This window comes from Micromonospora sediminicola (assembly GCF_900089585.1).
GTDB classification, from domain to species: Bacteria; Actinomycetota; Actinomycetes; order Mycobacteriales; family Micromonosporaceae; genus Micromonospora; species Micromonospora sediminicola.
Genome location: NZ_FLRH01000003.1, coordinates 4,140,744 through 4,198,414 on the forward strand (window position 1 = coordinate 4,140,744; position 57,671 = coordinate 4,198,414).

Consider the following 57,671-nt stretch of genomic DNA (forward strand, 5'->3'; position numbering starts at 1 on the left):
CCGTCGCGGCCCTCGGCGACCAGCTCCCACAGCCCGTCGGGGTCGCTGACGCCGCCCGGGTAGCGGCAGCTCATCCCGACGATGGCGATCGGCTCGTCGACGGTCGGCGCGCCGGCCGGGGCGGCGGCGCCGTCGCCGTCGCCGTCGGGCAGCCGCAGCAGCGTGGCCAGGTGGCCGGCCAGCACGGCCGGGCTCGGGTAGTCGAAGATGACGGTGGTGGGCAGCGCCAGCCCGGTCGCGGCGGTGAGCTGGTTGCGCAGCTCCACGGCGGTCAGCGAGTCGAAGCCGAGGTCGCGGAACGCGCGCCGGGGGCGTACCGCGTCGCTGCCGGTGTGGCCGAGCACGGCGGCGGCGTGATCGCGGACCAGGTCGGTGAGCCGGCGTTCCCGGTCGGCGGGGGCCAGGTCGAGCAGTTGCCGGCGCAGCGCCGCGGCCCGGTCGTCGACGTCCTCGGCGGGCCGCTCGGCCAGCGCCGCCCGGGCCTCCGGGATGTCGGCGAGCAACGGCCGGGGCCGGGCGGAGGCGTACGCGGGGGCGAACTGCGCCCAGTCGACGTCGGCGACGACGAGCGTGGTCTCGCCGTGCTCGACCGCTCGGCGCAGGGCGAGCAGCGCGGCGGCGGGCTGCATCGGGTTCAAGCCGCGCCGGCTGAGCAGCCGCTGCGCCTCCTCGGTGGTGGCCATGCCGCCCTCGGCCCAGGCGCCCCAGGAGATCGAGGTGGCGGTGCGGCCGGCGGCGCGGCGCCGCTCGGCGAGCGCGTCCAGGAAGGCGTTCGCGGCCGCGTACGCGCCCTGGCCGCCGCTGCCCCACACGCCGGAGATGGAGGCGAACAGCACGAACGCGTCGAGGTCCCGGTCGCCGAGCAGCTCGTCGAGGTGGGTCGCGCCGGCGACCTTGCCGGCCATCACGTGGTCGAACACGTCCAGGTCGGTGTCGACCAGGGCGGTGAGCCGGGTGACGCCGGCGGCGTGCAGCACGGCGGTCAGCGGCGCGACGTCGTCCAGCCCGTCGACGAGCGCGGCGACCTGGTCCCGGTCGGCGAGGTCGCAGGCGACCACGCTGACCCGTACCCCGTCGGCGGTCAGCTCGTCGACCAGCTCGCGGGCGCCGGCGGCGGCGGGGCCGCGGCGGCTGGTGAGCACCAGGTGCTCGGCGCCGGTAGCGGCGAGCCAGCGGGCGGCCTGCGCGCCGATCGCCCCGGTGCCGCCGGTGATCAGGACGGTGCCGCGCGGCTGCCAGCCGGTGAGCTGCCCGGAGGTGCGGGCCGTGGTGCGGGCCAGCCGGCGCGTGAACGTGCCGTAGGGGCGCACGGCGACCTGGTCCTCGTCGCCCGCGCCACCGCCGAGGACGCGGACGACCTCGGTCCACGTCGCGGCGTCGGGGTCGGTGGGCAGGTCGAGCACGCCGCCCCACTGCCCGGGGTGTTCCAAACCGATCACCCGGGCCAGGCCCCACAGGGCGTGCTGGGCGGCGCTGGCCACCGGCTCGGCCGGGCCGGTGCCCACCCCGCCCCGGGTGAGGCACCACAGCGGCGCGGTCAGGCCGGCGTCCTGCAGGGCCTGCACCAGCCGGGTGGTGGCGACCACGGCGGTGGGGACGCCGGGGTGCCCGGGATGGTCGGTCTCGGCCAGCCCGAGCAGGGACACGACGGCCGCCGGGGCGCCCGGCTCGTCGGTCAGCCGGGCGGCCAGCTCCGCCCGGGTGGTGCGGACCGGGTCGACGGCCAACGTCCGCAGTGCCGCCCCCTCGGGCAGCGCGGCGGCGAGCGACTCCAGCCAGGCGTCCACGCGGGCGTCGTCGGCCGGGCGCAGCACCAGCAGGTCACCGGTGACGGTGGCGCCGGTCGCCGGGGCGGCCGGCTGCCACACCACCCGGTACGACCAGCCGTCCAGCACGGCCCGTTGGAGGCGGGCGCGTCGCCACGACGACAGCAGCGGCAGCGCCGGGGCGAGCACCTGCGGGTCGGCGTCCCCGGCGGTGAGGGCGGCGACGTCGGCGCGTTCCACCGCCGACCAGAACTCCACGTCGACCACGTCCGGTCCGACCGGCCCGGCGTTGCCGGCGGCCATCCGCTCCGGCCAGTAGCGCCGGCGCTGGAACGCGTACGTGGGCAGGCCGGTGAGGACCGGTGCGGGGGCGAGGACCCGGCGCAGGTCGACCGGCAGTCCCTCGGCGTGGGCGTGGGCGAGGCTGGTCAGCAGCCGCAGCCGGGCGTCCTCGCCCCGGCGCAGCGTGGACAGCGCGCGGCCGGTGGTGCCGGTGTCGTCCAGGACGGCGGCCACCGACATGGTGAGCACCGGGTGCGGGGACACCTCGACGAAGTCGGTGTGCCCGGCGGCGATCGCGGTCCGCACGGCGGCGTCGAACAGCACCGGCAGGCGCAGGTTGTCGGCCCAGTGGTCGGCGTCGAGCCGGGCGCCGGCGAGCCAGTCACCGGTGACCGTGGAGATGATCGGCACGTCGCCGTCGCGGGGGGTCAGACCGGCCAGTTCGGTGCGGAGACGGTCGGCGACCGGCGCCACGGCCGGGGAGTGCGAGGCGTAGTCCACGGCCACCAGCCGGGCCCGTACCCCGTCGGCGACCAGCTCGGCGACCAGGTCGGCGACCGCCTGCGACGGCCCGGCCACGGCGGTGGTGGCGGGGCCGTTGACCACGGACACGGTGACGCCCTCGGGCAGGCGGGCGGTCAGCTCGGCGGCCGGCAGGTCGACCGCGGCCATGGTCCCGGTGCCGGCGACGTCGGCCAGCGCCCGCAGCCGCAGCGCCAGCACCGTCACCGCGTCGGCCAGGGTCAGCGCGCCGGCCACGTGCGCCGCGACGATCTCGCCCTGGGAGTGGCCGATCACGGCGCGCGGGCTCACGCCGGCGTGCCGCCACAGCCGGGCCAGGGCCACGCCGACGGCGAACAGCGCCGGCTGGGCCACCTCGGAGCGGGTCAGCCAGGTGTCGTCGGCGCCGGTGAGCACGGCGGCCACATCGACGTCGAGCCAGCGGTCCAGTTCGGCCTGGCACTCGGCGAGGGCGTCGTCGAAGACCGGGCAGGCGCCGATCAGCTCGGCGGCCATGGCGGCGTGCTGGGCGCCCTGGCCGGGGAACACCCAGACCGGTCCCTCGCCCGCCTCGCCGGCCTGGCCGCTGACGACGCCGGCGGTGGGCGTGCCGGCGGCGACGGCGTCGAGACCGGCGAGCAGCTGCGCCGGGTCGGCGGCCACCACGCCCGCGCGGTGCTCGAAGACCGACCGGGTGGTGGCCAGTGACCAGGCCAGTCGGGCCGGGTCGAGGTCGGCGTGGTCGCGGACGTGGCGGGCCAGGCGGGCGGCCTGCTCGCGCAGCGCCTCGGCGGAGCGGGCGGACAGCGACCAGACGGTGGCCGGGCCGGCGACCAGGGCGGGCCGCTCGTCGTCGGGCGTCGGGGCGGGCGCGGGGTCGGCCTGTTCCAGGATGACGTGGGCGTTGGTGCCGCTGATGCCGAACGAGGACACCGCGGCCCGGCGCGGCCGCTCCACCCGCGGCCACGGGCGGGCCTCGGTGAGCAGGGACACCGCGCCGGCGGACCAGTCGATGTGCGGGGACGGCGTGTCGACGTGCAGCGTCGCGGGCAGCCGCCCGTGCCGCATCGCCTGCACCATCTTGATCACACCGGCGACGCCGGCGGCGGACTGGCTGTGCCCGAGGTTCGACTTGACCGAGCCGAGCCAGAGCGGGTCGTGCCCGTCCCGGTCCTGCCCGTACGTGGCGAGCAGCGCCTGGGCCTCGATCGGGTCGCCGAGCGTGGTGCCGGTGCCGTGCGCCTCGACCGCGTCGACGTCGCCGGTGTCGAGCCGGGCGTTGCTCAACGCCTGGCGGATGACCCGCTGCTGCGACGGCCCGTTCGGGGCGGTGAGTCCGTTGGACGCGCCGTCCTGGTTGATCGCGCTGCCGCGCAGCACGGCGAGCACCGGGTGGCCGTGGCGGCGGGCGTCGCTGAGCCGTTCGACGAGCAGCAGGCCGACGCCCTCGGCCCAGCCGGTGCCGTCGGCGGCGGCGGCGAACGACTTGCACCGCCCGTCGGAGGCGAGCCCGCGCTGGCGGGAGAAGCCGACGAACGCGCTGGGGCTGGCCATCACGGTCACGCCGCCCGCGAGCGCCAGGTCGAATTCGCCGGCCCGCAGCGCCTGCGCGGCCAGATGCAGCGCGACCAGCGACGAGGAGCAGGCGGTGTCCACGCTGACGGCCGGCCCCTCCAGGCCCAGCGCGTAGGCGATCCGGCCGGAGACGACGCTGGTGACGGTGCCGGTGAGCAGGTAGCCCTCGTCGGCGTCCAACGCGCCGCCTTCCGCGCCGACGCCGTAGCCGTTGGCGGCGGTGCCGACGAACACGCCGACCTTCTGCCCGCGTACCGAGGACGGGGCGATGCCGGCGCTCTCGAACGCCTCCCAGGAGGTTTCCAGCAGCAGCCGTTGCTGCGGGTCCATGGCGAGCGCCTCGCGGGGCGAGATGCCGAAGAACTCGGCGTCGAACCCGGCCGCGTCGTAGAGGAAGCCGCCCTGCTGGGTGGTGGAGCGGCCGGACCGGTCGGCGGACGGGTCGTAGAGGTTGGCCAGGTCCCAGCCCCGGTCGGTGGGGAAGCCGCCGATCGCGTCACCGCCGCCGTCGACCAGGTCCCACAGATGCTCCGGGGTGGACACGCCGCCGGGGTAGCGGCAGGACATCGCGACGATCGCGATCGGCTCCCGGGCCGCCGCGGTCAACTGCTGGTTGAGCTGCTTGAGCCGGCTGGTCTCCTTGAGGGAGGCCCGAAGCGCCTCGACGACCTTGTCTGCGGACGTGGACATCATCTACTCCGTACGTGGGCGTCAGGACTCGGTGCCGTCGAGGGCCAGCCGGATCAGGGTGTCGGTGTCCATCTCGTCGAGGTCGACCTCCGCCCGGTCCGGTTCGGCGGCGGGACCGTCGTCGGCGGTGAGACCGAGCAGCAGGTCCAGCAGTCCGGCCTCGCGGATGCGGGCGAGCGGGATGGTGGCCAGCGCCTGCCGTACCGCGGTCTCGGCCGGGTCGGCCGCCGGCCCGGCGGGCGTGTCGGGCAGCAGGGTGGCACGCAGGTGGCCGGCGAGCGCGGCCGGGTCGGGGTGGTCGAAGACGAGCGTGGTGGGCAGGGACAGGCCGGTGGCCCGGTTGAGCCGGTTGCGCAGCTCGACCGCCGTCAGCGAGTCGAAGCCGAGGTCCTTGAAGGCCCGGTGGGGCTTGACCCGTTCCGGGCCGCCGTGGCCGAGGACGGCGGCGGCCTCGGCACGGACCAGGTCGGTGAGCCGGCGGTCCTGGTCCTCGCCGGTCAGGTCGCGCAGCCCTTCGCGCAGCGCCGCGCCACCGTCGGCGGGCGCCTCGGCGGCGTCCCGCACCGCCTGCCGGGCCTCGGGCAGGTCGGCCAGGAACGGCCGGGGCCGGGTCGACGCGTACGCCGGGGCGAACGTCGCCCAGTCCACGTCGGCAACGGTCAGCGCGGGCCCGCCCCGGCCGACGGCGACGCGCATGGCGTGCACCGCGTCGGCGGGGGCCATCACCCGCAGGCCGCGCCGGGCCAGTTCCCGCTGGGCGTCGTCGGTGGCCATGCCGCCGTCGGCCCACGGGCCCCAGGCCACCGAGGTGGCGGCGAGGCCGCGCGCGTGCCGCCGCTCGGCCAGCGCGTCGAGGTAGGCGTTGCCGGCGGCGTAGCCGGCCTGTCCGCCGCTGCCCCAGACGCCGGCGATGGAGGCGAACAGCACGAACGCGTCGAGCGGACGGTCGCCGAGCAGCTCGTCCAGGTGCGCCGCGCCGGCGGTCTTGCCGGCCGACACGGCGGCCAGCCGGTCCAGGTCGGTGTCGAGCAGCGGGGCGACGTCGTTGAGGCCGGCGGCGTGCACCACGGCGGTCAGTGGCGCCGGGTCGGCGTCGACGCGGGCGAGCAGTGCGGCGACGCCGTCCCGGTCGGCCACGTCGCAGGCGGCGACGGTGACGCGGACGCCGAGGGCGGTCAGCTCGTCGCGCAGCGCGGCCGCGCCGGGCGCCGCCTCGCCCCGGCGGCCGGTGAGCACCAGGTGCGCGGCGCCGTGGCCGGCGGCCCAGCGGGCGACGTGGGCGCCGAGCGCGCCGGTGCCGCCGGTGACGAGCACCGTGCCGGAGGGCTGCCACCGCTCGGCGGCGTCGCGCGCGGCGGGGGCGGCCCGCGTGAGCCGGCGCGCGTGCAGGCCGGCGGGGCGCAGGGCGAGCTGGTCCTCGTCGCCGGCGGCGGTGAGGGCGGCGGCGAGGCGGGTCGGGTCGGTGTCGCCGTCGGGCAGGTCGAGCAGGGTGACCCGCAGCCGGGGCAGTTCCAGTCCGGCGACGCGGGCCAGGCCCCACAGGGCGCCCTGGCCGGCGCTGCGGACCGGGTCGTCGCCGCCGGTGGCGACGGCGCCCCGGGTGAGGCACCACAGCGGGGGCGTCTCGCCGGTGTCGTGCAGCGCCTGGACCAGCAGCAGCGTCGCGGCGGTGCCGGCGGGCAGCGCCGGGTGCTCCGGGTGTGGCTCGTCGCGCAGGCCGAGCAGGGAGACCACGCCGGCGACCGGCCCGTCGGCGAGGGCCTTGCCGAGTGCGGCGGCCAGGTCGGCGCGGGTGGTGGTGGCCGGGTCGACGGTGACGCGCCGCAGCTCCGCGCCGGCCAGCGCGGCGCCGACGTGCGCGGCGGCGGGCTCACCGTCCGGGGTGACCAGCAGCCAGGCGCCGTCGGCCGCCGACGGTCCGTCGAGGTCGATCCGGCGCCACTCGACCTGGTACGACCAGCGGTCGACCCCGGCGCGGCGGGTGCGGGACCGGCGCCAGGTGGTGAGCGCGGGCAGGGCGGGGGTGAGCGTGTCCAGGTCGTCGTCGCCGAGGTGGCCGGCGAGCGCGGTCAGGTCGCCGCTCTCCACGGCGGCCCAGAACTCGGCGTCGGAGGCGTCGGCGCGGGTGGGGTTGTCGGGCCAGAACCGTTCGTGCTGGAAGGCGTAGGTGGGCAGGTCGACGCGGGTGGCGTCGGTGCCGGCGAACCACGGCGTCCAGTCCACGGCGACGCCGTGCACGTGCAGGTCGGCCAGCCCGGCCAGCAGCGCGCCGGTCTCGTCCCGGTCCCGGCGTTGCACGGCGACCGCTCGCCCGTCGCCCTCGGGCAGGATCTCGACGGTCAGCGCGGTCAGTACGCTCTGCGGCCCGATCTCCAGGAACGTGTCCACCCCGGCGTCGCGCAGCGCGGTGATCCCGTCGGCGTACCGGACCGCCTCGCGGACGTGCCGCACCCAGTAGTCGGGATCGGTCAGCTCCCCCGGCTCCGCGATCGCACCGGTCACGTTGGACACCACCGGCAGCAGCGGCGCGGCGAACGCCAACCCGTCCAGCACACCGCGGAACTCGGCCAGCATCGGCTCCACCAGCGGGCTGTGGAACGCGTGCGACACCGTCAGGCGACGGGTGCGTACGCCCCTGTCCTGCCACGCGCATTCCACCTCATCGAGCGCCTCGACCGGACCCGAGACCACCACCGACGTCGGCCCGTTGACCGCCGCGATCCCCGCTTCGGGACGACCGGCGATCGACGCGGCCACCTCGGCCTCCGACGCGGCGACCGCCAGCATCCCGCCGCCGGCCGGCAACGCCTGCATCAGGCGGCCCCGAGCCGCCACCAACGCACACGCGTCCGACAGCGACAACACCCCCGCCACGAACGCGGCCGTGACCTCACCGATCGAATGACCACCCACGAAGTCCGGCGTCACCCCGAACGACTCGACCAGACGGAACAGCGCCACCTCGACCGCGAACAGACCGGCCTGGGTGAACTCGGTCCGGTCCAGCAGCGTCGCCTCGGCCGAGCCCGGCTCCGCGAACAGCACGTCGCGCAGCGGCCGGGACAGCTTCCCGTCCAGGTGATCGGCGACCTCGTCCAGCGCGGCGGCGAACACCGGGAACGCCGCGTACAGCTCGCGGCCCATCCCGGCGCGCTGCGCGCCCTGACCGGAGAACAGCAGCGCCAGGTGACCGCGCGGTTGCGCGGTGCCGGTGATCGCCGCGCCGGTGGTGGTGCCGGCGGCCAGCGCGCGCAGCGCGGTGAGCAACTCGTCGCGGTCGCCGGCGGCCAGGACGGCCCGGTGGTCCAGCGGCGGGCGGGTGGTGAGCGCGGACCAGCCGACGTCGGCGGGGCGGGGTGTCCCGTCGGCGGCGAGCCAGGTCGCCCACCGGTGGGCCTGCGCGGCGAGCCCGGCGTCGGTACGCGCCGACAGCAGCACCGGCAGCACCGCCGGCCCGCCGGGACGGCCGTCGGCGGCGTCGCCGGTCGCGACCGGGTGGTCGGTGCCGGCGGGCTGTTCCAGGACGACGTGGGCGTTGGTGCCGGAGATGCCGAACGAGGACACCGCGGCCCGGCGCGGCCGGTCCTGGTCGGGCCAGGGCGTCGGGGCGGTGGCCAGGGTGACCGCCCCGGTGGTCCAGTCGATGTGCGGGGACGGTTCGTCCACGTGCAGCGTCGGTGGCACGATGCCGTGCCGCATGGCGAGAACCATCTTGATGACGCCGGCGACGCCGGCGGCGGCCTGGGTGTGCCCGATGTTCGACTTGACCGAGCCCAGGAGCAGGGGGGTGTCCCGGTCCTGCCCGTAGGTCGCGAGGACCGCCTGCGCCTCGATCGGGTCACCGAGGGTGGTGCCGGTGCCGTGCGCCTCGACCACGTCCACCTCGGACGGCGACAGCCGCGCGTTGGCCAGGGCCTGGCGGATGACCCGTTGCTGGGACGGTCCGTTGGGGGCGGTGAGGCCGTTCGACGCGCCGTCCTGGTTGACGGCGGTGCCGCGTACCACGGCGAGGACGCGGTGACCGCGGCGGCGGGCGTCGCTGAGGCGCTCGACCAGCAGCATGCCGACGCCCTCGCCCCAGCTGGTGCCGTCGGCGCCGGCGGCGAAGGACTTGCACCGCCCGTCGGGGGCGAGTCCGCGTTGCCGGGAGAACCCGACGAACGCGCTGGGCGTGGCCATCACGGTGACGCCGCCGGCGAGGGCGAGGTCGCACTCCCCCGCCCGCAGCGCCTGGCCGGCCAGGTGCAGCGCGACCAGCGACGAGGAGCAGGCGGTGTCGACGGTGACGGCCGGGCCTTCCAGCCCGAACACGTACGCGACGCGGCCGGAGGCGACGCTGCCGGCGGTGCCGTTGACCAGGTAGCCCTCCAGTTCGGCGGAGGCGTCGAGCCGGCCGGCGTAGTCGTGGTGGATGAGGCCGGCGAAGACGCCGGTGGTCGTGGTGCGGTCGTGCGGGTCGAGGCCGGCGGACTCGAACGCCTCCCACGAGGTTTCCAGCAGCAGCCGTTGCTGCGGGTCCATGGCGAGCGCCTCGCGGGGGCTGATGCCGAAGAAGGCCGGGTCGAAGTCGGCGGCGCCGGGCAGGAATCCGCCGTGGCGGGTGCTGGAGGTGCCGGCGCGGTCGGCGTCCGGGTCGTAGAGCGCGTCGAGGTCCCAGCCCCGGTCGGCGGGGAACTCGGCGATCCCGTCGCCGCCGCTGGACACGAGCTGCCACAGCTGGTCGGGGTTGGTGACCCCGCCGGGCAGCCGGCAGGCCATGCCGATGATGGCGATGGGGTCGTCGTCGTCGGTGACGGCGGCGCGGGTGGCGGTGGTGGTGTCGCCGGCCGGGTTGTGGCCGAGGTGCTCGTGCAGGTGGTCGGCGAGGCGTTCCGGGGTCGGGTAGTCGAAGACGAGCGTGGCGGGCAGCCGCAGCCCGGTGGCGGCGGCGAGCCGGTTGCGCAGCTCGACCGAGGTCAGCGAGTCGAAGCCCAGTTCCTTGAAGGCGCGGACGGCGGGCACCGCCTGCGCCGACGGGTGGCCCAGCACCGCGGCGGCCTGCGCGCGCACCAGGTCGACCAGGCGCTCCCGGGCCTCGTCCGGGGTGAGCCCGGCGAGCCGTTCGGCCCAGCTGGTGGCGGTCCCGTCGCCGGTGCGGACCTGTCGGCGTCCGCCGGTGGGGGCCAGCAGCCGCAGCATCGGGGGGAGCTGCGCGGGGTCGCCGGTGATCCGGAGCCGCGCGGCGATCCCGGTCGGCGGTGCGGCGGCGGCGACGGCGTCGAGCAGCGCGGTGCCTTCGGTGGCGGTCAGCCCGGTCATGCCGATCCGGCCGAGTCGCGTGCGGTCGTCGGCGTCGAGCCGCCCGGCCATGCCGCCGTCGGTGGCCCACATGCCCCAGGCGATGCTGGTGGCGGGCAGTCCGTGGGCGCGGCGGTGGGTGGCGAGGGCGTCGAGGAACGCGTTGGCGGCGGCGTAGTTGCCCTGTCCGGGTGAGCCGAGCGTGGCCGCGATCGAGGAGAACAACACGAACGCGGTCAGGTCCCGGTCGGCGGTGGCCTGGTGAAGCGCCCAGGCGGCGTCGACCTTGGGCCGCATCACCCGCGCCACGGACTCGGCGTCCAGCGACGCGACCGTGGCGTCGTCGAGCACTCCGGCGCAGTGGTGGACGGCGGTCAGGTCGACGCCGTCCAGCAGCCGGGTGACCTGCGCGGTGTCCGACACGTCGACGGCGGTGGCCCGCACGGTCGCGCCGGCCGCCGTCAGGTCGTCGACCAGCGCGGCGTAGGCCGGGTCGTCGGCGAGGGCGCGGCGGGCGGCCAGGAGCAGGTTGCGGGACTGTCCGGTGGCCACCAGGTGCCGGGCGACGACGCCGGCCAGCGCGCCGGAGGCGCCGGTGACCAGCGTGACCCGCTCCGGGTCGACGGCGGCCGGAACAGTCAGCACCACCTTGCCCACATGCCGGGCCTGACTGACATACCGCAACGCGGTCCGCGCCTGCCGCACGTCCCACGCCCGCACCGGCAACGGCGACAACTCGTCCCGCTCGAACAGGTCGAGCAGCTCCGCCAGCATCTGCCCGATCCGCCCACCACCGGCCTCGTTCAGGTCGAACGACCGGTACGCGACACCTGAATGCTCGGCCGCCACCACCTCGGGGTCCCGCAGGTCCGTCTTGCCCATCTCCACGAACCGGCCGCCGCGCGGCAACAATCGCAACGACGCGTCCACGAACTCCCCCGCCAGGGCGTCCAACACCACATCCACACCCGCGCCCTGCGACGCGGCCAGGAACACGGCCTCGAACTCGGTCGTCCGCGACGACGCGATCCGGGTCTGCTCGACGCCGAGCCCACGCAGGGTGTCCCACTTGCCGGGGCTCGCCGTCGCATAGACGGTCGCGCCCAGGTGGTGGGCGATCTGGATCGCGGCCATGCCGACCCCACCGGCACCCGAATGGATCAACACCGACTCACCGGCCCGCAGCCCGGCCAGATCCCGCAACGCATACCACGCCGTCAGAAACACCACTGGCACCGACGCCGCCTCGACGAACGACCAGCCCACCGGCATCCGCGCCACCCGATCCCGCCGCGCCACCACCTGCGGACCGAAACCCGGCTCGAACAACCCGAACACCCGATCACCCGGCACCAGACCCGACACACCCGGCCCGACCTCCAGGACCACACCCGCGCCCTCACTACCCATCACCGCAGCCGGATCCGGATACATCCCCAACGCGATCAACACGTCCCGGAAGTTCACCCCCGCCGCCCGCACCGCCACCCGCACCTCACCCGCGGCGAGCGCCGCCGGGACGGCCGGCACGATCTCGACGCCGTCGAGCGTGCCGGGGTGCGCGGCCGCGACGTGCCAGGCGCCGGCCGTTGGCGGCGCCAGCTCGCTGCCGGCCGGACGCGCCAACCGGGGTACGCACACCCGGTCGCCGCGCAGCGCGAGCTGACCGCCCACGGTGGACGGCATGTCGGCGACGGTCGCCAGCACGCCGAGCGCGCGTCGGTCGAGGGCGGAGTCGACGTCGGTGAGCACGATCCGGTCCGGGTGCTCGGACTGGGCGGAGCGCAGCAGTCCCCAGACGGCCGCGCCGGCCGGGTCGGCGGCGCGGTCGTCGTCGCCGGTCGTGACCGCGTCCCGGGTCACCACCACGAGCCGGGAGTCGCGCAGTTCGTCGGCGGCCAGCCACGCCTGCACGGTCGCCAGCACCGCCGTCGTCACCGCCCGCACCCGCCCGGGCAGGTCGCCACGGCCCGAGCCGCGCCGATCGTCGCCGGCCGGGCCCGACAAGCCGGCTGCGGCCGGGCCCGACAGGTCGGCCGCGTGGGTCGCGTCGTCGTCGGCCCAGCCGAGGGGTCCGACGGGCAGCAGCACCGCGTCGGGGGCCGGCGCGCCGTCGGCGACGGCCGCCACCAGCCCGGCCACGTCCGGGAACCGCGCGGGCACGGCCGTGTCGAACCATCCACCCGGCAGCGACGCCGGCGCGCCCGGGCGGGCCTTCCCGCGTCCCGCGCCCCGACCCGCCGCGCGGCGGGTCCGGCCGTCCGGTGCGGGCGCGGCGTCGCCCGGCAGCGCGGCGGTCAGCACCGTCCACGTCACCTCGCGGTCGGCCGGGTCGATCTCCTCGGTCGGCCAGGTCACCACGAACCGGGAGCGCGCGGCCGCGTCCGGTGCGGGGGCGCCGGCCAGTTCACGCAGGACCAGCGCGTCGACCGACACCACCGGTGCGCCCGTCTCGTCCGCCGCGACCAGCCGGACGCCGGAGCCGGTACGGGTCAACCGGACCCGCAGCAGCCGGGCGCCGGCGGCGTGCACCTGGACGCCCTCGAACGCGAACGGCACGCGCGGGCCGCCGCCGTCGGCGGGAAGCAGCAACCCGATCGGGTGCAGCGCGGCGTCCAGCAGCGCCGGGTGCACGGCGAACCCGTCCACCGCCGCGTCGGTGAGCGCCACCTCGGCGTACACCTGGTCCGGGCCGGTCCACACCCGGCGCAGGCCCCGGAACGTCGGCCCGTACGTCAGGCCGTGGCCGACCAGCACGTCGTAGAACCCGGTCAGGTCGGTCTCGGTGACGCCGGCCGGCGGCCAGGCGGTCAGGCCCGGCTCCTCGGCGGCGGCCGGTTCCAGCACCGCCTCGGCGTGGCGCACCCACTGCGCGTCGGTGTCGTCGTCCGGTTGGGCATACACGGCGGCGTCCCGGTTGCCGGCCTCGTCGGCCGCGCCGACGCGCACCTGCACCCGGACGCCGCCGGTGGCGGGCAGGGCGAGCGGCGCGGTGACGGTCAGGTCGCGTACCCGGGGGGCGCCGGCCTCGTCGCCGGCGCGCACCACCAGCTCGACCAGCGCGGTGCCCGGCACCAGGACGGAGCCGCCGACGACGTGGTCGGCCAGCCAGGGCTGCGCGGCCAGCGCGAGGCGGCCGGTCAGCACCAGTTCGTCCGCGCCGGCCAGCCGCACCGCCGCGCCGAGCAGCGGGTGCCCGGGCGCGGCCAGCCCGGCGCCGGACAGGTCGCCGGTGCGCCAGGTGGCGGCGTCGGGCCAGTAGCGGCGGCGCTGGAACGGGTAGGTGGGCAGGTCGAGCGGCACGCCGCCGCCGGTCAGCGCGGTCCAGTCCACCGGCGTGCCCGCGGCGTACGCCTCGGCGAGGGCGGTGAGCAGCGCGGACGCCTCGGTGCGTCCGGCGCGCAGGGTCGGCACGACCACCGGAGCCGGGTCGTCGCCGAGGCAGTCCCGGACCATCCCGGAGAGCACCGGGTCCGGCCCGATCTCCAGGTAGGTGCCGACGTGGCGCTCCCGCAGGTGGCTGACGCCGTCGGCGAAACGGACCGCCTCGCGGACGTGCCGCACCCAGTGGTCGGGGTCGCGCAGCTCGTCCGGTTCGGCGATCCGGCCGGTCAGGTTCGACAGCACCGGCAGGCGCGGCGCGTCGAGGGTCAGGCCGTCGACGACGGCCCGGAAGTCGTCCAGCATCGGCGCCATCAGCGGGCTGTGGAACGCGTGGCTGACGGTCAGCCGACGGACCCGGACACCGCGTTCCCGCCAGGCCCGCTCCACCTCCGCCAGGGCGTCACCGGCCCCGGAGACCACCACCGACGCCGGGCCGTTGACCGCGGCGATCCCGACGTCCGCGCGGCCCGCGACGGCAGCGGCGACCTCGGACTCGGGCGCGGCGACGGCGAGCATCCCGCCGCCGCCGGGCAGCGCCTGCATGAGCCGGCCCCGCGCGGCGACCAGGGCGGCGGCGTCGGGCAGGGAGAGCACCCCGGCGACGTGCGCGGCGGTGATCTCGCCGATCGAGTGGCCGCCCACCAGGTCGGGGGTGACGCCGAACGACTCGACCAGGCGGTACAGCGCCACCTCGACGGCGAAGAGCGCGGGCTGGGTGAACTCGGTACGGTCCAGCAGCGCGGCTTCCGGCGCGCCCTCGGGCGCGAAGAGCACCGGCCGCAGCGGCCGGGGCAGCAGCGGGTCGAGGTGGTCGCAGACCTCGTCCAGCGCGGCGGCGAAGACGGGGAACGCCCCGTACGCCTCGCGACCCATGCCGGGGCGCTGCGCGCCCTGGCCGGAGAAGAGGACGGCGAGCCGGCCGGTGCGGGTGGCGCCGCGCACCACGGCGGAGGACGGCTCGTCGGCGGCGACGGCGGTCAGGCCGGCGAGCAGGCCCGTCCGGTCGCGGGGCAGCAGCACGGCCCGGTGCTCGAACGCGGACCGTGCGGTGGCGAGGGCGTGGCCGAGGTCGGCCAGCGGGACGGCCGGGTTCGCCTCGACCCAGGCGGCGAGCCGGCCGGCCTGGGCGCGCAGCGCGTCCGGGGTGCGGGCGGAGAGCACGCACGGAACGCCGAGGTCGCCGGGGGTGGGCGCGGCCAGGGCGGGGGCGGGCTCGGGCGCCTGTTCCAGGACGGCGTGCACGTTGGTGCCGGAGATGCCGAACGACGACACGGCGGCGCGGCGGGGCCGGTCCACGGCGGGCCAGGGCTGCGCCCGGTGCGCCAGGGTGATCGCGCCGGCGGTCCAGTCGACGTGCGGGGACGGCTCGTCGGCGTGCAGCGTCGGCGGGACCAGGCCGTGCCGCATGGCCAGGACCATTTTGATCACGCCGGCGACGCCGGCGGCGGCCTGGGTGTGCCCGATGTTCGACTTGACCGAGCCCAGGAGCAGCGGCGTGTCGCGGTCCTGCCCGTACGTGGCCAGCAGCGCCTGCGCCTCGATCGGGTCGCCGAGGGCGGTGCCGGTGCCGTGCGCCTCCACCACGTCCACGTCGCAGGGGTCGAGGCGGGCGTTCGCCAGGGCCTGGCGGATGACCCGCTGCTGGGACGGCCCGTTGGGGGCGGTGAGGCCGCTGCTCGCGCCGTCCTGGTTGACGGCGCTGCCGCGCAGCACGGCGAGGATCCGGCGGCCGTCGCGTTGCGCGTCGGAGAGGCGTTGCAGCAGCAGCATGCCGACGCCCTCGGCGAAGCCGGTGCCGTCGGCGCCGGCGCCGAACGCCTTGCACCGCCCGTCCGGGGACAGGCCGCGTTGGCGGGAGAACTCGGCGAGCATGCCGGGGGTGGACATGACGGTGACTCCGCCGGCCAGCGCGAGCCCGCACTCCTGCTGGCGCAGCGCCTGGGCGGCGAGGTGCAGCGCGACCAGCGACGAGGAGCAGGCGGTGTCGACGGTGACGGCCGGGCCCTCCAGGCCGAGCAGGTAGGAGATGCGGCCGGAGGCGACGCTGCCGGCGCTGCCGTTGCCGACGTACCCGTCCAGGTCGTCGCCGGCGCCGACAGCGGTGCCGGCGTAGTCGTGGTAGATCAGTCCGACGTAGACGCCGGTGGCGCTGCCCCGGACGGTGAGCGGGTCGACGCCGGCGCGTTCCAGCGCCTCCCACGAGGTTTCCAGCAGCAGCCGCTGCTGCGGGTCCATGGCGAGCGCCTCGCGCGGGTTGATGCCGAAGAAGGCGGCGTCGAAGTCGGCGGCGTCGTAGAGGAAACCGCCGTGCCGGGGCGCCGGCCGGTCGGCGTCGTCGCCGAGGACGCTGAGGTCCCAGCCGCGGTCGGTGGGGAACGGCGCGATGACGTCGGCGCCTGCGGTGACCAGGTCCCACAGGTCCTCGGGGGTGCGGACGTCGCCGGGGAAGCGGCAGGCCATGCCGACGACGGCGATCGGCTCGTCGACGGTGGTGGTCACGCCGGACACGGGGGTGGCGGCCGGCGCGGCCGACCCGCCGATCTCCCGGTCGAGGTGGTCGGCGAGTACGACGGGGGTGGGGTGGTCGAACGCGACGGTGGCGGGCAGCCGCAGCCCGGTGGCGGCGGCGAGCCGGTTGCGCAGTTCGACCGAGGTGAGCGAGTCGAAGCCGAGTTCCCGGAACGGGCGCTGCGGGTCGACGCCGTCGGCGCCGCGGTGTCCGAGCACCGCGGCCGCGGCGGCGGTGACCAGGTCGAGGAGGTGGCCGCGCCGGGCGGCCGGGCTGAGCGCCGCGAGCCGGTCGGCCAGGGACAGGTCCTCTCCGGTACGCGTGGCGGCCCGCCGCCGGGCGGGGCGGATCAGGTCGCGCAGCAGCGCGGGCACGCGGGCCGGGTCAGGGCTGGTCGGCACCTTCATCAGGACGACGTGTGCGCCGCCGTGGCGGCCGGCCGCGTCGAGCAGGGCCAGCCCTTCGGTGTCGGTGAGCGGGGCGCTGCCGGCGCGGATGGCGCGGCGGTGCTCGCCGTCGTCGAGGTGCGCGGTCATCGCGCTGGTGGTGGCCCAGAGTCCCCAGGCGAGGCTGGCCGCCGGCAGTCCGTGGGCGCGGCGGTGGGTGGCGAGGGCGTCGAGGAACGCGTTGGCGGCGGCGTAGTTGCCCTGTCCGGGTGAGCCGAGCGTGGCCGCGATCGAGGAGAACAGCACGAACGCGGTCAGGTCCCGGTCGGCGGTGGCCTGGTGCAGCGCCCAGGCGGCGTCCACCTTGGGCCGCATCACCCGCTCGAGCGCGGCGTCGTCGAGTCCGGTGATGGTGGCGTCGGCGATGGCGCCGGCGCAGTGGTAGACGGCGGTGAGGTCCGCCCCGGCGACCAGGTCGGCGACGCGTACCGGGTCGCCGAGGTCCACCGCGACGGCCCGTACGGTCGCCCCGGCCGTGGTCAGCTCGTCGACCAGCGCGGTGTAGGCCGGGTCGTCGGCGGGGGCGCGGCGGGCGGCCAGGAGCAGGTTGCGGGACTGTCCGGTGGTGACCAGGTGCCGGGCGACCAGGCCGGCGAGGGTGCCGCTGGCGCCGGTGACCAGTGTGACGCGGTCCGGGTCGGCGGTGGCGGGGACGGTGAGCACGACCTTGCCGACGTGGCGGGCCTGGCTGATGTGCCGCAGCGCGGTGCGCGCCCGCCGGACGTCCCAGGTGCGGGTGGGCAGCGGTCGCAGCGCTCCCCGCTCGAACAGTTCCAGGAGTTCGGTGAGCATCTGCCCGAGGCGCTCGCCGCCGGCGGAGTTGAGTTCGAACGACCGGTAGGTGACGCCGGGGTGCTGGGCCGCGACGAGGTCGGGGTCGCGGACGTCGGTCTTGCCCATCTCCACGAACCGGCCGCCGCGCGGCAGCAACCGCAACGACGCGTCCACGAACTCCCCCGCGAGCGCGTCCAACACCACATCCACACCCGCGCCCTCGGACGCGGCCAGGAACACTGCCTCGAACCCGGTGGTCCGCGACGACGCGATCCGCTCCTGCTCGACGCCGAGCCCACGCAGCGTGTCCCACTTGCCAGGGCTCGCCGTCGCATACACCGTCGCACCCAGATGACGGGCGATCTGGATCGCCGCCATCCCCACCCCACCGGCACCCGAATGGATCAGCACCGACTCACCGGCCCGCAGACCCGCCAGGTCCCGCAACGCGTACCAGGCGGTCAGGAACACCACCGGCACCGACGCCGCCTCAACCCAGGACCAGCCCTCCGGCATCCGCGCCACCCGATCCCGCCGCGCCACCACCTGCGGACCGAAACCCGGCTCGAACAACCCGAACACCCGATCACCCGGCACCAGACCCGACACACCCGGCCCGACCTCCAGGACCACACCCGCGCCCTCACTACCCATCACCGCAGCCGGATCCGGATACATCCCCAACGCGATCAACACGTCCCGGAAGTTCACCCCCGCCGCCCGCACCGCCACCCGCACCTCACCCGCGGCCAGCGCGGGCGTAGCGGTGGCGCGCACATCGACGCCGTCGATGGTGCCGGGGTCGACGGCGGCCACATGCCAGGCGCCGGCCGGCGGGACGAGCCGGTCCCCGGACGGGCGGACGACGCGGGGTGCCAGGACGTCGCCGTCGCGCAGCGCGAGTTGCCCGCCGGCCGCGGCGAGCGGCGCGAGCGTGTCGGGGGCGGCGTCCCGGTCGAGGTCGACCAGCACGATCCGGTCCGGGTGCTCGGACTGCGCCGAACGCAGCAGCCCCCACACGGCGGCGCCGGCCAGGTCGGTGACGTCCTCCTCGTCGCGGGCCGCCACCGCGCCCCGGGTCGCCACCACCAGGCGTGAGTCCGCGAGGGTGTCGGCGGCCAGCCAGTCCCGCACGGTGGCCAGCACCGTCGACGTGACCGACCGGACCCGCGTCGGCAGGTCGGCGTCGTTCCCGGCCGGAACCGGGAGCAGCACCGCGTCGGGGGTCGGCGCGCCGGCCTCGACGGCCGCCGCCAGCGCGGCCACGTCGGGGTACGCGGCAGTGTGATCCCCGAGGGCCGGGACGCCCGACGCGGAGCCCGAGCTGCCGACGTCCGTGCGTGCCGCACCAACGGTCACCGCCGTTCCGGCCTCCGGCCGCGCCGTGCCGGCGGCGACCGCCGTGCCGGCGTCGGTGCCCGTCACGGGGGCGCCGAATGCGGCGAGCGTCGCCCAGGACCGGGGTCCGCCGGTGCGCGGGAGGTCCCGGACCGACCAGGCGACCTCCAGGACGGACCGGTCGGCGGCGGTCGGACGCCCCGTGGCGTCACCCAGTTCCATGAGCACCAGGGAGTCCACCGAGACCACCGGCGCGCCGGTCTCGTCGGCCGCGACGAGCCGCACCGCGGAGCCGGTACGGCGCAGCCGCACCCGCAGCACGGCCGCGCCGGCGGCGTGCACCTGCACGCCCTCGAACGTGAACGGCACGCGCGGCCCGGAGGTGGCGTCACCGCCGGGGAGCAGGCCGATCGGGTGCAGCGCGGCGTCGAGCAGCGCCGGGTGCACCTCGAACCGGCCGGCCCGCTCGGCCGGCCCGTCCGGCAGGGCCACCTCGGCGTAGACGGTGTCGTCGTCGGTCCAGGCCCGGCGCAGGCCCCGGAACGCGGGCCCGTAGGCCAGGCCGTGCCCGGCGAGCGTGTCGTACCAGCCGGTGAGGTCCACCTCGGTCGTGCCGGCGGGCGGCCAGGAACCCGGCGTGGGCTCGTCGGCGGTGGCCGGCTCCAGCAGCCCTTCGGCGTGCCGGGTCCACCCGTCGTCGGTGTCGTCGGCGGGTTGGGCGTGGACGGTCACCGGGCGGGCGCCGGCGTCGTCCGGGGCGCCGACGCGCACCTGCACCCGCAGTCCGCCGGTGTCCGGCAGCGTGAGGGGGGTGACCAGCGTCAGTTCGCGCACCCGGGGGGCGCCGACCTCGTCGCCGGCCCGGACCACCAGCTCGACCAGCGCGGTGCCGGGCAGCAGCACGGCGCCGGCGACGGTGTGGTCGGCCAGCCACGGCTGGGCGGACAGCGCGAGCCGGCCGGTCAGGACCACCTCGTCGGCGTCGGCCAGTCGCACCGCCGCGCCGAGCAGCGGGTGCCCGGCGGCGCCGAGGCCGGCGCCGGTGACGTCACCACCGGCCGCCGTGCCGGGCTCGGGCCAGAAGCGTTCCCGCTGGAAGGCGTACGGGGGCAGGTCGACCCGGGTGGCGTCGGAGCCGGCGAACACGGCCGCCCAGTTGACCGGTACGCCGGCGGTGTGCAGGGCGCCGAGGGCGGTGAGCAGCTGGCGGGGGCCGTGTTCGTCGCGGCGCAACGATCCGACGACCACGCCGGGCGGGCCGGCGGGCGCCCGGTCGAGCGCGTCCTGCACCACGACCTTGAGCACCGGGTGCGGGCTGACCTCGACGAACACCCGGTGACCGGTGTCGATCAGCGCGTCCACGACCGGCGCGAGGCGGACCGGTTCGCGCAGGTTGCGGAACCAGTAGTCGGCGTCGAGGTCGGCGGTGTCGATCGGTTCGCCGGTGACGGTGGAGTGGAACGCGATCCGGCTCGGACGGGGGTGGAGCGTGCCGATCGCGGCGGTGATGTCGTCGCGGACCGCGTCGACGTGGGCGCAGTGGGAGGCGTAGTCGACAGCGATGCGCCGGGCCCGCAGTTCCCGGTCGGCGCAGGCGGCGAGCAGGTCGTCGACGGCGTCCGCGTCGCCGGAGACGACGGTGACGGCGGCGCCGTTGAGCGCGGCGACGCCGAGGCGGTCGCCCCAGGGGGCGATGAGGTCGGCGGTGTCGGCGGCGGAGAGCGGCACGGAGACCATCCCGCCCCGGCCGGTGAGGGCGAGCAGGCCCCGGCTGCGGGCGACCACGAGCCGCAGCGCGTCGGGCAGGGTGAGCGCGCCGGCCACGCAGGCGGCGGCGATCTCGCCCTGGGAGTGGCCGATCACGGCGTCGGGGCGTACGCCGCAGGAGCGCCACACCTCGGCGAGGGAGACCATCACGGTGAACAGCAGCGGTTGGACCACGTCGACCCGGTCCAGCGGTGGGGCGCCGGGGGCGCCGCGCAGCACGTCCTCGGGCGTCCAGTCGACGAGGTCGGCCAGTTCGGCGGCGCACTCGCGCATCCGGTCCCGGAAGACCGGGGAGCGGTCGAGCAGGTCGAGCGCCATGCCGGGCCACTGGGAGCCCTGGCCGGGGAAGACGAGGACGACCTTCGGCGTACCGTCGGCGGGCTGGGCCGGCGGCGTGGCGGCGGTGAGCGCGGCGAGCGCGGCGGCGCGGTCGGCGACGACGGTGACCTGCCGGTAGGGGTGGTGCGCGCGGCCGGTGGCGAGCGACCAGCCGAGGTCGGCCAGGTCGAGGTCGGGGTGCGCGGCGAGGTGCTCGTGCAGGCGCGCGGCCTGGGCCGGCAGGGCGCGGGCGGTGCGGGCGGAGACGAGCAGCGGCACCGCGTCGGCGCCGACCAGGCCGGGGCCGGTGGCGGGCGCGGGGTCGGCCGGTGCCGCGGTGGGGGCGGCCTCGATGACGGCGTGGGCGTTGGTGCCGGAGATGCCGAACGAGGAGACGGCGGCGCGGCGGGGCCGGTCGAGCGCGGGCCAGGGGGTGGGCGCGGTGACGAGGGTGACGGCGCCGGCGGTCCAGTCGACGTGCGGGGACGGCTCGTCGGCGTGCAGCGTCGCGGGGACGATCCCGTGCCGCATGGCGAGAACCATCTTGATCAGGCCGGCGACGCCGGCGGCGGCCTGGGTGTGGCCGATGTTCGACTTGACCGAGCCGAGCAGCAGGGGGGTGTCCCGGTCCTGGCCGTACGTGGCGAGCAGCGCCTGCGCCTCGATCGGGTCACCGAGGGTGGTGCCGGTGCCGTGCGCCTCGACCACGTCCACCTCGGACGGCGACAGCCGCGCGTTGGCCAGGGCCTGCCGGATGACCCGCTGCTGGGACGGTCCGTTCGGCGCGGTGAGCCCGTTGGACGCGCCGTCGGAGTTGACGGCGGTGCCGCGCACCACGGCGAGGATCCGGCGGCCCTCCCGCCGCGCGTCGGAGAGCCGCTGCACCAGCAGCAGACCGGCGCCCTCACCCCAGCCGGTGCCGTCGGCGGCGGCGCCGAACGCCTTGCACCGCCCGTCCGGGGCCAGCCCGCCCTGGCGGGAAAACTCGGAGAACATGCCGGGGGTGGCCATCAGCGCGACGCCACCGGCGAGCGCCATGTCGCACTCCCCGGAGCGCAGCGCCTGCGCGGCCAGGTGCAACGCGACCAGCGACGAGGAGCAGGCGGTGTCGACGGTGACGGCCGGACCTTCCAGGCCGAACGCGTAGGCGACCCGGCCGGAGGCGACGCTGCCGGCGGTGCCGGTGAGCAGGTGGCCTTCGAGGCCGTCGGCGCCGGTGGCGGCGTATCCGGAGGAGGCGGCGCCGACGAAGACGCCGGTGGCGGTGCCGGCGCGGGTGGTCGGGTCGAGGCCGGCGGACTCGAACGCCTCCCAGGACGTTTCCAGCAGCAGCCGCTGCTGCGGGTCCATGGCGAGGGCCTCGCGGGGGCTGATGCCGAAGAAGGCCGGGTCGAAGTCGCCGGCGTCGGCGAGGAACCCGCCGTGGCGGGTGGTGGAGGTGCCGGCCCGCTCGGCGTCCGGGTCGTAGAGCGCGTCGAGGTCCCAGCCCCGGTCGGTCGGGAAGCCGCCGATGGCGTCCGCGCCGGCGGCGACGAGGTCCCACAGCTGGTCCGGGGTGGCGATGCCGCCCGGGTAGCGGCAGGCCATGCCGATGACGGCGAGGGGTTCGTCGGTGCCGGCCGGGCCCGCCGCGCGGGCGGTCGACGCGGCGGGTGCGGCGGCGGCGAGCCGGGCGTGGAGGTGGTCGGCGACGCGGGCCGGGGTGGGGTGGTCGAAGACGAGTGTGGCGGGCAGCCGCAGCCCGGTGGCCGCGGCGAGCCGGTTGCGCAGCTCGACCGAGGTCAGCGAGTCGAAGCCCAGTTCCTTGAACGCGCGGGTTTCCGGCACGGCGTGGGCGCTCGGGTGGCCCAGCGCCGCGGCGGCCTGCGCGCGCACCAGGTCGACCAGGCGCTCGCGGGCCTCGTCCGGGGCGAGCGCGGCCAGCCGTTCGGCCCAGCCCGCCTCGCCGGCCGCCGTGTCCTGTGCCGTCCGGCGGGCGCCGGCGCGGGCCAGGCCGCGCAGAATCGCCGGGTAGCGGCCGGCGTCGCCGGTGAGCCGCAGCCGGGCCGCCGCGACGGCGGGCAGCGCGCGGCGGGCGGCGGCGTCGAGCAGGGCGGCGCCCTCGGTGGCGGTGAGCGGGGTCATGCCGAGGCGGCGCAGTCGCCGCGCGTCGTCCCGGTCGAGGTGGGCGGTCATCGCGCTGGTGGTGGCCCACATGCCCCAGCCGATGCTGGTGGCGGGCAGTCCGTGGGCGCGGCGGTGGGTGGCGAGGGCGTCGAGGAACGCGTTGGCGGCGGCGTAGTTGCCCTGCCCGGGTGAGCCGAGCGTGGCCGCGATCGAGGAGAACAGCACGAACGCGGTCAGGTCCCGGTCGGCGGTGGCCCGGTGCAGCGCCCAGGCGGCGTCCACCTTGGGCCGCATCACCCGCTCGAGCGCGTCGTCGTCGAGTCCCGCGACGGTGGCGTCGGCGACGAGCCCGGCGCAGTGGTAGACGGCGGTCAGGTCGACGCCGTCCAGCAGGTCGGCCACCGCCGCCCGGTCCCCCACGTCCACAGTGACGGACCGCACCGACGCACCCGCGGCCGTCAGCTCGTCCACCAGGCTCGCGTAGGCCGGGTCGTCGGCCGGACCACGGCGGGCTGCCAGGAGCAGGTTGCGGGACTGTCCGGTGGCGACGAGGTGCCGGGCGACTACGCCGGCCAGCGCGCCGGAGGCGCCGGTGACCAGCGTGACCCGTTCCGGGGCGACGGCGGCCGGAACGGTCAGCACCACCTTGCCCACGTGCCGGGCCTGACTGATGTGCCGCAACGCGGTCCGCGCCTGCCGCACGTCCCACGCCCGCACCGGCAACGGCGACAGCGCGTCCCGCTCGAACAGGTCGAGCAGTTCCGCCAGCATCTGCCCGATCCGCTCCCCGCCGGCCTCGTTCAGGTCGAACGACCGGTACGCGACACCTGAATGCTCGGCCGCCACCACCTCGGGGTCCCGCAGGTCGGTCTTGCCCATCTCCACGAACCGGCCGCCGCGCGGCAGCAACCGCAACGACGCGTCCACGAACTCCCCGGCCAGGGCGTCCAACACCACATCCACACCCGCGCCGTCGGACGCGGCCAGGAACGCGGCCTCGAACTCGGTGGTCCGCGACGACCCGATCCGGTCCTCCGCGACCCCCAGCCGGCGCAGCGTGTCCCACTTCCCCGGACTCGCCGTCGCATACACCGTCGCACCCAGATGGTGGGCGATCTGGATCGCCGCCATGCCGACCCCACCGGCACCGGAGTGGATGAGCACCGACTCACCGGCCCGCAGGTCGGCCAGGTCCCGCAACGCGTACCACGCCGTCAGGAACACCAGCGGGACGGAGGCGGCCTCGGTGAACGACCAGCCGGCCGGGATCCGGGCCACCCGCTCGCGCGCGGCGAGCACCTGCGGGCCGAAGCCCGGTTCGAACATGCCCAGCACCCGGTCGCCCGGCGCCAGGTCGGTCACGTCCGGCCCGACGTCGAGGACCACACCCGCGCCCTCGCTGCCCATCCGGGCGTCCGGGTCCGGATACATGCCGAGCGCGACCAGCACGTCGCGGAAGTTCACGCCGGTGGCCCGCACGGCGACGCGGACCTGTCCGGGCCCCGGCGCGGCGGGGGCGGCGGGCACCGGCGCGACGCCGTCGATCGTGCCGGGGGCGACCGGCGCGAGGTGCCAGAGGCCGTCCGGCGGCCGCAGCTCGTCGTCGGCCGGCCGACCCAACCGGGGTACGCGCACCGCGCCGCCGCGCAACGCCACCTGACCGCCGGTCGGCGCGGGGTCGGCGACCACCCCGGCCAGCGCGGACAACGCCTCGGCGTCGACCTCGCCGTCGAGGTCGGCCAGCACGATCCGGCCCGGGTGCTCCGACTGCGCCGAGCGCAGCAGTCCCCACACCGCCGCGCCGGCGAGGTCGGTGACCCGGTCCTCGTCCCCGGCGGCGACCGCGCCCCGGGTGAGCACCACCAGCCGCGTGTCGGCGAGCGCGTCGGCGGCCAGCCACTCCTGCACGGTGACCAGCACCGCCGCCGTCACCGCCCGGACCCGCTCCGGCAGCCCGGAGCCCCCCGGTCCGGCCGGACCGTCGACACCTGCCGGACCGCTCGGGTCGCCGGCGGCGTCCCCCGGGCCGGTGGGAGCCGCGCCGGTCGGAGCCGGTCCGGTCAGAGCCGCGCCGCTCGAAGCCGCGCCGGTCGGAGCCGGGGCAGGAGCGAGCGGCAGCAGCACGGCGTCGGGTGTCGGGGCGCCGGCGGCCACGGCGGCCACCAGCGCCGCCATGTCCGGATGGTCGGGCCGGGGCGCGGCGTCGAGCGGGTCGGAGCCGGGCGGGGTCAGCACCGCCCAGGTCGGCGGCGTGACCGGCGCGGTGACCTCCTCGACCGGCCAGGCCAGCGCGTACAGGGACCGGTCGGCCGCACCCGCCGCGGCGGTCCCGGTCAGCTCCCGCAGGGCCAGCGCGTCCACCGACACCACCGGCGCGCCGGCCGCGTCGACGGCGACCAACCGCACCGACGAGCCGGCGCGGGTCAGCCGCACCCGCAGCACCGTCGCGCCGGCCGCATGCAGCTGCACGCCCTCGAACGCGAACGGCACCCGGGGGCCGTCCCCGGTGCCGGCGTCGAGCAGGCCGATCGGGTGCAGGGCCGCGTCGAGCAGCGCCGGGTGCGCCCCGAAGCCGATCGCGTCGACGCCGTCGGGGAGCGCCACCTCGGCGTACGCGGCGTCCGGGCCGGACCAGACCCGGCGGAGCCCCCGGAACGCCGGCCCGTACGCCAGGCCGTGCGCGGCGAACGCGTCGTACCAGCCGGTCACGTCCACCTCGGACGCCCCGGCCGGCGGCCACTCGCCGAGGGTCGGCCCGTCGGCGGCGGCGGGTTCCAGCACACCGTCGGCGTGCCGCACCCACTCGGCGTCCGGGTCGTCCTCGGGCTGGGCGTGCACGGTCACCGGCCGGGCGCCGGTGTCGTCGGCGGCGCCGACGCGCACCTGCACCCGTACCGCGTCGGTGGCGGTGAGGGTGAGCGGGGTGGCGACGGTGAGGTCCCGGATCCGGGCGGCCTCGACCTCGTCGCCGGCCCGCACGACCAGTTCCAGCAGCGCGGTGCCGGGCACCACCACGGCGTCGCCGACCACGTGGTCGGCCAGCCACGGGTGGGTGGCGACGGAGAGCCGGCCGGTGAGCACCACCTCGTCGTCGCCGGCGAGCCGGACGGCCGCGCCGAGCAGCGGGTGCCCGGCGACGCCGAGTCCCGCGCCGGACACGTCGCCGGCCTGCCAGGCCGGCGCGTCCGGCCAGAACCGCTGCCGCTGGAACGCGTAGGTGGGCAGGTCGACGGGGCAGGCGCCGGTGCCGTCGAACCAGGGTGTCCAGTCGACGTCGACGCCGTGCGTGTGCAGTTCGGCGAGCGCGGCCAGCAGCGCCTCGACCTCGGGCCGGTCGTGCCGCTGGGCGGCCACGGTGAGCCCGGCGTCGTCGTCGGCCAGCGCCTCGGCGGTCAGCGCGGTCAGCACGCTGCGCGGGCCGATCTCCAGGAACGTGTCCGCGCCGGCCGCGCGCAGCGCGGTCACGCCGTCGGCGTAGCGGACGGCCTCGCGGACGTGCCGTACCCAGTAGTCGGGCGTGCGCAGGTCGTCGCCCTCGGCCAGGGCGCCGGTCAGGTTGGACACCACCGGCAGCGTCGGGGCGTGGAAGGTCAGCTTCGCCAGCACCGCGCGGAAGCGGTCCAGCATCGGTTCCATCAGCGGGCTGTGGAACGCGTGCGACACGGTCAGCCGCCGCACCCGTACACCCCGGTCGGTCCACCGCCGGGCCAGGTCGTCCAGCGCCTCGGTGGCGCCGGAGACCACCACCGACGACGGGCCGTTGACCGCCGCGACGCCCACCCGGTCGGTGTGGTCGTCCAGGTCGGCGCGCACGTCCGCCTCGGTGGCCGCGACCGCGAGCATGCCGCCGCCGTCGGGCAACGCCTGCATGAGCGCGCCGCGCGCGGCCACCAGCAGACAGGCGTGTTCCAGCGACAGCACGCCGGCCAGGTGCGCGGCGGTGACCTCGCCGATCGAGTGGCCGGCCAGCAGGTCCGGGGTGACGCCGAACGACTCGACCAGCCGGAACAGCGCCACCTCGACCGCGAACAACCCGGCCTGGGTGAACGCGGTGCGGTCCAGCAGCGCGGCGTCGTCGGTGCCCGCGGCGGCGAACAGCACCTCCTTCAGCGGCCGGGGCAGCGCCCGGTCCAGGTGCCCGCACACCTCGTCCAACGCGGCGGCGAACACCGGGAACGTCGCGTACAGCTCCCGGCCCATCCCGGCGCGCTGCGCGCCCTGCCCGGAGAACAGGACCGCGAGCGGGCCCCGGTCGGTCGCCTCGCCGGTGACCAGCGCGCCGGACGGCTCGCCCGCGGCGAGCGCGCGCAGCGCGGCGCGCAGCCCGTCGGTGCCGGTGACGGCGAGCACGGCCCGCCGGTCCAGGGTGGCCCGGGTGGTGACCGACGCGTACCCGACGTCCCGGGGTCGGGGCGCGGGCCCGGCGTCCAGCCAGGCGGCCCAGCGCTCGGCCTGGGCGGCGAGCGCGGCCGGGTGGGCGGCGGAGAGCAGGACCGGCACGACCGGCCGGTCCGCGGTGGTCGCCGGCTCGGGGGCGGGCTCGGCCGGCGGGGCCTCCTCGACGAGCAGGTGGGCGTTGGTGCCGCTCATGCCGAAGGAGGAGACGGCGGCCCGGCGGACCCGGTCGGGCTCGGCCGGCCACGGCTGCGCGTCGGTGAGCAGGGCGACCTCGCCGGTCGACCAGTCGACGTGCGGGGTCGGCTCGTCGGCGTGCAGGGTGGCCGGGAGCAGGCCGTGCCGCAGCGCGAGCACCATCTTGATCACACCGGCGACGCCGGCGGCGGCCTGGGTGTGGCCGAGGTTGGACTTGAGGGAGCCGAGCCGCAGCGGCCGTCCGGCGGGCCGGTCCCGCCCGTACGTGGCGAGCAGCGCCTGCGCCTCGATCGGGTCGCCGAGCGTGGTGCCGGTGCCGTGCGCCTCGACCACGTCCACGTCGGCCGGGGTGAGGCCGGCGTTGGCCAGCGCCTGGCGGATGACCCGCTGCTGGGCCGGGCCGTTGGGCGCGGTCAGGCCGCTGCTGGCGCCGTCGGAGTTGACCGCGCTGCCCCGGATCACGGCCAGGACCGGGTGGCCGAGCCGCCGGGCGTCGCTGAGCCGTTCGACCAGGACCAGGCCGACGCCCTCGGCCCAGCCGGTGCCGTCGGCGGCGGCGGAGAACGCCTTGCAGCGTCCGTCGGCGGCCAGCCCGCGTTGCCGGGAGAACTCGACGAAGCCGCCCGGGGTGGCCATCACGCTGGCGCCGCCGGCGACGGCCAGGGTGCACTCGCCGTCGCGCAGCGCCTGCGTGGCCAGGTGCAGGGCGACCAGCGACGACGAGCAGGCGGTGTCGATCGTGACGGCCGGCCCCTCCAGGCCGAATGTGTAGGCCAGCCGGCCGGAGATGACGCTGGCGGCGGTGCCGGTCAGCACGTACCCCTCGGCGCCCTCGGGCAGGCGGCGCAGCACCGACGCGTAGTCCTGGCCGGCGGTGCCCACGAACACGCCGGTACGGCTGCCGCGCAGCGTGTCGACGTCGACGCCGGCGCGCTCGAACACCTCCCAGGTGGTCTCCAGCAGCAGCCGCTGCTGCGGGTCCATGGCCAGCGCCTCGCGCGGGCTGATGCCGAACAGTGTGGGGTCGAAGTCACCGGCGTCGGCGAGGAACCCGCCCCGGTCGCTGTACGAGGTGCCGGGGTGGTCCGGGTCCGGGTCGTACAGCCCGGCCAGGTCCCAGCCGCGATCGGTGGGGAACGGGCCGGTCGCGTCGGTGCCGGCGACGACCAGGTCCCAGAGCTGCTCCGGGGACGCGACTCCGCCGGGGAACCTGCAGGCCATGCCGACCACCGCGATCGGCTCCGGTTCCTCCAGCTCGCGCAGGCGCCGGTGCGCCTGGCGGAGCTCGGTGGTCACCCACTTGAGATGTTCGAGGAGCTTCTCTTCGTCCGCCATGATCCACCCGCCCGAACTTGCTGCCGATCGATTCCGTCGAACACCGAGATGGCCGCCGGTACGGCACACCGGTGACCGGGGACGGCCGACGGCGACGGGGGTACACCGGCACCCGGCCCGTCACCGTGCATGGACGCTACTGAGCGCTGAGCTGCGACCCCAACCCCTACGGACCCCTCATTCACCTCGCCGGCGGGGTGCCCGGCGTCGGTCGCGACGGTCCCGGCGGGACGGTCAGCGGAGCTGCCCGGCGAGGGTGGGCAGGATCGCCCGGGGCCGTCCGGGCGGGGTGGCGCGGCGGCGCCACTCGCGCGGGTAGCCGACGGACACCTCCTCGAACCGCACCCCGTCGTAGCGGGTGCTGCGCGGGATGTGCAGGTGCCCGTAGACGGCGACGCGGGCCTCGTAGTGCAGGTGCCAGTCGGCGGTGAGGTCGGTGCCGCACCACTGGGCGAACTCGGGGTGCCGCAGGATCCGGGTGGGTTCGCGGACCAGCGGGTAGTGGTTGACCAGCACGGTGGGCAGGCCGCCGCGCTCGGCGTCGAGGCGCCGCTCGGTGCGGATGACCCGGGCCCGGCACCACGCGTCGCGGCTCGGGTACGGGTCGGGGTGCAGCAGGAACTCGTCGGTGCACACCACCCCGGTCTCGTACGCCCGCGCCAGCGCCTGGGCCCGGTTCCAGGTGCCCGGTGGCCGCCACGAGTGGTCGTACCCGACGAACAGCGGCACCACCAGCACCGGGTCGCCGTCGGGGTCCCACACCGGGTACGGGTCCTCGGGTGTGCGCACGCCGAGACGCCGGCACAGGTCCACCAGGTGCCGGTAGCGGGCCTCGCCGCGCAGTTGCACCGGGTCGTCGCGGGGCGTCCACAGCTCGTGGTTGCCGGGTGACCAGACGACCCGGGCGAACCGGTCGGCGAGCAGGCCGAGCACCCACTCGACGTCGTGCAGGTACTCGCCGACGTCGCCGGCGACGATCAGCCAGTCGTCGTCGTGGTCGGGGCGCAGCCCTTCGACCAGCGCGCGGTTCTCCGCGTACCCGACGTGCAGGTCGCTGATGGCGAGCAACCGCCCGCTGCTGCCGGTCACGATTTGCCGAACTCCTGTCGGATGATGGCGAAGATGTCGTCCTCGTCGGCGGCGGCCAGGTCGTCGGCGGGCGGCGGGGTGGTCGGGCCGCCCCGCCAGCGGGCGAGCAGGTCCTCCAGCCGGCGCGTGACGTCCGCGGCGCGCCGGTCGTCGGGCACCGCGTCGAGCAGCCGTGCCAGCCGGTCGATCCCGTCGGTGACCGGGTCGGCGGGGCCGGCGGGCAGCAGTTCCCGGCCCAGGTGCGCGGCGAGCGCCGCCGGGGTGGGGTGGTCGAAGACCAGCGTGGTGGGCAGCGTCAGGCCGGTTCCGGCGGTGAGCCGGTTGCGCAGCTCCACGGCGGTGAGCGAGTCGAAGCCGAGGTCGAGGAAGCCGCGCCCGGCCCGGATCGCGGCCGGGGTGCGGTGCCCGAGCACGGTGGCCGCCGCCGCGCGGACCAGGTCGAGCAGCGTCCGCTCCCGCTCCACCGTGCCGGCCGCGGCGAGCCGGTCGCGCAGCGCCTTCGGCGCGCCCGCGTCGCCCGCCGGCGGCCCGGCCGGGTCGGTGGCGGCCTCGGGAACGCCGGCGAGCAGCGGGCTGGGCCGGCGGGCGGTGAACGACGGGGCGAACCGGTCCCAGGCGACGTCGGCGACGACCACTGTCGTGTCGTCGCGGTCGAGTGCGCTCCCCAGCGCGGTGACCGCGAGGTCCGGGTCGAGGGCGGGCAGCCCGCGCCGGGCGAGCTGGTCGCGCTGCTCGCCCCCGGCCATGCCGCCGCCGGCCCACGGCCCCCAGGCCACGGCGGTGCCGGCGGCGCCGCGCGCGCGGCGGCGGGCCACCAGCCCGTCGAGGTACGCGTTGGCGGCGGCGTAGCCGCCCTGCCCGGCGGAGCCCCACACTCCGGCGATGGAGGAAAAGACCACGAACGCGTCCAGCCCGTCGGGCAGCAACGTGTCGAGGTGGGCCGCGCCGTCGACCTTGGCCCGGAGCACGTCGGCCAGCTCGGTGCCGGTCATGGTGGCCAGCGGGGTGGCCTGGGCGGCGCCGGCGGCGTGCACGACGGCCCGGACCGGATCACCGGCCGCTGCCAGCCCGTTCAGCAGCGCGGCCAACGCGTCCCGGTCCGCCACGTCACACGCGGCCACGCTCACCCGCACTCCCCGCTCCCGCAGCCGCTCCACCAACTCGGTCGCCCCGGGGGCGTCTTCACCGCGCCGGCTGGTCAACACCAGATGCTCCGCACCCGCGCCCGCCGCCCACTCGGCGACCCGACCGCCGAGCGCTCCCGTACCACCGGTCACCAGCACCGTGCCCGCGAACCGGAACTCCCGCCGCACCGGATCCCCGGACGCCCGCACCAACCGCCGCCCGAACACCCCCGACGACCGCACCGCCACCTGATCCTCGACCCCGCCCAACACGGCGCACACCCGCCGGACCGCCGCGTCGTCCACCTCGGCCGGCAGGTCGACCAGACCACCCCAGCGGCCCGGGTCCTCCAGCGCGGCGACCCGGCCGAGGCCCCAGGTGCCGGCGGCGACCGGGTCGACCGGCCGGTCGGACGCGCCGACCGCGACCGCGCCCCGGGTCAGCCACCACACCGGCCCGGACAGGCCGGCGTCCGCGACGGCCTGCACGGTGGCCAGGGCGGCGCCGGGGCCCGCGCCGGCGAGCGCGAGCAGGGACACCACCCCGGCGGCCGCGTCGCCGTCGCGCAGCGCCTTGGCGAGCAGGTCCCGGTCGTCCGCCGGCCCGTGGACCGGCACCGGCCGCACGGTCGCGCCGGCCGTCGTCATCCCGTCGGTCACGGCCGCGACCACCGCGTCGTCGATCCCGGTGTACGGCACGAGCAGCAACCACGTGCCGGCCAGCGCCGGCGTGGTCGTCTCCGGTACGGGCTGCCAGTCGACGCGGTACCGCCAGGCGTCGGCGGTGGCGCGTCGCCGGCCGGCCCGCCGCCACCGGGCGAGCGCCGGCAGCAGGTCGGCGACGGGCTGGTCGGTGCGGAACCGGGGGTCGAGCGGGGTGAGGTCGGCCCGTTCGACGGCGGCCCAGAAGCCGTCGTCGGCCGCCTCCGCGGTGCCGCCCACCGGGCCGTCCTGGTCGATCAGCCAGTAGCGCCGGTGCTGGAAGGCGTAGGTGGGCAGGTCGACGGTGGCGGGCCGGCGGCCGTCGACGGTGTACCAGGCTGTCCAGTCGACGGGGGTGCCGGTGACATGCAGCCGCGCGAGGGCGGTGGTCAGCGCGGTCACCTCGTCCTGGTCCCGGCGCAGCGCCGGAACCAGGGTGACAGTCCGGTCGGCGGGCACGTCGGCGGCCATCGCGGTCAGGGTGGCCTCCGGTCCGACCTCCAGGAGGGTGGTCACGCCGAGGTCGTGCAGCGTGGCCACGCCGTCGGCGAAGCGGACCGCCTCCCGGACGTGCCGCACCCAGTACTCCGGTGTTGCGATGTCGTCGGGCTCGGCGAGCCGCCCGGTCAGGTTGGACACGATCGGCAGCGTCGGCGTCCGCCAGTCCAGGTCGACGATCGCGGCCCGGAACCCGTCCAGCATCGGCTCCATCAGACGCGAGTGGAACGCGTGACTCACCGCCAACCGCTTCACCCGCCACCCCCGGGCGGCGCACTCCCCCGCCACCCGGTCCAGGTCAGCGACGGCACCGGACAGCACCACCGAGGACGGGCCGTTCACCGCCGCGATGTCCACCGCGTCGACGGGAGCGGACGCCCGTCGAGCGGCCCCGCCCAACCGGAGCAGCTCGTGGACCTGATCCTCCGGCGCCCCGACCGCCAACATCCCACCGCCGGACGGCAGCGCCTGCATCAGCGACCCGCGCGCCGCGACCAACGCGCACGCATCGTCCAGGGTCAGGACCCCGGCCACGTGCGCGGCGGTCACCTCACCGATCGAATGCCCCGCCACGAAGTCCGCGCCGACCCCCCACGACGACAGAAGCTCCCACAACGCCACCTCGACCGCGAACAACCCGGCCTGCGCGTAGACCGTCCGGTCCAGCAGCTCCCCGCCCTCGAACACCACCTTCCCCAACGGTCTGTCGAGCCGACCGTCGAACAGCGCACACACCCGGTCGAACGCGTCCGCGAACACCGGGAACGCGGCGTACAGCTCGCGGCCCATGCCGGCGCGCTGCGACCCCTGACCGGTGAACACCACCGCCCGCCGACCGGAGGCCACCTCCCCGGTCACCACACCCGGCGCCGTCCCGCCCTCGGCCAGGGCGGACAGCCCGGCCAGCAACACCTCCCGGTCCACGCCGACCACCGCGGCCCGATGCTCCAGCGCCGCACGGCCGGTCGCCAGGGACCAGCCGACCTCGACCGGCGACACGTCCGCACGCTCCCGGAGGTGGTCGGCCAGCCGGGCCGCCTGGGCGGCCAGGGCCTCCGTCGATCGCGCCGACACCACCCACGGGACGGCCGTGCCCGGCGCGCCGGCCCGGTCGCCGTCGCCGGCCGGCTCGGGTGCTTCGAGGATCACGTGGGCGTTGGTGCCGGAGATGCCGAACGAGGACACCGCCGCGCGGCGGGGCCGGTCCACCGCCGGCCACGGCCGCGCGGACGTGACCAGGTCGACCGCGCCGGCCGACCAGTCCACCTTCGACGACGGCCGGTCGACGTGCAGGGTGGCCGGGACGAGGCCGTGCCGCAGCGCGAGGACCGCCTTGATGACACCGGCCGCGCCGGCGGCGGCCTGGACGTGGCCGATGTTGGACTTGATCGAGGAGAGCAGCAGCGGCGTGCCGGCGCGCTCCTGCCCATACGTGGCCAGCAGCGCCTGCGCCTCGATCGGATCACCGAGCGTGGTGCCGGTGCCGTGCGCCTCCACCACGTCCACGTCGGCCGCGGACAGCCCGGCGTTCGCCAGCGCCGCGCGGATGACGCGCTGCTGCGCCGGCCCGTTGGGGGCGGTGAGCCCGTTCGACGCGCCGTCGGAGTTCACCGCCGAGCCGCGCAGCACGGCGAGGATCCGCCGGCCGTCGCGGCGGGCGTCGGAGAGACGCTGCACCAGCAGCACGCCGACGCCCTCACCCCAGCCGGTGCCGTCGGCGCCCTCGGCGAACGACCGGCACCGCCCGTCGGCGGCGAGGCCACCCTGCCGGGAGAACTCGACGAAGGTGGCCGGTGAGGCCATCACGGTCACGCCACCGGCGAGCGCGAGCGTGCACTCGCCGCTGCGCAGCGACTGGGCGGCCAGGTGCAGCGCGACCAGCGACGACGAGCACGCCGAGTCCACGGTCAGCGCGGGCCCCTCGAAGCCGAGCGTGTACGCGACCCGACCGGAGAGCACGCTGGTGGCGGTGCCGGTGAGCAGGTGCCCGCCGACCTCCTGGTCGCGGCCCATCGCCGTCGAGGCGTACCCCTGGAAGCCGGCGCCGGCGAAGACGCCGACGCGTTCCCCGCGGAGCCGGGCGGGGTCGATGCCGGCGTTTTCGACCGCCTCCCAGGCGGCTTCGAGCAGCAGCCGTTGCTGCGGGTCCATGGCGAGGGCCTCGCGTGGGGAGATGCCGAAGAAGTCGGCGTCGAAGGCGCCCGCGTCGTAGACGAATCCGCCCTGCCGGGGGAACGAGGTGTCGGTGAGCCGGCCGGCGAGGAACCGGTCCCAGCCCCGGTCGAGGGGGAAGTCGGAGATGCCGTCGCGTCCGGCCGCGAGCAGGTCCCACAGCTCGTCGGGGTTGGTGACGCCGCCGGGCAGGCGGCAGGCCATGCCGACGACCACGATCGGGTCGTCGTCGACCGCGACGCGGGCCGCCGGTCCGTCCGCCGCCGCCGGCTCGCCGGTCAGCGTGGCGGCGAGGTGGGCGGCGAGGGCCGCCGGGGTCGGCTGGTCGAACACGACCGTGCTGGGCAGCGCCAGACCGGTCTCGGTGGTGAGCCGGTTGCGCAGCTCGACGGCGGTCAGCGAGTCGAAGCCCTGCCGTTGGAACGCACGGTCGGCGGCCACCGCGTCGGCGCTCGGGTGGCCGAGCACGGCCGCGGCCTGGGCGCGGACCAGGTCGAGCAGGTGACCGTCGCGCCGGCTCGGGGTGAGGGCGGCGAGCCGGCGGGCGAGCGGGGTGCTCCGCTCGTCGGGCGCGACCGGTGCGGGTCGGGCCTCGGGCAGGTCGTCCAGCAGCGGGCTGGACCGCAGGGCGGTGAACGTGGCGGCGAACCGGTCCCAGGCGACGTCGGCGACGACCACCGTCGTGTCGTCACGGTCGAGCACGCGGTGCAGCGCGGTGACCGCGAGGTCCGGGTCCATCGCGGGCAGGCCGCGCCGGGCCAGCGCCTCCCGCGCCTCGCCCCGCGCGGCCATGCCGCCGCCGGCCCACGGCCCCCAGGCCACGGCGGTGCCGGCGGCGCCGCGCGCGCGGCGGCGGGCCACCAGCGCGTCGGCGTACGCGTTGGCGGCGGCGTAGCCGGCCTGGCCGGCGGAGCCCCACACTCCGGCGATGGAGGTGAACACCACGAACGCGTCCAGCCCGTCGGGCAGCAACGCGTCGAGGTGGGCGGCGCCGTCGACCTTGGCGCGCAGCACGTCCCGCAGTTCGGCGGTGGTGACGTCGGCGAGCGGGGTGAACTGCGGCGCGCCGGCGGCGTGCACGACCGCCCGGACCCGGTCGCCCTGGTCGGCCAGCCCGTCCAGCAGCGCGGCCAACGCGTCCCGGTCCGCCACGTCACACGCGGCCACGCTCACCCGCACACCGCGCTCCCGCAGCCGCTCCACCAACTCGGTCGCCCCGGGGGCGTCTTCACCGCGCCGGCTGGTCAACACCAGATGCTCCGCACCCGCGCCCGCCGCCCACTCGGCAACCCGACCGCCGAGCGCTCCCGTACCACCGGTCACCAGCACCGTCCCGGCGAACCGGAACTCCCGCCGCACCGGATCCCCGAACGCCCGCACCAACCGCCGCCCGAACACCCCCGACGACCGCACCGCCACCTGATCCTCGACCCCGCCCAACACGGCGCACACCCGCCGGACCGCCGCGTCGTCCACCTCGGCCGGCAGGTCGACCAGACCACCCCAGCGGCCCGGGTCCTCCAGCGCGGCCACCCGGCCGAGGCCCCAGGTCGCCGCCGCGGCGGGCTCGGCGGGGGTGTCCGTGGCGCTGACGGCCACGGCGTTGCGGGTCAGCCACCACAGCCGTCCACCGATACCGCTGTCGGTGTGGGCCTGCGCGACCGTCAGCGCCGTCTCCGGGGCCGCGTCGAGCAGCGACAGCACCCCGGCGACGGCACCGCCGACGGCGGCGGCGCGGAGCCGGTCGGCGAGGTCCTGCCGGTCGGTGGCACCGTCGAGGGTCACCGGCACGACGTGGGCGCCGTACCCGGTCATCCGGTCGACCAGCGGGAGGTCGCTCCGGCCGGGCCCGGCCAGCACCAGCCACGTCCCGGTCAGGGCCGGCCGGGGTACGGAGGTGAGCGGCCGCCACCGCACCCGGTAGCGCCACGAGTCGGCGGCGGCGTGCTCCCGTCCCGTGCGCCGCCAGCGCGCCAGCGCCGGCAGCAGGTCCCGCAGCGGCTGGTCCGGGGTGAGCCGCAGCTCGGCGCCGAGGCCGCTGAGGTCCTCCTGCTCGACGGCCGCCCAGAACCGGTCGTCGAGGTCGGTGCCGGTTCGTGCCGTGGGTGTGGGCTCCGGCCAGTACCGGGTGCGCTGGAAGGCATAGGTGGGCAGGCCCACGGTGGCGGGCCGGTGGCCGTCGACGGTGTACCAGGCTGTCCAGTCGACGGGGGTGCCTGTGACATGCAGCCGCGCGAGGGCGGTGGTCAGCGCGGTCACCTCGTCCTGGTCGCGTCGTAGAGCCGGAACCAGGGTGACGGTCCGGTCGGCGGGCACGTCGGCGGCCATCGCGGTCAGCGTGGCGTCCGGACCCACCTCCAGGAGGGTGGTCACGCCGAGGTCGTGCAGCGTGGCCACGCCGTCGGCGAAGCGCACCGCCTCCCGCACGTGCCGCACCCAGTACTCCGGGCCCGCGATCTCGTCAGGGTCGGCGAGCCGCCCGGTCACGTTCGACACGATCGGCAGCGTCGGCGACCGCCAGTCCAGGCCCGCGATCGCGGCCCGGAACCCGTCCAGCATCGGCTCCATCAGACGCGAGTGGAACGCGTGACTCACCGCCAACCGCTTCACCCGCCAACCCCGCTCGACGCACTCCCCCGCCACCCGGTCCAGATCCACCAGAGCGCCCGACAGCACCACCGACGACGGGCCGTTCACCGCCGCGATGTCGACGCCGCCGGCCGGATCCGCGTCGCCCACGACTGACCCGGCGACGGCACCCTCGGCTCCCCGCAGCCGCTCACCCGCCGAGCCGGCGGAGCCCGCCGTGGCGTCACCTGACCGCAGCAGCGCCCGAACCTGGTCTTCGGACGCGCCGACCGCGAGCATCCCGCCGCCCGTGGGCAGCGCCTGCATCAACGCACCGCGCGCCGCCACCAACGCACACGCGTCATCCAGCGACAGCACCCCCACCACATGCGCGGCGGTCACCTCACCGATCGAATGCCCCGCGAGATAGTCGACTCGCACGCCCCACGACCACAGCAACTCCCACAGGGCGACCTCGACCGCGAACAACCCGGCCTGCGCGAACACCGTCCGATCCAGCAGGTCCCCGCCGTCGAACACCACCTCCCGCAACGACCGGTCCAGCCGACCCTCGAACAGCGCACACACCCGGTCGAACGCCGCCGCGAACACCGGGAACGCCTCGTACAACTCCCGACCCATCCCGGCGCGCTGCGAGCCCTGACCGGTGAACACCACCGCCCGCCGACCCGACACCACCTCACCCGACACCACACCCGGCGCCGACCCGCCCTCGGCCAGCGCGGACAGGCCCGCCAGCAACGCGTCCCGGTCCGCGCCCAGCACGGTCGCGCGGTGCTCCATCGCGGTCCGGGTGGCGAGCAGGGACCAGCCGACCTCGGCCGGCGGGAGGTGGTCGTTGGACCGCAGGTGGTCGGCCAGCCGCGCGGCCTGGTCCGCGAGGGCGGGGGCCGTCCGGGCCGAGAGCAGCCACGGCGTGAGCGGGAACGAACCCGATGTCGGCGTCGGCCGGGGCACGGTCGGCTCGGGTGCTTCGAGGATCACGTGGGCATTCGTGCCGGAAATGCCGAACGACGACACCGCCGCCCGACGAGGCCGGTCCACCGCCGGCCACGGCCGCGCCGACGTCACCAGCTCCACCGCCCCGGCCGACCAGTCCACCTTCGACGAGGGCGCGTCCACGTGCAGCGTCGGCGGCACCACCCCGTGCCGCATCGCGAGGACCATCTTGACCAGACCGGCCACGCCGGCGGCCGCCTGGGTGTGGCCGAGATTCGACTTCACCGACCCGAGCAGCAGCGGCGTGGCCCGCTCCTGCCCGTACGTGGCCAGCAGCGCCTGCGCCTCGATCGGATCACCCAACGTGGTGCCGGTGCCGTGCGCCTCCACCACGTCCACGTCGGACGGGGACAACCCGGCGTTCGCCAGCGCCGCCCGGATGACGCGCTGCTGCGCCGGCCCGTTCGGCGCGGTCAGTCCGTTCGACGCGCCGTCGGAGTTGATCGCGGAGCCGGCCACCACGGCGAGGATCCGCCGGCCGTCACGGCGGGCGTCGGAGAGACGCTGCACCAGCAACACCCCGACGCCCTCACCCCAGCCGGTGCCGTCCGCGCCCTCGGCGAACGACCGGCACCGCCCGTCGGCGGCGAGGCCGCCCTGCCGGGAGAACTCGACGAACGCGCCGGGGGTCGCCATCACGGTCACGCCACCGGCCAGGGCCAGGTCGCACTCCCCGGCGCGCAGCGACTGGGCGGCCAGGTGCAGCGCCACCAGCGAGGAGGAGCAGGCGGTGTCCACGGTCACCGCCGGCCCTTCGAAGCCGAACGCGTACGACACCCGGCCGGAGAGCACGCTGGCGGAGGCGCCGGTGGCGCCGTAGCCGGCGAGGTGTTCGCCGCCGTAGCGGATGAGGTGGTCGAAGTCCTGCCCGTTGGTGCCGGCGAAGACACCGACGCGCCGGCCGGCCAGGCCGGCCGGGTCGATCCGGGCGTCCTCGATCGCCGCCCAGGCGGTCTCCAGCAGCAGCCGCTGCTGCGGGTCCATGGCGACCGCCTCGCGGGGCGAGATGCCGAAGAAGTGGGCGTCGAACGCGGCGGCGTCGGCCAGGAACGCGCCGCGGGTCACGTCGGGTGGCAGCGCGCCCAGGTCCCAGTGCCGGTCGGTCGGCAGGTCGGACATGGTGTCGACGCCGTCGGCGAGCAGCCGCCAGAACGCGTCCGGGGAGTCCGCCCCGCCGGGGAATCGGCACGCCACGCCGACGACGGCGATCGGGTCGTCGTCGACGGGACGTACCGGTGCGTCGGCGGTGGCGACCGACCCGCCGGACAGTTCGGTCACGAGGTGGGCGGCCAGGGCCTCGGGGTTGGGATGGTCGAAGGCGAGCGTGGCCGGCAGGGTGAGGCCGGTGGCGGCGGCGAGCCGGTTGCGCAGTTCGACGGCGCTGAGCGAGGTGAAGCCGAGGTCGCGGAACGCGCGCCGGGGCGGCACCGCGTCGGCGTCGTCGTGGCCGAGCACGGCGGCGATCTCGGCGCGGACCAGGTCGCCGAGCGTGTCCCGCCGCTCGGCCGGGGTGAGTGCGGCCAGCCGTCCGCGCAGCGTGGTGGCCCGGTCGGTGCCGGCGACGGCCGGCGCGCTCAGCAGGTCGCGGATCAGCGGGTCGGGCCGGGGGCCGGCGGTGGCGGCGATCCGGTCCCAGTCGGCGTCGGCGACGACGACGTGCGTCTCGTCCCGGTCCAACGCCCGGTGCAGGGCACGGACGGCGCGGGCGGGGTCCATGGCCCGGACACCGCCGCGCGCCATCCGACGCTCGAACTCGCCGGCGCTGACCCCGCCGTCGGCCCAGAGTCCCCAGCCGAGGGAGGTGGCGGGCAGCCCGTCGGCGCGGCGGCGCCGGGCGAGCCCGTCGAGCCAGGCGTTGCCGGGCGCGTAGTTGCCCTGCCCGGGTCCGGCCATGGTGCCGGCGAGGGAGGAGAAGAGCACGAACGCGGTCAGGTCGTTCTCGCGGGTCAGCTCGTCGAGGTGGCGGGCGGCGTCGACCTTGGCCCGCAGCGCGGTGGCCAACCGGTCGACGGTGAGCGCGTCGGTGACGGTGTCGTCCAGGGCGGCGGCGGTGTGCACGACGGTGCGCAGCGGGGCGTCGGCGGGGACGGTCGCGAGCAGGTCGCGTACCGCGTCGCGGTCGGCGGCGTCGCAGGCCGCGACCGTGACCCGGGTGCCGTGCGCGGTCAGCTCGTCGACCAGGTCGGCGGCGCCGGGGGCGTCGGGTCCGCGCCGGCTGACCAGCAGGAGGTGGTCGACGCCGGCGGCGGCCAGGGCCCGGGCGACGTGGGCGCCGAGCGCGCCGGTGCCGCCGGTGACCAGCGCGGTGCCACGCGGCGTCCAGCTCCGCCCGGCGCCGGCCGGCCGTCCGGCCCGGACCAACCGCCGGGCGTACGCCCCGGTGCCACGTACCGCGAGTTGGTCCTCGGCCGGGTCGCCGTCGAGCAGTCGGCGCACCCAGGTCGCGGCGCGCGGGTCGGCCGTCGGGGGCAGGTCGACGAGCCCACCCCAGCGGTGCGGGTGTTCGGCGCGCAGTGCGCCGCCGAGGCCCCAGAGCAGCGCTTGGTCGGGGTCGACCGCCGTGTCGTCGGGGTCGGCGGCGACGGCGGCGCGGGTGGCGACCCAGAGCCGCGCGGCGGCGCCGGTGTCGCCGAGCGCCTGGGCGAGCGTGACGGTGTCGGCGAGCCCCACCGGCACGGAGGGGCTGTCCGGGTGTGTGCCGGACGTCAGGCCGAGCAGGGACAGCACGGCGCCGGTGGCGGCGAGCGCGCCGAGGTCGCGGGCGAGGTCGCCGCGGCCGTGGCCGGCGGGCACGGTCAGTGTCCGGACGCCGGGCCCGGCCAGCGCGTCGGCCCACTGCCGGGCCGGTCCGTCCGCCCCTTCCGGTACGACGAGCAGCAGGTCGCCGTCGTCCGCGCGACCGGTCTCGGCGAGCGGTTGCCAGGTGACCCGGTAGTGCCAGGAGTCGAGGGTGGCGTCGTCCTCCTGGCGGCGGCGCCAGGCGGAGAGGGCGGGGAGCACGGTGGCGAGGGGCGCGTCGGGGTCGACGGCGAGCGCGGTGGCCAGGCCGTCCACGTCCTCGTCGTCGACGACCCTCCAGAACGCGGCGTCGTCCGGGTCCGCGTCGGGGTGGCGGGTGCGGGCGTCGAGCCAGTAGCGCCGGTGGTGGAAGGCATAGGTGGGCAGGTCCACGGTGGCGGGCCGGTCGCCGTCCACGGCGTACCAGGCTGTCCAGTCGACGGGGGTGCCGGTGACATGCAGCCGCGCGAGGGCGGTGGTCAGCGCGGTCACCTCGTCCTGGTCCCGGCGCAGCGCCGGAACCAGAGTGACGGTCCGGTCGGCGGGGACGTCGGCGGCCATCGCGGTCAGGGTGGCGTCCGGCCCGACCTCCAGGAACGTGCTCACCCCGAGGTCGTGCAGCGTGGCCACGCCGTCGGCGAAGCGCACCGCCTCGCGGACGTGCCGCACCCAGTACTCCGGTGTCGCGATCTCGTCAGGGTCGGCGAGCCGCCCGGTCACGTTCGACACGATCGGCAGCGTCGGCGACCGCCAGTCCAGGCCGACGATCGCGGCCCGGAACCCGTCCAGCATCGGCTCCATCAGACGCGAGTGGAACGCGTGACTCACCGCCAACCGCTTGGCCCGCCACCCCCGGGCGGCGCACTCCCCCGCGATCCGATCCAGGTCAGCGACCGCGCCGGACAGCACCACCGACGACGGACCGTTCACCGCCGCCACATCGACGCCGCCCGCGAGCTGCCGAACCTGGTCCTCCGACGCGCCGACCGCGAGCATCCCGCCGCCGGCCGGCAGCGCCTGCATCAACGACCCCCGCGCCGCCACCAACGCGACCGCGTCGTCCAGCGACAGCGCCCCCGCCACATGCGCGGCGGTCACCTCACCGATCGAATGCCCGGCGAGATAGTCGACTCGCACGCCCCACGACGACAGCACCTCCCACAGGGCGACCTCGACCGCGAACAGCCCGGCCTGCGCGTAGACGGTCCGGTCCAGCAGGTCCCCGCCGTCGAACACCACCTCCCGCAACGGCCGATCGAGGCGGCCCCCGAACGCGGCGCACACCCGGTCGAACGCCGCCGCGAACACCGGAAACGCCTCGTACAACCCCCGGCCCATCCCGGCGCGCTGCGAACCCTGACCGGTGAACAGCACCGCCCGCCGACCCGACACCACCTCGCCGGTCACCAGACCGGCGGCGGACCTGCCCTCCGCGAGGGCCGACAACCCGGCCAGCAACGCGTCCCGGTCCGCACCCACCACCGCCGCGCGATGCTCCAACGCGGCGCGGGTCGTCGCCAGGGACCAGCCCACCTCGACCGGTGACACGTCGTTCCGGTCCCGCAGGTGGTCGACCAGCCGGGCCGCCTGGTTCACGAGCGCCGCCGCCGAACGCGCCGACACCACCCACGGCAGGACCGGCGGTGCCATGCCCACGGCCGCGTCGTCCGCGACCGGCTCGGGCGCCTCCAGGATCACGTGGGCGTTGGTGCCGGAGATGCCGAACGACGACACCGCCGCCCGACGAGGCCGATCGGTCGCCGGCCACGGCCGCGCCGACGTCACCAGCTCCACCGCCCCGGCCGACCAGTCCACCTTCGACGACGGCGCGTCCACGTGCAGCGTCGGCGGCACCACCCCGTGCCGCATCGCCAGGACCATCTTGACGATCCCGGCCACACCGGCGGCGGCCTGCGTGTGGCCGAGATTCGACTTCACCGAGCCGAGCAGCAGCGGCGTGGACCGGTCCTGCCCGTACGTGGCCAGCAGCGCCTGCGCCTCGATCGGATCACCCAACGTGGTGCCGGTCCCGTGCGCCTCCACCACGTCCACCTCGACCGGCGACAGCCGCGCCGAGGCGAGGGCCGCCCGGATCACCCGCTGCTGCGCCGGCCCGTTCGGCGCGGTGAGCCCGTTCGACGCCCCGTCCTGGTTGACCGCCGAGCCGCGTACCACGGCGAGGACGCGGTGGCCGTGCCGGCGGGCGTCGGAGAGGCGTTCCAGGAGCAGCACGCCGACGCCCTCGGACCAGCCGGTGCCGTCGGCGCCCTCGGCGAACGACTTGCACCGGCCGTCGGGGGCCAGGCCACGTTGCCGGCTGAAGTCGACGAACGTCTCCAGCGTGGTCATCACGGTGACGCCACCGGCGAGCGCGAGAACGGACTCGCCGGCGCGCAGCGACCGCACGGCCAGGTGCAGCGCGACCAACGAGGACGAGCAGGCGGTGTCGACGGTGAGCGCCGGGCCCTCCAGGCCGAGGGTGTAGGCGACCCGGCCGGACAGGACGCTGCTGGCGGTGCCGCCGCCGATGAAACCGTCCAGGGTGTCCGGGACGTCGTCGAGGTTCGCCGCGTAGTTGTGGTACATCATGCCGGCGAAGACACCGACCCGGCTGCCGCGCAACGACAGCGGGTCCATCCGGGCGTCCTCGATCGCCGCCCAGGACGCCTCGAGCATGAGCCGCTGCTGCGGGTCCATCGCCAGCGCCTCGTACGGGGAGATGGTGAACAGCTCCGGGTCGAAGTTCCCGGCGTCGTGCAGGAAGCCGCCCTCCCGGGCGTACGTGCTGCCCCGCCGCTCCCCGGTCGGGTCGTACGCCCGCTCGGTGTCCCAGCCCCGGTCGGTGGGGAACCCGGTGATGCCGTCGCCGCCGGCGGCCACCAGGTCCCACAACTCCTGCGGCGACCGGACACCGCCGGGGTAGCGGCAGCTCATCCCGACGATCGCGATCGGCTCGTGGTCCTTGGCGTCGGCGGCCCTCAGCCGTTCGCTGGTCTCGTGCAGGTCGGCGGTGACGCGCTTGAGGTACTCACGGAGCTTGGCTTCGTTCGCCATCGGGATTCACCTGTCGCGGGTCAGGACCGGCCGAAGCGGCTGTCGATGAAGTCGAACAGTTCGTCGTCGCTGGCGTCGTCGAGGGTGGCGGCGACCTCGCCGCCGTCGCCGTCCCAGCGGGTGAGCAGGGCCCGCAGGCGCGCCGCCACGGCGGTGCGGGTCTCCTCGTCGGCGGTCAGCTCGGCGAGGGTGTCGGCCGGGGTGGCGGCGAACGCCGCCTCGAGGCGGTCCAGCTCGTCGAGGAGGGTGGGCGCGGCCGGGGCCGGGCCGAGCCGCGTCAGCAGGTGCCCGGTGAGGGCGGCCGGGGTGGGGTGGTCGAAGACCAGCGTGGCCGGCAGCGCGAGACCGGTCCGGGTGGTGAGCCGGTTACGCAGGTCGACCGCGGTGAGGGAGTCGAAGCCGAGTTCGGTGAAGGAGCGCTCGGGGCCGACCGCCGCCGCCGAGGCGTACCCGAGCACGTCGGCGACCTGGCCGGCGACCAGCTCGGCGACCAGGCGGGCCCGATCCTCGGCGGACGCCCCGGCGAGCCGGTCGCGCAGGCCGCCGCCGGCGGCGGCGACGCGGCGCGCGGGCCCGCCGGCGAGGCCGTGCAGCGGCGCCGGCAGCTGGTCGCGGCCGATGCGGGTACGCAGCGTCGCCAGGTCGAGGTGGACGGGGAGCAGCAGCGGACGCCGGCCGCGCCGGCTGGCGTCGAGGAGGGCGAGCGCCCGGTCGGTGGTGAGCGCGACGATGCCCTGGCGGGTGAGGCGGTCCCGGCCGGCGGCGCCCAGGTCCCGGGTCATCCCGCCGGCTTCGGCCCACGGTCCCCAGGCCAGCGAGGTGGCGGCGAGTCCGGCGGCGCGCCGCTGGTGGGCGAGACCGTCGAGGAAGGCGTTGGCGGCCGCGTAGTTGCCCTGCCCGGGCGCGCCGAGCGGGCCGGCGATCGAGGAGAAGAGCACGAACATGGGCAGGTCGAGGTGGCGGGTGAGGTCGTGCAGGTGCCAGGCGGCGTCGGCCTTGGGCCGCAGCACGGCGTCGACCCGCTCCGGGGTGAGCGCGGTGACCACCGCGTCGTCGAGCGTGCCGGCGGCGTGCACCACACCGGCGAGCGGGTGTTCGGCGGGGACGCCGGCGAGCAGGTCGGCCAGCTGCGCGCGGTCGGCCACGTCGGCGGCGGCCAGGCGGGCCCGGGCGCCGAGGCGGGTGAGGTCGGCGAGCAGGTCCGCGGCGCCGGGCGCGTCCGCGCCGCGGCGGCCGACCAGCAGCAGGTGGCGGACCTTGTGGTGAGTGACGAGGTGCCGGGCGACGAGGCCACCGAGCGCCCCGGTGGCGCCGGTGACCAGCACCGTCCCGTCGGGGACGAGGTCGACGGCGCCGGTCGGGTCGGGTTCGGCCGGGGCGAGGCGCGGCACGAGCAGCCGGCCGTCGCGAAGCGCGACCTGCGGCTCGTCGACGGCGAGCGCGCGGCCCAGCAGCTCGGGGTCGTCGCCGTCGAGGTCGGCGAGGATGAGCCGGCCGGGGTGTTCGAGCTGCGCGGCGCGCACCAGCCCCCACACGGCGGCGCCGGCCAGGTCGGCGACCGTTCCGTCGGCGGGTACCGCGCCCCGGGTGCACACCACGAGCCGGCGGCCGGCGAACCGGTCGTCGGCGAGCCATTCCTGGAGCAGGGCGAGCGTGGTGGCCAGCCGGGCGCGGGTGGCGGCGAGCGGGTCGCCCGCCGGGGCGTCGTCGACGGGTGCGAGCACCAACCGGGCGTCGTCGTCCAGCGCGGCCAGGCCGGCCGCCGGGTCCAGCGGCACGATCCCGGTGGCCGGTCGGGCCGGCAGCGGCACCGGGTTCCAGCGCAGGTCGTAGAGGGGCAGGTCGGCGGCGCCGGCGTCGAGCTGTTCGGCGGCCAGCGGTCGGGACACCAGGGAGTCGACGCGGGCCACCGGCGCGCCGGTGGCGTCGGCGAGGGTCAGCGCGGTGGCGGGGCCGCTGCGGGTGAGGCGTACCCGCAGGTGGGTGGCGCCCTCGGCGGCGAGGCGGACGCCGCTCCACGCCCACGGCAGGCGGGCCCCGGCGTCGTCGGTGCTGGCGTCGTGGTCGGTGAGGCCGACGACGTGCAGCGCGGCGTCGAGCAGCGCCGGGTGCAGCGCGTACCCGGCGGTGTCGGCGTCGTCGGGCAGTTCCACCTCCGCGGCGGCCCCGTCGGGGGTACGCCAGGCGGCGCGCAGCCCCCGGAACGTGGGCCCGTGTTCGACGCCGAGGTCGCGCAGGCGGGCGTAGACCGGTTCGACCGGCACGGGGATGGCGTCGGGTGGCGGCCATCCGGTCAGCGGTTCGGCGGTCTCGCCGGCGCCGGGGGCGAGGATCCCGTCGGCGTGGGCGGTCCAGTCGGCGTGCGGGTCGTCGGCGGGCCGGGAGTGGACGGTGATGCGACGCCGTCCCTGCTCGTCGGCGGCGGCCAGGTGCAGTTGGAGGGCCCGGGCGCCGTCGTCGGGCAGCACGAGTGGCGCGGCGAGGGTCAGTTCCTCGACGGTGTCGCAGGCGGCCTGCGCGCCGGCGTGCAGGGCCAGTTCGACGAGCGCGGTGCCGGGGACGACGATCCGGCCGCGGACCACGTGGTCGGCGAGCCAGGGCTGGGTACGCACGGACAGCCGGCCGCCGTGGACGCGGACGTCGCCGGTGGCGGTGACGAGCGCGGTGTCGAGCAGCGGGTGTCCGGTGGCGTGGGCGCCCAGGCCGGCGGTGTCGTGTCCGGAGGCGCGGGCGTCGATCCAGTACCGCTGGTGCTGGAAGGCGTAGGTGGGCAGGTCGACGGTGGCGGGCCGGCGGCCGTCGACGCTGTACCAGGCGGCCCAGTCGACGGCGGTGCCGGTGACGTGCAGCCGAGCCAGTGCGGTGAGCAGCGCCAGCGGTTCGCTCTGGTCCCTGCGCAGCGCCGGAACCAGGGTGACAGTCCGGTCGGCGGGCACGTCGGCGGCCATCGCGGTGAGCGTGGCGTCCGGGCCGACCTCCAGGACCGTGGTCACGCCGAGGTCGTGCAGGGTGGTGACGCCGTCGGCGAAGCGGACCGCCTCCCGCACGTGCCGCACCCAGTAGTCCGGGCCCGCGATCTCCGTCGGGTCGGCCACCCGGCCGGTCACGTTGGACACGACCGGCAGGCTCGGTGCCCGCCAGTCCAGGTCGGCGATCGCGGCGCGGAACCCGTCCAGCATCGGCTCCATCAGGCGTGAGTGGAAGCCGTGGCTCACCGCGAGCCGCTTCACCCGCCACCCCTGGGTGAAGCACTCCCCCGCGATCCGGTCCAGGTCCGGCACCGCGCCGGACAGCACCACCGACGACGGGCCGTTCACCGCCGCGACGTCCACCGTCACCGAGGACGCGGAAGCCGACGGCGTGGCCCCGGCGGACGCCGCGTCCCCGCCGAGCCCGAGCAGCTCGCGGACCTGCGTCTCGGACGCGCCGACCGCCAGCATCCCACCGCCGGACGGCAGCGCCTGCATCAACGACCCCCGCGCGGCCACCAGCGTGACCGCGTCGTCCAGCGACAACACCCCCGCCACATGCGCGGCGGTCACCTCACCGATCGAATGCCCCGCCACGAAGTCCGCGCCGACCCCCCACGACGACAGAAGCTCCCACAACGCCACCTCGACCGCGAACAACCCGGCCTGCGCGTAGACCGTCCGGTCCAGCAGCTCCCCGCCCTCGAACACCACCTCCCGCAACGACCGGTCCAGCCGACCCTCGAACAGCGCACACACCCGGTCGAACGCGTCCGCGAACACCGGGAACGCGGCGTACAACTCCCGACCCATCCCAGCGCGCTGCGACCCCTGACCGGTGAACACCACCGCCCGCCGACCGGAGGCCACCTCCCCGGTCACCACACCCGGCGCCGTCCCGCCCTCGGCCAGGGCGGACAGCCCGGCCAGCAACACCTCCCGGTCCACGCCGACCACCGCGGCCCGATGCTCCAGCGCCGCACGGCCGGTCGCCAGGGACCAGCCCACCTCGACCGGCGACACGTCCGCACGCTCCCGGAGGTGGCCGGCCAGCCGGGCCGCCTGGGCGGCGAGTGCCGGAGCCGAGCGCGCCGACACCACCCACGACAGGACCGGCGGTGCCGTGCCCACGGCCGCGTCGTCCGCGACCGGCTCGGGCGCCTCCAGGATCACGTGGGCGTTGGTGCCGGAGATGCTGAACGAGGACACGGCGGCCCGCCGGGGCCGGTCGACCGCCGCCGGCCAGGGCCGCGCCGACGTGGCCAGCTCCACCGCTCCCGCCGACCAGTCCACCTTGGACGACGGCGCGTCGACGTGCAGCGTCGCCGGGACCGTGCCGTGCCGCATGGCCTGGACCATCTTGATCACACCGGCCACGCCGGCGGCGGTCTGGACGTGGCCGATGTTCGACTTCACCGAGCCGAGCAGCAGCGGCGTGGACCGGTCCTGCCCGTACGTGGCCAGCAGCGCCTGCGCCTCGATCGGGTCACCGAGCGTGGTGCCGGTGCCGTGCGCCTCCACCACGTCCACCTCCGCGGCGGAGAGCCGGGCGTCGGCGAGCGCGGCCCGGATCACCCGCTGCTGCGACGGCCCGTTCGGCGCGGTGAGCCCGTTCGACGCCCCGTCGGAGTTGACCGCCGAGCCGCGTACCACCGCCAGGACGCGGTGGCCGTGCCGGTGGGCGTCGGCGAGGCGCTCGACCAGGAGCACGCCGACGCCCTCGCCGAGGGCGGTGCCGTCGGCGGCGTCGGCGAACGCCCGGCACCGGGCGCCGCGGGAGAGGTTGTTCTGCCGGGTGAAGTCCACGAAGATCGACGGCGTGGGCAGCACGGTCACGCCGCCGGCCAGGGCCAGGTCGGACTCGCCCGACCGCAGCGACCGCACGGCCAGGTGCAGCGCGACCAGCGACGACGAGCAGGCGGTGTCCAGCGTGACGGCCGGCCCCTCGAAACCGAGCGCGTAGGACACCCGGCCGGAGCTGACGCTGCCGGCGCTGCCCAGGCCGAGGTAGTCGGCGACGCCGTCGGGCACGTCGGCGGCGCCGGCGGCGTAGTCGGCGTGGGTGAGGCCGGCGAAGACACCGACCCGCCCGCCGCGCAGCGCGGTGGGATCCACGCCGGCGGCCTCGAACGCCTCCCAGGACACCTCCAGCAGCAGCCGCTGCTGCGGGTCCATGGCGAGGGCCTCCCGGGGGGAGATGGCGAAGAACGCCGGGTCGAAGTCGGCGGCGTCGGCCAGGAAGCCGCCCTCCCGCACGCACGAGGTGCCGGGGCGTTCCCGGTCCGGGTCGTAGAGGGTGGCCAGGTCCCAGCCCCGGTCGTCGGGGAACGGGCCGATCGCGTCGCCGCCGGCGGCGACCAGGTCCCAGAGCGCGTCCGGCGAGCCGATCCCGCCGGGAAAGCGGCACGCCATGCCGACCACGGCGATCGGCTCGTGGGCGGAGTCCTCGACGTCGCGGAGCCGTTGCCGGGTCCGCCGCAGGTCGGTGGTGACCCTCTTCAGATACTCCCGGAGCTTCTCTTCGGTGTCCATCAACCTGGCCCTTGGTCGGCGGGGACCGGCCGTTGTCCGGCGCGCACACGTCATCCGGGAGCCACGGGTCCCCTCTGCGGGGAAGCTATGGCGTCGCGCTGAGCTGCGACAACCCCTAACTGGTCCGGCCGGTCGGCTAGGGGTGGCCGGGCCGGCGGCGGCGCGGTTAGCGTCCGGTGGACCGCCCTGGCGCCCGTCGCGGGCGCCACCGCCGGAAGGACCGCGTGACGATGACCGACCACGACAACGGCCTGTGGGTACGCCGGTTCCATCCGGCCCCGGCGGGCGCCCCGCGCCTGGTGTGCCTGCCGCACGCCGGCGGTTCCGCGAGCTTCTTCTTCCCGGTGTCCCGGGCGCTGTCGCCCGCCGTGGAGGTGCTCAGCGTGCAGTACCCGGGCCGGCAGGACCGCCGGCAGGAGCCCTGCGTGCCGACCATCGGCGAGCTGGCCCGGCAGGTGACCGACGTGCTGCGCCCGTGGACGGACCGGCCGTTGGCGATCTTCGGGCACAGCATGGGCGCGACGCTGGGCTTCGAGGTGGCGCGGCTGCTGGAGGCCGAGACCGGCGCGCCGGTGGCGCACCTGTTCCCGTCCGGCCGGCGGGCGCCGTCGTGCCGCCGGCACGAGACCGTGCACCTGCTCGACGACGAGGGCCTGCTGGCCGACGTCAAGAAGCTCAGCGGCACGAACTCGGCGATCCTCGGCGACCCGGACATGCTGCGCGCGGCGCTGCCGGCGATCCGCAGCGACTACCGGGCGGCCGAGACCTACACGTACGCCGACGGCCCGAAGCTGACCTGCCCGGTCACGGTGTTCACCGGCGACGCCGACCCGAAGACCACGGTGGACGAGGCGAAGGCGTGGGCGGAGCACACCACCGGCCCGTTCGACCTGCACGTCTTCCCGGGCGGCCACTTCTTCCTGGCGTCTCACCAGCCGGCGATCCTGCGTACCCTCTCGGCGGCGTTGACCCGCACGACGGTCGGCTGACAAGGCGGGCCGCGATCGGCGCCGGCCCCCGCCGCCCGGCCCGGGTGGCGGGGGCCGCTGTCGGTCAGGGCTTCTGCGCCACCGCGATGACGTAGTCGAGCAGCCCCAGCTCCTTCTTGATCAGGTCGGCGTCGCGCCAGTGGTTGGCCATGCCCTTGACCGCGCTGCCGTCGACGGCGGCGCGGAACGCCGGGTCGGCGGGGCGGGCGGCCTGGAACCGCCGCCAGCCCTCCCAGGTGCGGTCGGCGATGGAGTGGACCTCGACGTTGCCGAAGCCGGCGGCGGTGAGCTGCTCGCCGTAGGTGCGGCGGTCGTGCCAGTTCTCGTCCGGCAGGCTGAACTTGACGAAGCTGAGCGGACCCGAGTTGATCGACATGCGCGGGGTGTCGTTGCTCAGCGGGATGATGTCGGCGGTGGCCAGGGTGCCGCCCGGCCGCAGCACCCGCAGCGCCTCGGCGAAGAACGCGCTGCGCGGGTGGAAGTGGAACGCCGACTCCAGCGCCACCACCCGGTCCACGCTGGCGTCCGGGAACGGCAGGGCGGTGGCGGTGCCGAGCCGGAAGTCGGCCCGGTCGGCCAGACCCTCGCGGCGGGCCCGCTCCTGGGCGTGCTCGACGTGCCGGGGGGTGACGTTGATGCCGTGCACCCGGGCCACCCGGCGGTCCCGCAGCCAGGCGAAGTCCTGGTCGCCGTAGCCGAAGCCGACGTCCAGGACGGTGTCGTCGGGCTTGAACCCGGCGGCGTCGGCGAGCTTGTTCGCCAGCGCCTCGCCGGCGACGTCGATGCTGGTGACGCCCTCCTCCCAGTAGCCGACGTTCATGTAGCGGGAGGTGCGGGCGGCGAACTCGACGTCCGGCGACTGGATCTCGTAGAACCGGCGGACCCGGGTCACCGGGTCCTTGGTGGCCAGGGTCCGGACGACCCGGCCGAGGGTGCGGAGGTTCTCCAGCATGTCAGCTCCTCAGGGCTGGAAGGGGATGGTCAGGGCTGCAGGGCGGGGGCGGAGACCTGCCGGCGCAGGTCGGCCACCACTGTCGCCGCGGCGTCGGGCCCGGTCGCCGCGCCGAAGAGGTAGAAGTCCGGGCGGATCAGGGCGGCGTCCGCGCCGCCCAGCCAGGACAGGTACGCGCCGTCGAGGTCGACCAGGTCGTCGGCCGCCGCGTCGCCGTCGGCGGGCCGGACGGTCAGCCGGTACGCGCCGAGGTCGTCGAGGAACGCGGCGGCGTCCGGGTCGAGCGCGGCCGGTTCCCGGGTGAGCAGGACGAAGCCGACGCCCACCACGTCGTCGAAGCCGCCGGTGCGCCCGCCGACGGACACCCGGCCCTGCGGCGCGGGTTCCCCGGCACGCGGCGTCGGCGTGCCGTCGGCGTCACGGTGCAGCACGCCGTCGACGATCGCCTCGCGCAGCGACCGGACGTGCCGCTGCTGGGTACGCCGGCGCAGCGCGGCCAGCATCACCGAGTCACGGCCGGCGGCCTTCTTCGGGTCGGTCTCGCAGATCACCGCCCCGGAGTCCATGGACATCCGGATCGCGTGCTGCACGTGCGCCCGCCGCTCCACCTGGTAGGTGTCCAGCAGCGCCTCACCGGCGAGGCCCCGGCGCACCAGGTCCAGCTTCCAGGCCAGGTTGACCACGTCGCGGAAGCCGGAACTCATGCCCTGCCCGAGGAACGGCGGCATGACGTGCGCGGCGTCGCCGGCCAGGAACACCCGCCCGCGCCGCCACAGGTCGGCGGAGCAGGCCTGGGTGGTGTAGACGCCGTAGCGGTCCAGCCGGGCGTTGTCCGGCGTGATGTCGAACAGGCCGAGCAGCCGCCAGGCGCTGGCCTCGGTGCGGAACTCCTCCAGCGTCTCCCCCGGCACCCGCATGAACTCCCACCGCCGGTGGTCCGGCCCGGCCGAGACGGCGGTACGCGGGCGGGCCGGGTCGCAGATCTGCAGGTTGTTCGGCCGGAACTCGCGTGGGGTGTGCAGCACCACGTCGCAGACCAGCCAGTCGTGGGTGAAGTCCAGGTCGGTGACGGCTGAGCCGAGCCAACCCCGGACGAAGCTGTTCGCGCCGTCGCAGCCGAGTACCCAGGAGGCGGTGAACGTGTGGTTCCCGCCGTCGCCGTCCACGGCGGTCACCTCGACCCGGTCGCCGTGGTCGGCCAGCCCGGTCACCTCGACGCCCCGGCGCACCTCCACCCCGGGCAGCGCCGCGCCCCGCTCGGCCAGCCGGTCCTCCAGGCCGGGTTGGTAGAACGACGTCGAGTCGGGCCAGCCGGCCGGTCCGTCGGGGGCGGCGCGCACGTGCAGCAAGGTGCGGCCGAAGCCGTTCTTCCAGGTGTACTCGCCGGACAGCTCGGTCACGTCGGCGAGCCGGTCGGCCACGCCGCAGGCGGCGAGGATCCGGCTGGCCTCGCCGTCGTAGGAGACCGCGCGCGGCATGCTGTACGGGGTGGTCCACTTCTCCAGCACCCGCACCGTGAAGCCGCGCTGTGCCAGCAGGATCGCGGCCACCTGGCCCACCGGGCCGTAGCCCACGATCAGTACGTCGGTCATCGCCGTCCCTCGTTCGTCCGCTGGGCCGCTACAGCCCGAGTTCCGTGTCGATCAGGCTGAAGATCTCGTCGTCGCTGGCCCGGTCGAGGTCCAGGTCGTGGTCGCCGGCGGAGGCGCCGCGCATGGTCCGCCACTTGGCCACCAGCACCTCCAGCCGCGCCGCCACCTGGCTGTGCAGGTCGGCCTCGACGGTCGTCTCGGCCAGCGCCCGCTCCAGGCGTTCCAGCTCGGCCAGGACCGCCGGGGCGGCCTGCCCGCCGTCGGGCACGAGCCGGGACCGCAGGTACGCGGCGAGCGCGGCCGGGTCCGGGTAGTCGAAGACCGCGGTGGCGGGCAGCCGCTCCCCGGTCGCCTCGGTGAGCCGGTTGCGCAGCTCGACCGCGGTGAGCGAGTCGAAACCCATCTCGTGGAAGGCCTGGCCCTCCCGGATCGCGTCCGGGCTGCCGTGGCCGAGCACCGCCGCGGCGGTGGCCCGGACCAGGTCGAGCAGCAGCGCGGCCTGTTCCGCGCCGGTGAGCGCGCGCAGCCGTGCGCCCAGGTCCGTCCCGCCGGTGGCCGCGCCGGCCCGGGCGCGGGGCCGGTCCGGGCGGACCAGCCCGCGCATCAGCGCCGGCACGCCGGGCCGTGCGGCCAGCGCGGCCCGGTCGACCCGGGTGGGCACGAGGTGTTCCTCGGGCGCGGTGAGGCCGGCGTCGAACAGGGCCATGCCCAGGTCGGACGGGATGGCGAGCTGCCCGTCGCGGGCCGTGCTCGCGCGGTCCACGCCGACGGTCAGCGTGCTGGCCTGCGCCCACAGACCCCAGGCGTACGCGCGGGCCGGCAGGCCCGCGCCGCGCCGGCGGCGGGCCAGCGCGTCCAGCCAGGCGTTGGCGGCGGCGTAGTTGCCCTGCCCGGGTACGCCGAACACGCCGGCGCCGGAGGTGAACAGCACGAAGCCGGCGAGGTCGAGGTCGCGGGTCAGCTCGTCGAGGTGCCGGGCGGCGTCCACCTTGGGCCGGAAGACGGTGTCGATCCGCTCCGGGGTGAGCGCGGTGACCACCCCGTCGTCGAGCACGCCGGCCAGGTGCACCACGGCGGTCAGCGGGTGCGCGGCCGGCACGCCGGCGAGCAGCCCGGCGACGGCGTCCCGGTCGGCCACGTCGGCGGCGGCGACGGTGACGGTGGCGCCGAGCGCGGTCAGCTCGGCGGCGAGGTCGGCCGCGCCGGACGCGTCCGGGCCGCCCCGGCTGGCCAGCAGCAGGTGCCGTACCCCGTGCCCGGTGACCAGCCGGCGGGCCACCAGGCCGCCGAGCAGCCCGGTGCCGCCGGTGAGCAGCACCGTGCCGTCCGGGTCCCACCGTTCCGGCATGGTGAGCACCACCTTGCCGACGTGCCGGGCCTGGCTGACGTGGCGCAACGCGTCCGGGGCCTGCCGGACGTCCCAGGCGCGCACCGGCAGCGGCCGCAGCGCGCCGGCGGCGAACAACGCCAGCAGCTCGGTGAGCATCCGCTGGATCTCGTCCGGGTCGACCTGCGTCAGGTCGTACGCCCGGTAGTCGACGCCCGGGTGGTCGGCGGCGACCCGGGCCGGGTCGCGCAGGTCGGTCTTGCCCATCTCCAGGAACCGTCCGCCGCGCGGCAGCAGCCGCAGCGACGCGTCGACGAACTCGCGGGCCAGCGAGTCGAGCACCACGTCCACGCCGCGTCCGCCGGTGACCGCGCGGAACCGGGCCTCGAAGTCGAGCGTGCGGGACGACGCCAGGTGGTCCTCGGGGACACCCAGCTCGCGCAGCGCGGGCCACTTGCCCGGGCTGGCGGTGGCGAACACCTCGGCGCCGAGGTGGCGGGCGATCTGCACCGCCGCCATGCCGACGCCGCCGGCCGCCGCGTGCACCAGCACCGACTCGCCGGCCCGCAGGCCGCCCAGCCCGACCAGTCCCCGCCAGGCGGTCAGGAACACCACCGGCACGGTCGCGGCCTGCGCGTCGGTCCAGCCGTCCGGCACCGGCATCAGCAGCCGCCGGTCGGTGACCGCGACCGGGCCGAAGCAGCCGGTGAACACGCCGAGCACCCGGTCGCCGGGGCGCAGGTCGGTGACCTCGGCGCCGACCTCGGTGACCACGCCGGCCGCCTCGCCGCCGGGCGGACCCGGGTCGCCCGGGTAGAGGCCGAGCGCGTTGAGCACGTCGCGGAAGTTCAGGCCGGCGGCGCGGACCCGTACCCGCACCTCGCGCGGGCGCAGCGGCGCGTCGGCCGCGTCGGTGGGCACCAGCGCGAGGTGGTCGAGGCTGCCCCGCCGGGGCACGTCCAGCCGCCACGCGGTCGCGTCGGCCGGCGGGGTGAGCGTGGGCGCGTCGGCGCGGCGGGCCAGCCGGGGCACGTACGCGCCGCCGTCGCGCAGCGCCACCTGCGGCTCGTCGGCGGCGAGCAGCGTGGACAGGGTGGCCGCGTCGGGCGCGGTGTCGGCGTCGAGCAGCACGAACCGATCCGGGTGCTCCGACTGGGCGGAGCGGACCAGGCCCCACGCCGCGGCGGCGTCCGGGTCGTCGACCTCGCCGGGGCCGTGCACGCCGACCGCGCCGAAGGTGAGCAGCACCAGGCGGGTGTCGGCCCAGCGCGGCTCGGCCAGCCACCGCTGCACCAGCGCGAGCGTGTCCCCGGCGAGCCGCCGCGCCCGGTCCCCCGCCGCCGCGTCGTCGTCGGTCGCGGTGGGCCTGCCGGTGGCGCGGGTCGTCGTTGCGGACGTACCGTCGCTCGTCACGATCCCGGCCGTGAGCGGCGCGAGCACCGCGTCCGGCGTCGGGATCCCGGCGTCGATCGCGGCGGCCAGCGCGACCAGATCCGCGTAGCGCGGCAGATCGGCCGAAGCCGCAGGGTCGGCCGGGGCCGGCGGATCGGCCGCGTCGGCGACGGCGGCAACGTCGGCCGGGGCCGTCGGGTCGGCCGCGGCGGGCCGGTCGGTCAGGACCGGCCGGTCGGTCGGGGCGGCGAGCACCGCGATCCGGGCCGGCGCCGGCGCGGCTGGCGTCGGCAGCGGCTGCCAGGTCAGGTGGAACAGCGCGTCGGTGACCGCGTCGTCCCGGGCGCCCAGCTCGGTGCGGGAGATCGGCCGCATGGCCAGCGACGCCGCCTCGACCACCGGGGCACCGGTCGGGTCGGTGGCGGTCAGCGCGAACGCGTGCGGGCCGACCCGGCCCAGCCGGACCCGCAACGACGTCGCGCCGGACGCGTGCAGGGTGAGACCGTTCCAGGCGAACGGCAGCAGGATCCGGTCGCCGCCGGCGTCGGCCAGGCCACCGAAGTGCGCCGCGTGCAGGGCGGCGTCGAGCAGCGCCGGGTGCAGCGCGTACCGGTCGGCGTCGCCGCGCGGGCCGGGTGGCAGCTCCACCTCGGCGTACACCTCGTCGGCGCCGGCCCGCACGGCCCGCAGCCCTCGGAACGCGGGTCCGTAGCCGTACCCCTCGTCCACCAGGCGCTCGTAGAAGCCGGTCAGGTCGACGGCGGGGGCGTCCGGCGGCGGGGCGGTCGTCGTCGGGGTGGTCGTCGTCGGGGTGGTGCCGGCGGCGGAGAGCGTGCCGCTGCCGTGCCGGGTCCACGCCGCGCCGGCCGGCCCGTCGGCGGGTCGGGAGTGCACGGCGACCGGGCGGCGGCCGTCGTCGGCGGCCGGTCCGACGGCCACCTGGACCTGGGTGGCCGCGTCCTCCGGCAGGGTGAGCGGCGCCTCGATGACCAGTTCGTCGAGGACCGGGCAGCCGACCTCGTCGCCGGCGCGCAGGCACAGCTCGACCAGGCCGGTGCCGGGCACCAGCACCCGGCCGGCGACCCGGTGGTCGGCCAGCCACTGCTGCTCGCCGACCGCCAGCCGGCCGGTGAACAGGTGCCCCGAGCCGTCGGCCAGCGGCACCGACGCGCCGAGCAGCGGGTGACCGACGTCGGCCAGGCCGGCCGCGCCGACGTCGGCGGCGCCGCCGACCGGCCGGGGCCAGTAGCGGCGGCGGGCGAACGCGTACGTGGGCAGGTCGACCCGGCGGCCACCGGCCAGGGCCGGCTGCCAGTCGACGGGCACCCCGCGCACGTGCAGCTGCGCGACGGCGAGCAGGAACCGGGCCCGGTCGCCCCGGTCGCGCTGCAACGAGCCGACCACCACGGCCGGGCGGTCGTGCTCCTGGAGCGTCTGGTCGATGCCGGGCGTCAGCACCGGATGCGGACTGCACTCCACGTAGGTGTCGTGGCCCTCGGTGGCGACCGCCCGGATCGCGTCGGCCAGCTCGACCGGTTGGCGCAGGTTGCGGTACCAGTAGTCGGCGTCCATCTCCGGGCCGTCGAGCCAGCGCAGGTCGGTGGTGGAGTAGATCGGCACGGCGGCCGGGCCGGGCGTGACACCGGCGACGGCCTCGGCCAGCTCGGCGCGGATCCGTTCCACCTGCGGGGAGTGCGAGGCGTAGTCGATCGGGACGCGGCGCAGCCGCACCCGGTCGGCGGCCAGCTCGGCGGCGAACTCGTCCACCGCCGCCGGCTCGCCGGAGACCACCACGCTGGCCGGTCCGTTCACCGCGGCCACGGCCAGCCGGTCGCCGTAGCGGGCCACCCGCGCGCGGACCGCGTCGACGGCCAACGGCACGGCCGCCATCTCCCCCGCGCCGGCCAGCCGGCGCAGCGCGCGGGCGCGCAACGCCACCAGCCGGGCCGCGTCCGGCAGGGACAGCACCCCGGCAACGCAGGCGGCGGCGATCTCGCCCTGCGAGTGGCCGACCACGGCGGCGGGCTGTACGCCGTACGAGCGCCACAGCTCGGCCAGCGACACCATCACCGCGAACAGCAGCGGCTGCACCACGTCGGCCCGGTCCAGCGCGGGCACGCCGGGCGCCTGGCGCAGCAGGTCGCGCAGCGGGTGCTCCAGCCACGGCCGCAGCGCGGCGTCGCAGGCGGCCATCCGTTCGGCGAACACCGGTGACTCGTCGAGCAGGTCCAGCGCCATGCCGGCCCACTGGG

Annotated in this window: 9 protein-coding genes (2 of these 9 cut by a window edge); 1 reads left to right on the plus strand and 8 read right to left on the minus strand. The window is 76.7% G+C overall.

Annotated elements, in window-relative coordinates:
• From GA0070622_RS19275 to GA0070622_RS19295, 5 genes are all read right to left on the minus strand, one after another.
• Window positions 1-4,814, minus strand: the beginning of a protein-coding gene (locus GA0070622_RS19275) for a type I polyketide synthase (RefSeq protein WP_091574873.1). It extends 24,859 nt beyond the left edge of the window; 4,814 of the gene's 29,673 nt are visible here — the first part of the coding sequence; the start codon lies at window positions 4,812-4,814; its stop codon lies off the left edge, out of view.
• A gap of 21 nt (window positions 4,815-4,835) precedes the next feature.
• Window positions 4,836-28,661, minus strand: a complete 23,826-nt coding sequence (locus GA0070622_RS33225; RefSeq protein ID WP_091574877.1) for a type I polyketide synthase — start codon at window positions 28,659-28,661, stop codon at window positions 4,836-4,838.
• A gap of 234 nt (window positions 28,662-28,895) precedes the next feature.
• Window positions 28,896-29,753 (minus strand): metallophosphoesterase family protein, encoded by an 858-nt coding sequence (locus tag GA0070622_RS19285; protein WP_091577673.1) that lies wholly within the window; start codon window positions 29,751-29,753, stop codon window positions 28,896-28,898.
• The gene (locus GA0070622_RS19290) at window positions 29,747-43,666 is read right to left on the minus strand and encodes a type I polyketide synthase (protein WP_091574880.1); all 13,920 of its coding nucleotides are present in this window, start codon (window positions 43,664-43,666) and stop codon (window positions 29,747-29,749) included. Before GA0070622_RS19290 ends, GA0070622_RS19285 begins: the two co-directional genes overlap by 7 nt.
• 20 nt (window positions 43,667-43,686) lie before the next feature.
• On the minus strand, window positions 43,687-49,221 hold the full coding sequence (locus GA0070622_RS19295; protein ID WP_425412772.1) for a type I polyketide synthase: 5,535 nt from the start codon (window positions 49,219-49,221) through the stop codon (window positions 43,687-43,689).
• A gap of 176 nt (window positions 49,222-49,397) precedes the next feature.
• On the opposite strand from GA0070622_RS19295, the gene GA0070622_RS19300 reads away from it, so the two are divergent.
• A complete protein-coding gene (locus tag GA0070622_RS19300; protein ID WP_281187029.1) occupies window positions 49,398-50,156 on the plus strand; it encodes a thioesterase II family protein in 759 nt (252 codons plus the stop codon).
• 64 nt (window positions 50,157-50,220) lie between these two features.
• On the opposite strand, the gene GA0070622_RS19305 is transcribed toward GA0070622_RS19300, so the two are convergent.
• The 3 genes in view from GA0070622_RS19305 to GA0070622_RS19315 are tightly spaced (at most 29 nt apart) and all read right to left on the minus strand, a layout consistent with a single transcriptional unit that may run on beyond the window.
• Window positions 50,221-51,108, minus strand: coding sequence for an SAM-dependent methyltransferase (locus tag GA0070622_RS19305; RefSeq protein ID WP_091574891.1), 888 nt, complete (start codon window positions 51,106-51,108; stop codon window positions 50,221-50,223).
• Between the two features lie 29 nt (window positions 51,109-51,137).
• Complete coding sequence (gene mhpA / locus GA0070622_RS19310; RefSeq protein WP_091574895.1) at window positions 51,138-52,700, minus strand: bifunctional 3-(3-hydroxy-phenyl)propionate/3-hydroxycinnamic acid hydroxylase MhpA; 1,563 nt, start codon at window positions 52,698-52,700, stop codon at window positions 51,138-51,140.
• Between the two features lie 28 nt (window positions 52,701-52,728).
• On the minus strand, window positions 52,729-57,671 hold the 3' end of the coding sequence (locus tag GA0070622_RS19315) for a type I polyketide synthase (protein WP_091574899.1). 9,739 nt of this gene lie beyond the right edge of the window; only the last 4,943 of its 14,682 coding nucleotides appear in the window; its start codon lies off the right edge, out of view; the stop codon is at window positions 52,729-52,731.

Bases quoted from the DNA above. Each gene is read 5' to 3' on its own strand.
- GA0070622_RS33225 (WP_091574877.1), bottom strand. From the start codon at position 28,661: ATGGCGGACGAAGAGAAGCTCCTCGAACATCTCAAGTGGGTGACCACC.
- GA0070622_RS19290 (WP_091574880.1), bottom strand. From the start codon at position 43,666: ATGGCGAACGAAGCCAAGCTCCGTGAGTACCTCAAGCGCGTCACCGCC.
- GA0070622_RS19295 (WP_425412772.1), bottom strand. From the start codon at position 49,221: ATGACGTGTGCGCGCCGGACAACGGCCGGTCCCCGCCGACCAAGGGCC.
- GA0070622_RS19300 (WP_281187029.1), top strand. From the start codon at position 49,398: ATGACCGACCACGACAACGGCCTGTGGGTACGCCGGTTCCATCCGGCC.
- GA0070622_RS19305 (WP_091574891.1), bottom strand. From the start codon at position 51,108: ATGCTGGAGAACCTCCGCACCCTCGGCCGGGTCGTCCGGACCCTGGCC.
- mhpA (WP_091574895.1), bottom strand. From the start codon at position 52,700: ATGACCGACGTACTGATCGTGGGCTACGGCCCGGTGGGCCAGGTGGCC.